The following is a 57,671-nucleotide window of genomic DNA, read 5'->3' as shown; positions in this document are numbered from 1 at the left end:
CTCCGTAGGCACGGCGATGGCGGGCAGTCCGGCCAGATTGGCCAGTACTGTATACACATCGGCCAGGTAGTTGGCGACCGGATCGTCGAGCTGCTCGCCGACGTGCCAGGGCAGGTGCGGCGAGACCGGCATCAGGATAAAGTCGTGCGCCGCCAGGATGCCCCGCAGCTGCTCCTGGATCACCCGCCGCACCCGCTGCGCCTTGCCGTAGAAGGCATCGTAGTAGCCACTGCTGAGCACGAAAGTCCCCAGCAGGATCCGGCGTTGCACCTCGGTCCCGAACCCTTCCGAGCGGCTCATACGGTAGGTTTCTTCCAGCGTATCCGCCTCCGGACTACGGTAGCCGTAGCGCATCCCGTCGAAGCGGCTCAGGTTAGAGCTGGCCTCGGCCGTCGTGAGCACGTAGTAAGTAGGTACGACGTAGTCGAAGTAATCAAAGGTCACCGCGTGGGTCGTGTGCCCCTGCTCCCGGAGTGCCTGAAGTGCCCCGGCCGTAGCCACACGGATGGCGGGATCTAGCGCGTCACTCTCCAGCAGGTCGGCGAAGTAGGCGATCCGCTTCGGTCCCTCGCTGCTAGCCTGACTATAGAGCGGGATCGGCTTGTTGGGGGCGGTGGCGTCGAAGTTGTCCGCTCCGGCGATGAGCTCCAGGCCGAGGGCGATATCGGCGGGGTCACGGGCCAGCAGGCCGATCTGATCGAAGCTGCTGCCGTAGGCGATCAGGCCGTGGCGACTGATGCGCCCGTAGGTGGGCTTGAAACCGTACACGCCGCAGAAGGAGGCCGGCTGCCGCACCGAGCCACCCGTGCTGGAGCCGACGGCCAGCAGACAGGTACCGGCCTGCACGGAAACGGCCGCTCCCCCACTGCTCCCCCCGGGTACCCGGGCCGGATCGGCGGCATTGCGCGTAGGGCCGTAGTGACTGTTCTCATTGCCGCTGCCCATGGCGAACTCGTCGCAATTCGTGCGGCCGATCACGATGGCATCCTCGTCGAGCAGCCGCTGGAGGGCCGTAGCGGTGTAGGGCGAGACGAAGTGTTCCAGCATCGCCGAGCCCGCACTCACGCCGTGACCCGCATAGCAGATGACGTCCTTAATGCTGATCACCACCCCGGCCAGTTTGCCCAGCTTCGCACCTGCGCTGCGCCGCCCGTCTTGTTCTTTGGCCTGATCCAGTGCCTCGTCGGCGAATACCTCCACGTAGATATTGAGGTAGCGCTGGTCGCCGATGCTGGCCAGGTACCGCTCGACGATCTGTACGGTAGTAGTATCTCCGGCGGTGAGGGCAGCCTGCGTAGCGGCAATGGAGGAGTACGGCATGGGACGCAAGGTACTGTAGTACTGTAGTTCGGTAGTTCTATGGTTCTGTATTGGGTGACTACAGCACTACAAGACTACAGAACTACCCCACTAACCCCCGTCGCCACCAGATCCACTGCATGCCCGCCCGGAGGACCATGAAGAACAGCAGGCTGCCCCACAGGCCCCAGTTGCCGTAGTGCTGCCCCAGCAGGTAGTAGCTCAGCAGGTAGCCGGCGAAGGCGTAGAGCATGGTCTGCCGCATGGCGCGCGCCGCGGTCAGGCCCACGAAGATGCCGTCGAAGAGGTAGCAGGGCGTGGCCAGCAGGCAGAAGAGGACGAGCACCGGCAGGTAGTGCAGTGCAACGGCCAGGGTATCGGCCGCGCTCCCCTCGGGGGCGAATAGGGCCAGGAGGTAGCGGTCGCCGATCCAGTAGACCAGCGCGTACACTACGGCCAGACCCATGCCCCAGGCAAAGAGCAGGCGAATTACCCGCTGGAGTTGATCCCGCTTGCCGGCGCCTGCGTACTTGCCCACCAGGCTCTCGGCGGCAAAGGCGAAGCCATCTACGCCGTAGCTAAGCCAGTTGACGAGCTGCAGGAGGATCACGTTGGCCGCTACGGTGGACGTGCCTACGTCCAGGGCATTGGCGCGGTTGTAGAAGAAGGCGAAGCTCAGTGTAAGGCAGACCGTGCGGATGAAGATGTCGCGGTTGATGCGGAAAAAGGCCAGCAGGCTCACTGCCGTGTCTGCTTCCTGTCCCCGCAGGACCGACTGTACGCTGCGCCAGGACAGCGGCCATTGCGCGCTGCGGTAGCGGCCGTAGACCAGCAGGCTTAGTCCCAGCAGCAGACCCAGGTACTGGGCGGCCACCGTGCCCCAGGCCACCCCGGCGATGCCCCAGCCGAGGTAGGCCACCAGGTAATAGCTCAGGACCAGGTTGGCGGCGTTGACGACCAGGGTGAGTAGTAGGGGCCAGACCGCGTTCTGCCGCCCGAAGAACCAGCCCAGCAGCACCATCTGCAGCAGCGCGGCCGGTGCGGCGAGGATGCGGATGAAGAAGTAGTCCTCCACCAGGGCGAGCTGGTCGGTGCGGATGTTGAGCAGCCACTCGGTGAAGCGTACCAGGGGGGTCTGCAGCAGGACCAGCACCAGGCCGATCGCCAGAGCCAGCAGGGCACCGCGCAGGAGGGTCTGTACCTGTCCCTGGCCGTCCTGTCGCCCGAAGGCCTGGGCGGTGAGGCCGGTCGTACCCATACGCAGGAAGCCGAAGTTCCAGTACACGAAGTTGAAGGCCATGCTGCCCAGACCGACGGCGGCGATGTGGGTACCGCCCAGTCCGCCCATCAGCGCCGTATCGAAGCTGGAGATCAGCGGCACGGAGACGTTGCTCAGAATATTGGGCAGGGCCAGGCGGAGGATTTCCCTATTGGGGTGAGACACGCCGCAAGATCGCTCCCACCACCCACTTTAGCACAACCTTAAGCAACCGGACCTTTCCCAGCCGCGTCTTATCCCCGAACTTGCCGGTCAAATCCCTGCTGCCATGAAACCCACTACCCTACTCCTTCTTTTGCTGAGCTGCGCGATCTTTTGGAGTGGCTGCGGCGAAGACGACGAGGATGGTCCCACGGCGACCATCGAGCTCAACTACGACGGACCCAACTTCACCGCCCCCCAGCTCCCCCCCGGTACGAATGTATTCGCGGCTTACTTCCCGCCCGCCCAGACCGAGCCCTTCCGCGGCCGCACGCTGGAGCGGGTCCGCTTCTACCTTACCCGTATCCCCCAGGCGACCAGCATCGTCGTATACGGGGAGGGGCCCGATGACCGCACCCCCGGGGCCGAGCTGTACCGCCGCGACATCACCGGCCGCGTCACCACCACCGAGTGGAACGAAGACCGCCTGCTGCCCGGAATAGAGATCACCGGCGACGGACTCTGGCTAGCCGTAGAGGTCACCCTGGCCCAGGGCGAGCCCCAGAGCGTCGGCTGCGACGCGGGTCGTACCTACAGTCCCAATGGCGATCGCCTACTGCTGTCTACCAATCCGGACTGGACCAGCTTCGGCACCATCAACCCCGGTGAGACCGTCAACTGGAACATCCGCGGCGTCATCGGTGGAACGCCCTAGCCTTATACTTCCTCGGAGCCGGGCACGGCAAACTTGCGGCCGGTCAGTCCGTCCGTAAAGGCCCGCTTGGTGGTGGCATCGATGCGGAGCTGATCGTTCAGGAAGTCGGCCAGAAACTCACCGATCTTGACCGACTCGGTCAGGAAACCATCGTGGCCGTAATCGCTGTGCATCACTTCGAGCCGGCTGTTCGGGATGTAGCGGCTCAGGATGCCCTGCTCCTCGATCGGGAACAGCAGGTCGGTGTCGATACTGATGACCAGTGTGGGGGCCGTCACTGCACTCAGTGCACGGGCTACGCCCCCGCGTCCGCGCCCTACGTTGTGGGTATCCATGCCGCGGGAGAGGCCGTAGTAGCAGACCGGATCGAAGCGTTTCCACAGCTTATATCCCTGGTAGCGCTGATAGCTACTGGCCCGGAAGTCGTCGTAGGTGGCGTCGTCCGGCTCAGACTGCGTACCCGCATACGTACGGTAGTGCCGGTAACTGAGGATGGCAATAGCACGAGCTGCTTCCAAGCCGGCCTTGCCCGCATCCGGCGCATCGGTGCCGAGGGTGGGGTCGGCGCGCAGGGCCATGCGCTGACTTTCATTGAAGGCCACGCCCCAGGGGGAGTGGCGGGCGTTGGTGGCCAGTACGCAGAGTAGGTCGAAGCGTTCGGGCTCGGCGCAGGCCCACTCCAGGCTGTGCTGTCCGCCCATACTCCCACCCATCAGCAGTCGGATGCCGCGCACCCCCAGGTGGTCGGCGACCAGGGAAAAGAAGCGGGCATTGTCCTTGGTGGTGATGAGGGGGAAGTCGAGCCCGTAGGTCCGGCCGGTCTCTGGATTGTGGCTCAGCGGACTCGTACTGCCGTAGCTACTGCCCAGCATATTCACGCACACGATGAAGAAGCGGCCGGGATCGATGGTGCAGCCCGGCCCCACCAGTCCCGGCCACCAGTCCTGGCAGTCGCTGTTGGCGGTGAGGGCGTGGCAGATCCAGATCACGTTGTCGCGCGCGGCATTGAGCCGACCGTAGGTGTGGTAGGCGGCGGTGAGGCGGGGTAGCGTGGTACCGGATTCCAGTCGGAAGGGCCGGTCGATGTAGAGGTAGTTGGTCAAGGGGTTGCGGCGGCACGCTGGCCGTTGAGGAGGGCGGCGATCAGGTTGATCTGGCCCAGGTGGTATACGTCGTGTAGCACGCCCCCTTCCAGGAGCTGTACGTTGGTGTAGGGGTGGTCGGGGTGGAGCTTATCGTGCAGCTTAGTCGTGTCGAAGGCGGCCAGCCCCTCCTGCAGCAGCTGCTTGGTTTCGGCGAACTCCCTGAGAAAATCGACTTTGGTCCTTCCGGTAGCGTCGGGCCAGTCCTGCGGACTGTTCAGCTCGATCCGCTCGCGGGGTAGCTTGTGCAGTCGCCGGATCAGGTCGTGCCGCCAGGCCAGCATATGACCCAGGAGCTGGGTGATGCTGCGGTGGCCGACCCGCGCGTGCAGGTCGGCCTCGGGGATCGCAGCCAGACTTTCTTCCACGCCGGTCCCGTACCAGGGCCTGTCGCCGTGGAGGGTGTCGTAGAGCGTGCGGAAGTAGTCGGTGGAGGGGATGTCCATCGTTTCTACGCAGCTACCGGCTCGCCCACCAGGGCCAGGGCCTGCTCGAGGTCGGCCTTGATGTCGTCGATGTGTTCCAGACCGACGCTCACGCGCAGGGCGTTGGGCTCTACGCCGGCGGCCCGCTGCTCGTGCTCGTTGAGCTGCTGGTGGGTGGTGGCGGCGGGCTGGATGATGAGCGTCTTGGCGTCGCCTACGTTGGCCAGGTGACTGATGAGCTTGAGGCTGTCGACGACCCTGGTGGCCGCTTCCTTACCGCCGCGTACGTTGAAGTTGAGCACCGCGCCGAAAGCGCCCTTGCGCAGGTACTTCTTGGCGTTGGCGTGGCCGGGGTGGTCCTCCAGTCCGGCGTAGCTCACGCTCTCCACCTTGTCGTGCTGGTCGAGCCACTTGGCCAGGGCCAGGGCGTTTTCGCAGTGACGGTCTACGCGCAGACTCAGCGTCTCCAGGCCGATCATGAACATCCAGGCATTGAAGGGGCTGGCGGCGGGGCCGAAGTCCCGCAGTCCCTCCACCCGCGCGCGGATCGCGAAGGCGATGTTGCCGAAGGGGCCGTCCTTACCGAATACGTCATTGAACACCATGCCGTGGTAGCCCGGACTGGGATCGGTAAACTGCGGGTACTTGCCGTTGCCGAAGTCGAAGGTGCCCGAGTCGACGATCACGCCGCCGATGCTGGTGCCGTGTCCGCCGATCCACTTCGTGGCCGACTCGACGACGATGTGCGCGCCGTGCTCGATGGGCCGGCAGAGGTAGCCGCCGGTGCCGAAGGTGTTGTCGACCACCAGGGGCAGGTCGTACTCACTGCAGATGGCGCTCAGGCCCTCGAAGTCGGCCACCAGGAAGCTCGGGTTGGGCAGTGTCTCGGTGTAGATGGCCTTGGTCTTCTCGTCGATCAGCTTGGCGAAATCGGCCGGGTCGGTACTCTCCGCAAAGCGCACCTCGATGCCGATGCGCTTAAAGGCGACCTTGAACTGGTTGTAGGTACCCCCGTAGAGGTAGGGGCTGCTGACGATATTATCACCGGCCGAGGCCAGGTTGTTGATGGCCAGGAACTGCGCGCTCTGTCCCGATGCGGTAGCTACGGCGGCGGCACCTCCCTCCAGGGCGGCGATGCGCTTTTCGAAGGCGTCCGTCGTGGGGTTCATGATGCGGGTATAGATATTCCCGAACTCCTGCAGGCCGAACAGCTTGGCGCCGTGCTCGCTGTCCTTGAAGGTGAAGCTGGTGGTCTGGTAGAGCGGCAGGGCGCGGCTGCGGCTTACCTCATCGACCTCCTGGCCGGCGTGTAATTGAAGTGTTTCGAAGTGCATAGTAGTATGTTGAATAAATGAAGATGAGATCGTGAGTAGTCGGCGGACTGCCCGCTAGGACGTGGGCGGGGCCGCAGGTGCGAAGGTTAGCTGGGCAAACGTCGCTCGTAATTCCAGGAAGAGATGGTGCGTGATGGACCGGCTAGCCTGCCAGTTGACGAAGGCCGCCCGCAGTCCGCGACGGCCAAACAGCGTGGTGGGGGTGAGGAAGTAGCGACCGTTGTTATTGAGCAATTGGGCGAAGCGATCGATCGTAGCCGGATCGTCCTTTCCACTCAGGGTGAAGGCCACTACGTTCAGGCGCACGGGGGCCAGCAGCTCGAACTCCTCGCTGGCGACAATCTTTTCCGCCAGCCCGAAGGCGGAGTCGACGCAGCGCTTGACGATATCGCGGTAGCCTGGTTTACCGTAGGCTCGGATGGTGAACCACACGGGCAGGGCGCGTAGTCGCCGGCTGTTTTCCGGGCCCAGGTTGAGGTAGTTGAAGTGGCCATGGGGACCGTCGAGGTAGGGAGCGTTGCCATTTTTAAATGCTTCGACCTGTAGCTTTTCGTGTTCCTTTTTGACGAACCAGGTGCCGCTATCGTAGGGCACGTTGAGCCACTTATGGTTGTCTACCGTGATGCTGTCGGCCTGGGTCCAGCCCTCCAGCAAATCCCTCCGCACCGGCGGCCCCGCCAAATTCGCAAACCCTCCGAAGGCCCCATCGATGTGGAGCCAGAACGGGTGCCGGTCGCGGAGCCGGAGAATGGCCTGGAAGTCGTCGAAGTCGGCCGTATTGACCGTACCGGCGCTGGCCACGACGATGAAGGGCCGGTCACCCAGCGAGGCGGCTTGTTTGGCCAGATCGCCTACGTCCATGGCCTCCCGCCCGGGCAGAGTAGCGACCTCGACGATACTGGCCCGGCCCATACCGAGCATCGCTAGCGCCTTGACCGCCGAGGAGTGCGGAGTGGCGGTGAGGACGGGGATACGCTGCGACATTCCGTCGCGCGCCACATCGATACCCAGGCGGCGGCCGGCCCACTGCCGGGCTACGCCCAGACAGGTGAAGTTAGACACCGTAGCTCCCGTGACGAAGCCCCCGTTGAAGCTGCGATCGAGCCCCAGTAGATCTTGCAGCAAGTGGATGGTCTTGTGTTCGATGCGTGCGGAGGCATCTCCGAACCAGCGGAGCCCCTGGGGATTTTGGTCGTATACGGAGGCTAGCCAGTCTCCCACCAGGGCGGCCGGCGTGACTCCGCCGGTCACATACCCCAGGTAGCGGGGGGTGGTGGACCCACAGATATAGTCATCGTAGCGGCGGATGAAGTGACGTAGCGTCTTGAGTGCGCCCTGTCCCTCCCCGAAATCGGTGTCGAAGGCCAGCTGCGTGCCACGGCCGATCAGGTTACCCGGGTACTGGTAGGCGGGTAGCACTTCTGCGTGCGGCTTGATGGTGCCGATGCGTCGATTGGGAGCAGTATCCAGAAAGTGGACGGACTCATCCAGGGCGGCTGCCAGGAGCGTGGCGAGGTCGGCGCGGTCAGCAAAGAGGGGGGAGGCCGGAGGGGCCGGGGAAGAGGGCATGGCGGTACATTTTATATGCTCCCCACGGCGAAATGCCAGCGGGGACAGGAATTGGCACCTTTTCCTCCGAGCCATCGGAGGAGTGGTTGCCAGGGATTCACAGAGCCTAGTCTCTCCACCCTTCGGTATAAAATCTTCCCCGCTCGCTTGCGGGGGATTGGGCGGCAAATATAGGGCAGCGGGCGGGGATGTGCAAGGGGGCTGTGCGGGCGAGTGCGAAGCTTGAGCAGCGGGGCGCCGCGAACCCGAGAAGAGGCCGCCGCCCACAACGGCTCGCACCTTGCAGGTGCGGTGTGGGCGGGTTACGAAAATCATCGTACGCCAGACCAGCAGGGGGCCGCGGCTGGAAGGCACGAGGCGGGGGGGAAATGAACGCCGCCCGCAACGGTTCGCACCTTCCAGGTGCGGTGTGGGCGGGTCACGAAGATTGATCATATGCCAGACCAGTAATGGACCGCGGCTGGAAGCCTCGAACCGGAGGGGAAATGAACGCCGCCCTCAACGGTTCGCATCTTCCAGGTGCGGTGTGGGCGGGTTACGAAGATTGATCATATGCTAGACTAGTAGTGGACCGCGGCTGGAAGCCACGAGCCGGGGGGGAAATGAACGCCGCCCGCAACGGTTCGCACCCTCCAGGTGCGGTGTGGGCGGGTTACGAAGATTGATCATATGCCAGACCAGTAATGGACCGCGGCTGGAAGCCACGAACCGGGGGCTGTGCTTGCAATATTTAAGCGACATAATCTCCACCTTGCCTATCTCATACTACTTTACGGGTTTTAATAAGCAACCTAAACCCATGAAAGAAGGCTACGGCAAACTCCCCCACCGTCCCTTTCGGCATATACCCATGCATATCGTATACCGGCTGAAGGGTAGTCTGCCCCAGTCAGTGATCGATCAATTGCGGTCGCAACAAACTGAGCTACGCCTTCAGTACGCACCCACCGTTCAGGGTCGGGCTTTAGCAGCGGAGGCATTCGAGGAAAAGTTGGACAGTGCCCTCCACGCTCGATCCAACGGACCCTATCACCTCGCCGATCCGTCAATAGCTAAGCTTATCCTGAATTCCTGGACTTTCATCGCAGAGCAGTTGGGTGTATTGGTTTATACGGTGTGCGTGATGAGCAATCATGTTCACGTGGTAGCCCGCAGTGCATCGGGCCTGGATATAGATGCTGGACTTGTTATGGGTAAGCACAAATCATTTACTGCCTCTTCGGCGAATAAAATATTAGGCCGTGTCGGTAAGAGCTTTTGGGAGGTGAGCTACTTCGACCGCGATATTCGGGAGGGCACCTTTGATACGGTGATGTGGTACGTGCTCAATAACCCAGTGACTTGTGGACTCGTAACTCATTGGGAGGAGTGGCCCTATACGTACCTCCATCCGGATTACGCCGATCTCTACCGCAGATCCAATCATCCTTAAATGATGGAACATAGTCTCCGCTCACAAACATAAGAGAGGTATATCACAGCCCCGGCAGAGATGCCGGGAACCACCACCGGTTCGTGGCTTCCAGCCGCGGCACATCACACAGGCAGCACAGCCCCGGCAGGGATGCCGGGAACCACCACCGGTTCGTGGCTTCCAGCCGCGGCAACATCACACAGGCAGAACAGCCCCGGCAGGGATGCCGGGAACCACTAGGCATATACTACGGAGACCCTCTACTACCTTTAGTACTTCGTAACCCCAGTCCAAATGCGTCGTCTCACCTACTGCCTACTCCTCATTACCCTTTGCACCGGCGTGCGCGCCCAGATGCTGTTTACGCACGAACGGCAACTGCCGGGGGCGGAACAGCTAGTGGTGCAGGATGACCTATACCCCTTCTACCACGGTGTAGCCTCGGGCGATCCCCTGGAAGACCGGGTGATCATCTGGACGCGCATCACCCCCGACAGCCTGAACGGCGCCGCCGTGACGGTAGACTGGATCGTAGCCACAGACCCCAAACTCACTACCGTGGTAGGTCAAGGCACCCTCACCACCGACGCCAGCCGCGACTATACCGTGAAGGTGGACGTCACCGGCCTGCAGGGGGGCACGACCTATTATTACGGCTTTACCGCTCTGGAGCGCAACTCCCTCACCGGCCGTACCAAGACCACCCCCGGGGGCACCACCGAGCACCTGCGCTTCGGGGTGGTGAGCTGCTCCAATTTTCAATCGGGTTACTTCAATGCCTACGGCCGGCTGGCGGAGCGCAACGACCTGGATGCTGTAGTGCACCTGGGCGACTACATCTACGAGTATGCCAATTTTGCCGTTGGGGTGGGAAACCCGGCGGTGTGGGACGATCGGGTCATGGAACCGGCGGGAGAGGTCATCGACCTGTTCGACTACCGGGCACGCTTCAGTACCTACCACCTGGATATGGACCTCATGGCCCTGCACCAGCAACACCCCATGATCGCGGTGTGGGACGACCACGAGTTTGCCAATAACAGCTACACCGGCGGCGCCACCAACCACCAGGAAGGCGAAGGCCCCTGGGAAGACCGCAAGGCCGCCTCCAAACAGGCCTACTTCGAGTGGATGCCGATCCGGGACACCCCGCAGGAGACCGTGTACCGGAGCCTGTCGTACGGTACCCTGGCCGATCTGATCATGCTCGACACGCGCATCGTAGGCCGCGACGAACAGGCACCCCTGACCAGCGATCCGGACCTCTACTCCCCCGACCGCACCATGCTGGGGACCACCCAAAAGGCCTGGTTCAAGGACCGGCTATCCGCCTCGACCGCCAAGTGGAAGCTGATCGGCAACCAAGTCATCTTTTCGGAATTCAATATCGGCTGGGCGGGTGCGCTGATCGGGGAATCCTTCGAGCGGGCCGAAAGCACCTTCCTGGATATCTGGGACGGCTACCCCCGTGAGCGGACCGAGCTCATCGATTTCATCAAAGCCGAAGAGATAGGCAACGTAGTAATCCTGACCGGCGACTTTCACACCAGTATGGCCTACGAGGTCACGGATGCGCCGGTAGCGCTGAGCTTTCGGGAGGAGGACGATCTGGGTACGGTACCGATCTACGCCCCCACCCCCTACGACCCAGCCACCGGAGCGGGGGCGGTAGCCGTGGAGTTCGTCTCGCCCAGTATCGCGTCGGCCAACTTCGATGAGACCACCTCGCTGCCCATCGCCCTGGCGCTGCAGGGACAGCTCAATACCCCGATCCGCCCACGGGCCGACCTGAACCTCGGCAACCCCAACCCCCACATGAAGTACGTAGACCTCACCAGCCACGGCTACTACATCCTCGATGTACTGGAAGACCGGGTGCAGGCCGACTACTTCTACACCCCGGTGCTGGAGCGCAGCCTGTCGGAAACCTTCGGACAGGGACTGAGCAGTCCGGCCGGTGGCCACCACCTGACCATACAGGCCGCACCCGCCAGCGGCAAGACCGTCCAGGACGCGCCGGCGCCGGCCGATCCGCCGGGCCTGATCAGCGCCGTATCGGCACCCAGCGACCTTACGGTGCTCGCGCTGTCCCCTAATCCGACGGCCGGTCGGCTCAATCTGCAGTATGCCGTGAAGCAGGCCGGGGAGGTGCGCATCAGCGTGATCGACGCCGGCGGACGGGAGGTGCAGGAGCTACAGCGGGGGCGGCAGCCGGTAGGATTGTACAGCCTGCGGGCCGACCTGCGGGAGCTGGCGGCAGGGGCCTACCTACTGCGGGTAAGCTCTATCGGAGGAGTGACCGTGCAGCAATTTATCAAGCGGTAAAGGGGGAAGGGGCCGAACAAGCAGCCGAAAAGTAGTAGCTTCGTCACGCTTTAATTCGGTCAACGTCTTTTGAAGCGCGGGCTTCACTCCATTTTCTGCTTCCCCGCGGCCATCTTGATCGCTTGTTCTCGAAGACATACTCTGCTTCCACCACAAGTCAATCTTACTGCATTTATGGTTTCAACTATACTCATGGCCGTACCCGTACTGGGTATCGTAGCCCTCATCTTTATGGCCATCAAGTCCGCCGGCGTCTCCCGGCAGGACCCCGGCAACGAGCTCATGCAGCGCATCGGTAAGAACATCGCCGACGGCGCCATGGCCTTCCTCAAGGCCGAGTACCGGGTACTGGCCATCTTCGTAGTCGTCGTAGCGGCCATCCTGGCCTTCACCGCCGACTCCGTCACCTCGAGCTGGATGATCGCCGTAGCCTTCATCCTCGGCGCGATCTGCTCGGCCCTGGCCGGCTTCATCGGCATGAACGTAGCCACCAAGGCCAACATCCGCACCACCCAGGCCGCCCGCGAAAGCCTCGGCAAGGCCCTCGGCGTAGCCTTCGACGGCGGTGCCGTCATGGGACTCGGCGTGGTCGGTCTCGGACTGCTAGGCCTGGGCTCACTCTTCTTCATCTTCGAGGGACAGTTCGTACCAGCCGGTATGGACCTGGCCGACGGCAGCCTAGCCTCCCAGGAAGCGATCCTGCGGGTCATCACCGTGATCACCGGCTTCAGCTTCGGTGCTTCGTCCATCGCCCTGTTCGCCCGCGTGGGTGGGGGTATCTACACCAAGGCTGCCGACGTAGGCGCCGACCTGGTAGGTAAGGTAGAAGCCGGCATTCCGGAAGACCACCCGCTGAACCCCGCCACCATCGCCGACAACGTTGGTGATAACGTAGGCGACGTAGCCGGTATGGGCGCTGACCTGTTCGAGTCGTACGTCGGCTCCATCATCGGTACCATGGTCATCGGCGCGGCTTACATGACCAATCAGGCCTTCTACACCACCGAGCTGGACGGACTCAACGCCGTACTCCTCCCCCTGGTCGTAGCCGGTATCGGTATCGTAGCATCCATCATCGGCACCTTCTTCGTGCGGGTCAAGGATGGCGGCGATCCGCAAAAGGCTCTCAACCTGGGTGAACTCATTGCCGCGGCCATCATGCTCGTCGGCACCTTCTTCGCCGTCACCGCCCTGATGCCCGCCGAGTGGACCAGCATCAACAGCAACGGCGAGACCCTGGTGTACACCAGCTACGGCATCTTCTACGCCATCCTGCTCGGCCTCGTGGCCGGTCTGGCCATCGGCTACATCACCGAGTTCTACACGGGTACGGGCACCAAGCCGGTGCAGGGCATCGTGGACCAGTCCATGACGGGCGCGGCCACTAATATCATCGCCGGTCTGGCGGTAGGTATGCGCTCTACGGCCTACCCCATTCTCGTGCTGGCTACGGCCATCATCGGCTCCTACTACTTCGCCGGACTCTACGGCATCGGTATCGCCGCCGTGGGTATGCTCGCCAATACGGGCATCCAGTTGGCGGTCGACGCCTACGGCCCCATCTCCGACAACGCCGGTGGTATCGCCGAAATGGCCGGTCTGCCCAAGGAAGTGCGCGAACGCACCGATAAGCTCGACGCCGTCGGCAACACCACCGCCGCCATCGGTAAGGGGTTTGCGATCGGCTCGGCTGCCCTGACCGCCCTGGTGCTCTTCGCCGCCTTCATGCAGACGGCCGGTATTACCGCCATCAACGTCGCCGACCCCTACGTTACCGCCGGACTCTTCCTCGGTGCCATGCTCCCCTTCCTGTTCAGTGCCTTCTCGATGGAGGCCGTAGGTAAGGCCGCCAACGACATGATCCAGGAGGTACGCCGCCAGTTCAACGAGATTCCCGAGCTCAAGGCCGCCCTGGAGGTGATGAAGCGGTCCGGACACGACGAGAGCAAGTACTCGGCCGCCGACCTGGCCACCTACCGCGCCGCCGACGGCAAGGCCGACTACGAAAAGTGCGTCGAGATCTCCACCAAGGCCTCCATCCGCGAGATGGTGATGCCGGGCCTGATCGCCGTGGTCACCCCCGTCATCGTAGGCTTCGCCGGCGGTGCTGAGATGCTTGGTGGCTTGCTAGCCGGTGTAACTTCCGCGGGCGTCATGATGGCCATCTTCCAGTCCAACGCCGGTGGCGCCTGGGACAATGCCAAGAAGATGTTCGAGGAGGGAGCTTCCGTACAGGGCGTGATCTTCCACAAGGGCAGTGAGCCGCACAAGGCCGCCGTCGTCGGTGATACTGTAGGCGATCCCTTCAAGGATACCTCCGGACCATCCCTGAATATCCTGCTCAAGCTGATGGCCGTTGTGGCCCTGGTGATCGCACCCCTGCTGCGCGAGGTGCTGTAGTCTGCAGCGCATTCACCGGTCTTGCTAGCCCCCACTGACCTAAGCGCGGTGGGGGCTAGTTTATATAACTAGGTCGGCTACGGCAAAGTCACCCGGGTGAAGACTGGCAAAGGTGTCTCCGGTGCGGAAGGTCTCTTTTGTCCCGTACTGCCCCTCCGCCGTAGGACCGGTGTAGCGCTCAATCTTCTCGGCGTAAACGTTCACGATCCAGTATTCCTCGATTTCGGCTACCGCGTAGGTAGCCAGTTTGATGGTCCGATCGCGTTGCAGCGTGGAGTCGGCTACTTCTACTACCAGCAGTAGATCGGCGGGATAGGGATGGTGATCGTAATCTTCCAGCGGCCCCTTCGCCAGGTATATGTCTGGCTCGGGCTCTGAGTCATTAGCTAAGGTGATGGGATTCTGAATTCCGATAGTATAATCCTGAGCTGGAAATCGTCCAAAAAGCAGGCGAGAAATCTTATTGACGACTTTGCCGTGTTGAACACCAATCGGGGATATAGAGACTAATTTTCCAAAAAGCAACTCCACCTTATCGTTTTTCGTGAAAATACCGGCTTCGATGGCCGCGTGGTACCGGTCCAGTGACCAGTGGAAGTGAGACTTCTCCGAGACCTCCTGAACCGTTGAGCGACTCATGGCTTCCGATTTTTGGAAAGGATAACGCATGCTCCCAAGATATAGGTTTCCCTATTCTATTACCTTCACCCCCATGCCCACCTTCCCCAAACTAGGTATCCTCGGCGGCGGCCAGCTCGGTAAGATGCTCTGTCAGGCCGCCACGCCCTGGCACCTGCCCACTTACGTCCTCGACAGCTCCGAGCAGTTTCCCGCCGCCCCCTACGCTACCGTATTCCAGACGGGCAGCTTCCGCGACTACGGCGACGTGATGGCCTTCGGCCGTGGCCTGGACGTGCTCACCATCGAGATCGAGCACATCGACACCCGGGCCCTGCACGAGCTGGAGCAGTCGGGCGTACGGGTCTACCCCCAGCCCCACATCATCGACCTCATCAAGGACAAGGGACTGCAGAAGCAGTTCTACGCCGATCATGGCATCGCTACTACGGACTTCCAGCTGTTCGACAGCAAGCAGGACGTCATCAGTGCGGTGAACGCAGGTGCGGTGACCATTCCGTTCGTACAGAAGTCCCGCACGGGGGGCTACGACGGACAGGGCGTCAGCGTGATCCGCTACCGGGAGGAAGTGGAAAACAAGCTACTGGACGGTGCCTGTATCGTGGAGCCCCTGGCCGATATCGACAAGGAGCTGGCCGTGATCGTAGCCCGCTCCGCCACCGGCGAGGTGAAGGTGTACAACACGGTAGAAATGGAATTCCACCCCACCGCCAACCTGGTGGAGTTTCTGGTCTGCCCCGCCGCCCTGGACGGAGACACCGACGGCCGCGCCACGAAGCTGGCCGTCGAGGTGGTGCAGCAACTGGAGATCGTAGGACTGCTCGCCGTAGAACTGTTCCTCACCACAGACGGTGAGATGCTGGTCAACGAGGTGGCCCCCCGTCCGCACAACAGCGGGCACCACACCATCGAAGCCTGCGTGACCAGTCAGTACGAGCAGCACCTGCGGGCCATTCTGGGGCTTCCCCTGGGCGATCCATCGCTCCTGCGCCCCGCCGCCATGGTGAACTTACTGGGTGCGGAAGGCAGTCACGGCCCTACCCGCTACGACGGCCTGGAGGACATCCTGGCGATCCCCGAGGTACACCCCCACCTGTACGGGAAGTCGGAGACGCGTCCGTTCCGCAAGATGGGTCACGTGACCGCCCTGGGGGATACGGTAAAGATCGCGCGGGAACGGGCGGCGCGGGCGCGGGATGCGCTGCGGGTGATCGCGGAGGAATAGTACCTTGGGTGGCTCAAACTACCCAATACCCATGGCCTCCAAAATGCAAATCGCCGAGCTGTCCTTCGTACCGGCGGGGAGTCCGGATAGCCAGCCGGTAGCGGTACTGGAAGCCCCCGGGAAGATTGTACTGCGGTACGCCAAGATCCCGCAACCCGGTCCTGACGAGATCCGTATCAAGATCCACTACGTGGGCATCTGCGGGTCGGACGTAGAGACCTACCGCGGACTGCGCAAACCGGAGTTCATGACCCTGCCCGCCCGGCTGGGCCACGAAGTGTCGGGCGTGATCGATGCGGTAGGCCGTAGCGTGCACACCCTGAAGCGGGGGATGAAGGTGTCCTGCCGCTACGTGTGGGGGGCCTTTGCAGAGTACATCGTGTGCCGGCCCTTCAACGTGAAAGTGGTACCGGACGATTTTCCGGACGAGGAGATCAGTTCGCTCGAAGTGCTGCCGGGCATCCTGCACGCTGCCGAACTGGCGCGGATCGGTCCCAACACCCGCGTGCTGATCACCGGACAGGGGGTGAGTGGACTGGTGATGACGCAGGTGATCGCGCTGTACAGTCCCAGGGAGCTGGTGGTGACCGATCTGCACGACAAAAACCTGCAGTTGGCGGAGCGGTACGGGGCTACGGCGACCTACCGCATCCCCACCGAGCACACGCCGACCATGGACGTCGTGGGGACGGATCATCCGGACGGCTTCGACGTGGTGATCCCGTGTCTGCTGGAGGGCGACGGTATGGTGGACGCGCTGGACGCCTGTGCCTTCGGGGGGCGGATCGTGATGTACGGTTGCATCGGCACCTGTACGGCGCACTTCGACTTCTTCAAGATGCACAAGAAGCGGGTGGACATCTACTCGACGGAGCCCAAGTCGGACATCGCCATGCGGCGCTTCTGGCAGGAGGGGCTGCAACTGGTGCAGGACGGCCTGGTGAATACGGTCGATATGGTCACCCACCGCTTCCCCCTGGCGCGGGTGGCCGAGGCCTTCCACCTGCGCGACGACAAGGCGGCGGCCGGGGCCATCCACATCCTGATCGACTGCCGCCGGAGCGACGCTGCGGACTAGCCCGTACCTTTCCCCCATGGAAACCACCGAACTGCTCAAGCGGGTGCGCCGCATCGAGATCAAGACCAAGGGACTGAGCCGGCAGATCTTCTCCGGCGAGTACCATTCGGCCTTCAAGGGTCGGGGCATGTCCTTCTCCGAGGTGCGCAGCTACCAGTACGGCGATGACGTGCGCAACATCGACTGGAACGTGACGGCCCGCTCCGGCGAGCCCTACGTCAAGGTCTTCGAGGAGGAGCGCGAACTGACCGTGATGCTGCTAGTGGACATCTCGAAGTCGAGCTACTTCGGTACCGTGAAGCAGCCCAAGAACGAGCTGATCACCGAGATCTGCGCGGTGCTGGCCTTCTCCGCCGCCCAGAACAACGATAAGGTTGGGCTGCTGCTGTTCAGCGACCGGGTGGAGAAGTTCCTGCCGCCGAAGAAAGGCCGTGGACACGTCCTGCGCATCATCCGCGAGCTGCTCGATACCCGGCCCGAGGGCGGGGGTACGGACATCGGTATGGCGCTGACCTACTTCACCAATATGGTCAAGAAGCGCAGCATCTGCTTCCTGCTGTCGGACTACCTGGCCACCGACTACGAGCGTCCGCTTCGCCTGGCCGCCCGCCGCCACGACCTAGTGGGCCTACACCTCTACGACCCCCGCGAGCGCGAACTGCCCGCCGTAGGCCTCCTGCGCGCCAAGGACGCCGAGACCGGCAAGACGCAGTGGATCGACACCGACAGCGCCCGGGTGCGCGACCGCTACGCCGGTTGGTACAACGACACCATGGACTACTTCAACGCCGCCTTCCGCCAGAGCGGCGCGGATACCCTGAGCGTGGAGACGACGGAGGATTACGTGAAGGAGTTGCTGCGGTTTTTTAAGCGGCGGGGGTGAGGGGGGTTGGGGTACGGTAAATAGTGGATGTTTATTTGCCCGTAGCTTATCTTATGTGAAGTCGGCGGTTCAAAGTGGTCCACCTTAGCTGCGTATCTAAAGCGATTCTCTTGGTCGAATAAGTTTGATCCCTGATTAGTCCTCCTAATCTACGTTAGTAGCTTCTTGCTCCTGCTGCATGGTAGATTCTGCATCACTGGTTACCAAAGGTTTAGTGATAATATTCATGAGGGCAGTCGGAGCTATGAATGCGTTAGCGTCGTCTTCTAACATTTCTTTGATGAGTTGTAATCCGCCGTTAGCGTAGCTTTCTGTAGCAGTAGTAATTACCTTGATGACCTTACCAATCGATAGCTTGCCTTTTTCTAATTCGATGAAGTCAAAGTCAGATTTGACAAAAGAGGCCATAAACATGTAATCTTGTAGATCAGTGAAATCTTCGCGATCTAATCTGTTACTCTTACGTCCCCATAGGTGAATCGGGTAACTAAAGTCTACTTTTTCTTCATCTTCACCGATTGGCTCAAACTCATCTTTATAAAGACCAAGAAAGAAAGCATACATGTAAAGTTCGTAGTTATTAGAGAAGTGCTTACCTAGACTAGCTTTTCTGTCGCCCTCCGCACCGAACTTCTGTGATAGACTATCGAACAGTTCTTTGTGTCTAATTGAGTACTTGGGCTTTTTGTTAGCCCACTCGTTCTTAAGATCGTTACTATTCTTCATATTTCTTCGATCAGTGTGTCGATGGTACGCAATTGCTGCGGGTCAAAAGGTCTTTTGAGCTGTAGTACGTAGGCTTTGTTGCGTTTGACGTTCGCAAAATCTGACTTAACCACCGATTTGCCATTCTCATCCTTCGTAAGGAAATTGTAGAATAGGACAATTCGCTGCTGATCAGACTCTGAGACAATGTTGAGAAACTCTTTAGTCTTGGGTTCACCAAAGGACGAAGTGGGTGCGTCGAAAATCATTGGGAAAGACTCTGACTTAGTGTCTTTCGCTAACATTGCAATTGCAAAGAGAATAGCCATGTGCATCGTTGTTTCTAATGACTGATTGGAACTAAAAGCTTCATCGTCCCCTGTTACCAACCTAATCTTGATTTTGGGATCTCCTCTAAACCAGGTCAAATCAAAGACAACTGTCCCTGTGAAGGAATCAACATTGATGCGTTGCAGGATTTCGTTAGTTTTTCGTTCCAGGTCCTCGACGAATTCCCGGTAGAGTCTCTCTTCAGTGGAAGTAAAAATCTCCTCCACATCGCGGAGTAGATTTTGGGCGTTAATGAGAAAATGATCAACGTTATCATTATCTAAGCGGTCTTTCTCTTTATGCCGTTCAGCTCTCTCACTTTTTAACTTGGCAATACTTTCCCCCAGTACTGAGATACGACTTTTGTCCGCATTGATATTGTTCGTCCACCTAGTGTACTGGCTCAGTACGGTGGTCAGTCGTTCGGCTCCAATTTGTGATCTGCCAACGATCTCATTTCTCTCCCCTTTCTCAAACTCAAGTCTCTCCTCCAATTTACTAATATCGGTTTTGCGTCCTTGGTTAAAATTGAACAGGGACTCTATGCTTTGCTTCACCTCGGCGAAGACGTTCCCTTGATCATTCTTGGTGTCGGTGAGTGTTATCAGCCGCCGCAGGTAGTTATCAGTAAAAAGTTTGTTTTTGTTAGCCTCCTCCCTAGTTCTCCTTATATCTTCCTCATACTCTTCTAACCGTTGGACCATAAACCTGAAAGCTTCTGAATCAGGCTCAACTATCCGGTTACACATTTTACAAAAGTGCTCATTGATCATCTCCTTTACGTACCGCACTGAAGGAACGTTGATTGGAAGCGGATTACGGTTTCCCTGTAGCGTAATCTTTTCGCGTTCCTGTTGCTTACCAACTTCTCGTTGGTGTGTCCGATCAGCTTCTCGCTTTTGCTGTTCAATTTCCTCAACCTTTTCCATGAACTTGACCTGGAAGGGCGCGAAATTGGCCAGGATCCACTTATCATCAAACAGATAGCTTGTATACTTCTCTTTGAGCTGTGAGCGCCTAGTAGTAAGTTTGGTTTCTACGTCTTCAATGCGCTTGTTGACGATCTCTAGCGCATCTGCGTTAGCAACGTATGCTTCAGCTTGAGCCTTATGTTCCTCCGTTTGTGTTAGATTATTCCGTAATGCATGCAGCTCTTCTTCCTTAGGATTAATCAGACTAGTAAGTAGCTCAATATCTGCCTTTGCTTTACTCAGTTTGAGTTCATTCTTCTTATTGGTACGGGATGCATCATCAACTGCTTTTTCCGCTTTCTTTTTTAGTAGCCTGCCAAGATCGGTGTACTTACGATAGTGTTTACCCTGACTAAAATTATCTATTAGTATAGTAAGTGCGTCAGTATTATTGAATATGTTGAGTGCCCCCTCCCCTTCAAACATTAGGTACTTTCGCAGATTAGGTGGGAACAGTTGATCTAATACAAGTTTCCCGTTGGCAGGGCTGCGCCCCTGAGCATGGGTTACTGTAGCGGTAAGATTAGTATCGCTCGCATTGATACTACCATCTTGGCCGCGCTGAACCGTAAAATACCGTTCGACTACCTTAGTCTCTTCGAACTGTGTCGCCTTGACTTTTACCCCTACTCTGATGGGATCCTCTGGTGCTGTTTCGTACAGCGCCTTTTTAGAGACCACACCCGAAAGCTGTGATGGTGGCAGATCGTTCAATAGAAAGGCAATGGCTTCGTAGAATTTAGTCTTACCATTACCGTTGTCTCCTAAGATCAGGTTGAGTCCAGATGCTAGGTTGACGGATTTTCTTCCGAAGTAGCACATGTAGTTTTCAATCGTAATTTCTTCTATTCGCATTACAGGTTAGTGTTGGCAGTCTGCAGGTAGTTAATCACTTTAGTTCTGATGATGTTATCACTATCGTCCTTATTCTCTTTCCCCTCCAAGATCATGGCAATCGTGCGGACGATGGGATGGTCAGAGGACAATCCATCCGATACCCTTTCTGGGAGTTCAGCGGAATCAATTTTGTACTTTTCTTGTAGTAAAGGATGTTGTAAGAACTCCTTAAAAATGTCATCTTTTCGCATTAAGGGATTGGGTCTATACTTAAGTTGTAGTATTCTAAAGTGGGTTGAAGAACTTTGAATGAATCGATCTGATTAACGGCAAGAGTAGAAAAGTTTCTTACTCGTTCTAGCTCGCTTCTTACTAGCGATCGTTCAATATTGCGGTTTTGCTCATCATTAGGTTGGGGAACAACGATCAAATCGTATATCTTAGCCATACTTTTATCTGGATGCTGTCGTAGGATTCTACCGCGTCGTTGAATGAACTGTCTAGGATTTCCAGTACTGGCACAGAAAATAGCTAGCTCCGCACGTGGTATATCAACTCCTTCATCAAGACACTTCATGGAACAAAGTACCTCAGTACGACCGTCTACAAATCGCTGTAGCACGGAGTCGCGATCTTTCGTTTGAGCTGTATACTGCTCGACGGTTATACTCTCATCCGTTTCGACTACTGCGCGAGTATAGCTGTCGATAAGTTGCTGCGATTCAGCACTTTCTATGTATTGATCAGACCGAGCGTAGTTGGGTTCCTGACCTTCGGGGACGTAGACGAGTGTAAAGCGAAGGTGTCCCCTTTGTGCGAACTCCTTTGCGAGAATCTGCGTGAATGCGCGTAACTTATCCGCTGCCTTATGAATAATTCGTTTGCGCTTCAGCAGCAGCATTTCCACATGCTTACCTGTTTGGTACTTACCCGTTTGACTATCAATGAACTTGGTGAGTTGACGAGACACAGAAACATACTCCTCCATCTCCTCGTCGGTCAACCTTACAATTACGGGATGATAGGTGTAAGAACATAGGATCTTGGGTTCCTCCCAGATAGCTTTAAACATAGAGTAGGAAAAGCAGTAGGGTGACCGGTCAGAGAAGAACGTCTCGATAGCCTCGTTACCAAGCATGTCGTATTTTCGATCAATAGTGGCCGACAAACCAATCCGGCGTTCGAATGGTAGTTTTTTAACTGCCCTTTTTACTTGTGGAGCCCCGACATTGTGTGCTTCATCAGCAATAATTATGATGTCGTCAGACAGTCCAGCGAGTTGCCTTTGAAATTTAGTATTTACGAACGAGGCATACGTAGCGACTATGATAAATGATGGATTACTCAATTGTGTCATGGCGCCGTAGAAGGCAACGGTGTCTGCCCATTTGCTACGGGAACTCACAGTGATTACCTGTTCAAAGTTGAATCCTTTACACTCTTTCGTCCACTGCTCGGCCAGCGCTATGGTTGGTACAAGAATAAGCGCGCGGTAGTACCCTTGTTCTCGGTATTCTTCCAGCAAGCAGTTCAGCGCAGTCAAGGTTTTACCAGTACCCGTTGCCATAGCAAAAATTCCTTGCCGGTTATTAGAAACCCAGGCCTGGTAAGCCTGGACTTGGTAGTCCCGCGGAGTTTCATAGGGGAATTTTGGCTCGCGCAAAATCTTTTCGATTAACTGATCAAGCTGTTGTTTCTTTTTCCTAATACGTCTAGCGGAAGCGGGTTTTATTTTACTAAACAGCGTCTTCTCGTCTTCCAGTAATTGCTCAATCGTTCTTCCTCCAAACTGCTCGATGATTACCTCTTGGATGTTACCGGGTTCTAGGTATTCCACTTGGTCAGTTTGCTGACGGGTAAAGAGCAGCTCAAAGTCTGTCTCGAACTCCTCGATTGCCTTTACCGATTGGCGGCCGTCAAACGATTTGTTGACGATCATTGACTCCTGATTTTCTACGAGTCCGGAATACGTAAAATTGCAGGAACCAGAGAATATAACTTTGTGCACTCCATCAAACACAAGTCCTGATTTGTGATGGGAGATTCCCCTACCGGACTTGGGGCGAATAACGACAAATTGAATACGATCTTTCGCGATCAACCAAGCAAGGCAGTTGAAAAAGTGGGTACCATAACTTCCGAGTGCTTCCCTGATTTGTGTAATGTTGTGTGTGCTGAACTCTAGCGAAGCTGATAAATTATTTTGCCCTTGAAGCAGAGCCTCCTTATCGCTCGTGGTATAGAAGTGGTTGGTAATCAATCGCATTCGTCCTCCGCCATAAAGGAACAGTGCGAAACCTTCAGACAATACTCGCAGAGAGCCGGAACTGAAGTAGCCTAGAAGCAGGTCAAATCGTTTAGCTACCGGTAGCACGTCCAGGAAAAAATCAATGGGCTCAAACCCTTCCTTGAAGGATTGGTATTTTCCGGACTCTGGATATGTGAGGTGAGTTAAGTTCAACTGAGATTCGATCTACTCTATACCTTCACGTAAGTCTAGGCTTACTAAGGTAGTAAAATTTGGAAAGCTAGGATTTATGGAGTACAATTTACCGAGACATTGTATGTGGTTTACATTTTGGCAACCTCTCTGCCAGTGCTACCGAAGATTCAAACTGTTTATGGCATTTCTACGTGCCATCATCATTTCGGGGGTAATCAACATAGCTAAACTAACTACTAAATGAAGCAGGCAGCACAACCCTCTCCCTCCGCTTCTTCAATTCGATCGAGAAGGTAAGGAGAATCGTTCGTTGCTTCTCGCTTCTTTTGCTTCTTAGCATAGTCCTCTTTAATCTGAATGATCCTCTGTGGAGAGATCAGTTCTGCTAGGGTCTCATTGTCCATCCAAGAGTACCCATCCCCTTCGTACTTCATAGCCTGTTGATATAATTCAGGATGCTGTTCATACAGCCAGACCCACTCGATTTTCTGCTGAAAAAAACAGAAGTAACAACCAGAACGACTACGAGCGTAGGTGCCAGATGCGTCCTCGGTAGTAAAATCTTTAGGAAGATAATAGGCAGGAACCCCTACCCCACTCTCCTTGAGCAAAGCGAAGATGTCATCACGGACCAAGTTCTCTTCGTTGTCCAAAAGAGGGAAATGATCTACCATACTCAGAGGGTAGTCAGTGAACTCTTTAATGAATCGAAATACTACATAGTTGAAGTCACGAACCCCTAGGTTTAGCAGTCGATCAAGTTTGTGATCTCGATCCAGTGTCATAGACACTGGCTCCTCCACGAGCTCTATTATTCTTTCTAGGCGATCCTCATCTACTACCTGCTGCCGGTAGAACTCGGAAATCACTTCAATGACTTCATTGCTCAGTATTTGCTTAGTGACATCCAAGCTCCAGATATTTCTTCGAAAGGGGAATATTGATTGGATGTTACTCTTAGTCGAGATGTAACCCTCTCGGTCCTCATCCCCCCGGATGCCTACGTAACTGATGACTGGATCATTGCCGATGTACCGTTCGAATGGTTCTAGCTTCAGTTTTTTCGTACACCATCGGGCACTGGAAGAAGGTAGAAACCCGCCATAAGTCTGGAGGAAGTGATCAAATGGATTGAGGTGACTGTCTCCGGAACCTTTCAGCTTGAGAACTGAGCAACCGAGGTAGCTTTCCAAATTCTTGATCAGTTGATAGGTTTCGTCTAGCTCCTTGCCGGTATCGCAGAAGTAGTATTCCAGGTCTAGGCCTGGGTAGAGATCGTTTAGATAAATTGCAAGTGCAGAACTATCCTTACCACCCGAGATACCAATAACGTGCCTCACTGTATCATTCATCTAAGAGATCATTTAAGAGTTCCGTAAGTACGGTGATTGAAACGGTCCTATCCTTCCCTAAAATATTTAGAACATCCTTTTTCTTTAACTTCAATTTCTTCTGCTTGACTTTACCGAGTTGAAGAACCTGCCGTTTGCGGGCCGAACCCACAGACTGGAGTTCAACTAGTATAAAGTCATGAGGGTTGGACTCACCGTCAACCTTTCGAGAGATGTCGACTACGTTGTCCATCTCCTGAAGCATGGATGCAAACGCTGCATACAGTTTTGATTCGTCCTTATCATTTATTCGATCTAAGGTTTTACCGACGAGACTCTGCGCGAGAGAGCTGAGATAGGGACCGTCTTCGAGGTCCGAAGTAAGGCGTTGGTGAAAAACAGTCTGCCGTTGTGAGAGAAGTGATGTCTGGAGGTCAGCAAATCTTGTAGGGAACTCCTCACGGGCATTCTCGTAGCCAGTACTATCTCTAATGTACAATTCAAAGCGGCGAAGCAACTCCTCGTAAGAAGTACGAATCTCGCGAATTACTGATTGCAGTTCCTCGATGTAAGTTCTTACTCGTTCATCATCTGCAGATAGTTCCTGCTTAGATGTACCTAAGGCAAGGGGAAGCTCTCGGAAGAAGAGTGCCTCGGGGTCTTTTGTCTTAGATATGGCATCCCGTACTGTGAGAGCTTTACCAGACAATCGCTGCGTCTTTTTAGAATAATTATTTAGACTTCGGTAGAAGCTTAGGAAGGGGCGGACTGTCTCGATGAAAGCATCGTTGGTGGGTGAACGTTCGCGTTGATCGAGAAACTTTCGGTACCGCTTGAACAGCTCTAGGTCGACACCTTCAACTTGAAAGGTCTTGATAAAATACTTGTGCGGGTGCCGTAGCACGAGCTCTAAGGTTTCATTGGAGATAGCGGGGATGTAAGCGTCGCCCTCATAGAGCGCATAGTCGTTCCTCCGGATGAATAGTACGAGGGGCACCCAAAACTGAAGGAATCCATATTTGAGTTTTAGGGGAGGTTGCATCAAATCATCGATCAACTCGCGGACACTACGTTTTCCGGAGCGGCTGGACTGGATAAAGTTCAAAGATTTGTTCCACAGGAATTCAAAACTGGGATCGGTGGGGTCCGTAAAGGTTAGACCGCCTTCATCAGTCTGCCTGATCATACCCTTTGCTTTGACTAAAGAAAGGAAGATCGTCTTTTCAGGTGGGAATAGGTGAGACTCAAAACCCCAATTGGGTTCGGCAGACTCATGAACAAGCTTGCGTAGGAAGTTCCGATGAGCTGACCGGATGGCACTAGTAGTCTTGGTTTTGTTAATCAGTTCGCTACTATACACAGGAGTTTGGGAGTAGACTGTATCGGCGAGTTGAGATAGTCGCTGGTTGAACTCCCTTTCATCTCTGATGACATGTTTGCCCTCAAAGTCGATCCAGTGTACGCTGCCCATATCGGAGGCGAGGTTGTCTAAGACGTAGTGATTCAGCAACCGCTTCTGGTGCTCTAAAATATTTTTGAGTTCACGAATGGCTACTCTATCACTCTGATTAGTTTCAATAACCTTCTCGATCTTCTTAATTTCGAAGATGAGCCGCTTTATCTCGGATGTGTTATGGTAGAGTCCATATAGAACTGGAGACTGCTGAATTTTTGCAAAATCTTGTACGTCGCTGATAGTTAGGGACTCGCTAAAGACCAGATTAATAATTCCGTCAATTTCACCGGTGATGTGATGGTTCCGTAGGTTGTCGGAAATTACATACTCAAAGAAGCGGGGCGTTCCTTTACGGTAGTAAATAGATTTAGCTAGAACAACTCTAAAGTCAAAGTACTCTTTAAGAGGTGTTGTCACATCGGCTATGCTCTCAATCAAGTTGCCCGCCTCGTCAATGGCTAATTCAATATCTAGGTCTGTTCCATCGAATAGGACATAGCGTCGGTTGAACTTAGTATAACGAATGAGGCGGTGAAGTACAAGTTTATTCAGAACTACTTGAGGATCCTTGATCTTGAGGGCTCGTTTACCGTAGTGTCCGAGAAACTTGTCATCCAGTACCATTGAGCCGGACCCGAAGGTGTTCAATAGGCCAATCGTCTTAATAAGCGCCTCAGCGTCTAGTAAATCTTCGTCACAAATCCCCTCCACCCGCTCTAAACTAGCGGCCATCGAAGCCCACTGTACGTAATGCGGGTTGTTTTTGGTGGTGATAACACCGAAAGAGTGCAGTAAGTAGTCGTAGACATCGGCAATGCTGAAGTAATCGCTACGTCTTTCCTTTTGAAGACCCATATGATCGGCACTTTCTAGGAAAGAGAACAGCGATCGATCATTCTGTCCGTAGCGTTGTAGGGCAAGGGTTAAAATAGCAGCGGATAGGATGTCTAAGGGGTAAAGTTTTTGAGCAATGTCCTCACTTAGGTAGTCCCTGAGGGGAAAGCTTCGAGACTCTTTAATTGCCTTAAAGAGTTTGCGAAACGCATAGGGGCGACTACGCTCCTGATCATCTAGACGTTCGGATGCAAGAAATAGAAGTTGCTCAACCGGTTCGTTAAAAGTAATTTCTTTGAAGCGGCCCTGCACTTTGCTCCATTCATTCTGCTGTTGCTTAGTCAGGTCATAGCCGTAGGCGCTGAAGTTCTGGTGTAGCGTAGCGATTAGGAGTAAATCTGCATTCTCATCATTAGCGTACTCTGCTAGTTCCTGTAGGAAGTAAGTTTCTTCCTCTGGATCATGCTTAGCAGCGTACTCCAAAAACTTCCCAAATTCATCAATAACGATGAGGAGTCGTTTGTATCTACCTGCCTGCCGATTGTACTCTTCTCCTATAGCGGCGAGAACATCATCGGTAGAGTATTCATCTTTCGTAACGCCGAACTCCTCGGCAAATGTCTCAATGATGGATCGGTATTCTCCTACAATATTGATGACGTGGAAAGGACGAAAGTCTGCCTCTGGAGTGGGGAAATAAGACTTGCTACCAGCTAATGTTTTGGCAAAAGCCCACAGAAACATCGATTTTCCTGAACCGTAAGCGCCAACAATCACATAGGATCGTACTGCTGTTGAAAGTCCTGTCAGCACGCTACCCGCTACTTCCTTACTGTTCGGCGTAGGGATGTAAGGCAGTGCCTTACGACGATCACGTTTGATATTAACCGAAGGGGAAAAATTCTTATTGTGGGTAATAGGCATCTAGAACCGAAAATTTGTTAATTAGAGACGTTGAAATCTGGAGAACACGGTTACCGGCGGTTTCGGAGTAGGAACACGCGGGGTCGAACTCAATTATCTGCTGAATCTTGCGATAAAGACCTTCCTGCGAAAGGGCAAAAACGCTACCTGGAGAATCTGGTGCATTGTACAAGTCCTGAAAAGTGATAGAATTAGAGAAACTATCATTGTCCAGAATTGAGTACAAGACGATTTGCCAGGGAAGGGTATCCCGATAATCCGGTGAAATAACGTGATAGTCAACTATTGTATCACGGATGATATCAGCTTTACTCTTCTTTTCTAGGATTCGAAGTTCGTAGAGTAGCCCACTGAAATCATCCTCTAGGTCTGATTTCTTCTTAAGACTAGGAGCAACGTAGTTATTGATTAAGACCGTGATATCGCGCTTAATCGTATTTGAACTGTAAGTAGTTCCTTGTTCCTCACAAGTACGTTCAACGTAAGCCTGCAACTGCTCAAATTGAAACTCAGGCCGCAGTCGTCTGAAGTCATTAAAAACAAGACCATAAAGGGAAGCTCGCTTAGTTTTCACTAAAAGATAGTGAAGTAACCAAACCGAGCCAATGGATTCCAAGTATGGGTCTTTACCCTTTTCTGAAAAAAGGTAGCGACCCATGCGCGTTAGTTGGTCATTATCCTCGATGATATCGAATGCCTTAAGCCAAAAGCGAATGGACCTAACCATGTTCTTTCCGACTCCTAGTTCTACAACAGCGTCGTCAGCAGCAAAACTCATCTGCGGATTGCTGACAAAATCAGCTCCTTTTTTAAGCCAGAATTGCTTGCAGATAAAAGATTCGTGTCCTGAGAAAGATAGTTTACCCATGGGTGTCAAGTTGAGGTAGATCCAAAATCATCTGGCTCCAGCAAGTAGACAAATGTATGAAACGTTTTGTGGGAAATAGATAGTTACACCCAAAGTGAGAGGTAGGCATTGGTTATATTTCTTGTGTCAGCCAATATAGCGCCGCGTCACACTGACATCCCAGTGTCCAAAAACGTGCTACAGTCAGATCAGCGTGTGTTCGCTCCAACCATTATTCTTATTAGATGTGCCGCCCGAAAGTCTTCACTATAGTGCGTGAGCTGGTGTTTTGCCATAAGCAGCCCGACAGAAATCAAAAAGTAAGCACCCCGAGAGCGGACTGAACCTCCCCACCGCACCAGCGACCCCGCCCCACCAACTTAGTTTGCAAACTAAACTAAGACAACGTATCTTTGCAACACCCTACCTTCCGCCCCATGAATATCGCCCTAGCCCAGATCAACGTACACGTCGGCAACTTCGACGCCAACCTGCAGAAGATGCTCGACTACACCCGTAGGGCGAAGGAGCAGGGGGCGGACATTGTGGTCTTCCCCGAGCTGGCTACCGTGGGCTACCCGCCGCGCGATTTTCTGGAGTTCGATGACTTTATCGAGCGGGCCGATCAGGTCGTGCAGCAACTGGCGAAGGCCGCCGATGGCATCGCGATCATCGTGGGCTCCCCCACCAGGAATCCGGTCGTGGAGGGCAAGGATCTGTACAATAGTGCCTACTTCCTAGCCAACGGACGCGTGCAGCAGGTGCAGCACAAGACGCTGCTGCCTACCTACGACATCTTCGATGAGTACCGCTACTTCGAGCCCGCCTCGGAGTGGAAGGTGGTGCGCTACCAGGATAAGACCATCGCCCTGCTCGTCTGCGAAGACAGCTGGAATGTCGGTAACGAGAACCCTCTCTATAAGATCAACCCCACGGACCGAATGCTGGAGCAGCAGCCCGACCTGATCATTAATGTCTCGGCCTCCCCCTTCGCCTACGACCACGCCGCCGAGCGGGTGCGCGTGCTGCAGGCGAACGTGGAGCGGTACAATATCCCCCTGTACTACGTCAATCACGTGGGAGCCCAGACGGAGGTGCTCTTCGACGGCGGCTCGCTGGTGCTCAATGCGCACGGACAGGTAGTCGACGAGATGCCCTACTTCGAGGAGTCCCTGCGCATCTACAATACCGAGGAGGTACAGGAAGACAGCGACGGCGGCGGCGAACGCGAGCGCGACAAGATGACCTTGATCCACGACGCGCTGGTCATAGGCATCCGGCAGTACTTCGGTAAGCTGGGCTTCAAGCGGGCCATCCTGGGACTAAGTGGCGGCATCGACTCGGCCCTGGTCGCCGTACTCGCCGCCCGTGCCCTGGGTGCTGATAATCTACGCTGCGTGCTCATGCCCAGTCAGCACAGCTCCGACCACAGCGTCAACGATGCCCGCCAGCTGGCGCAGAACCTGGGCTGCCAGTACGATATCGTGCCCATCGAGTCCGTCTACCACAGCTATACCGACCTGCTGCAGCCCCACTTTTTCGGCCAGCAGGAGGGCCTGACGGAGGAGAACCTCCAGGCCCGCATCCGCGGCATGATCCTGATGGCGTTCAGCAACAAGTTCGGCAATATCGTGCTCAACACCAGCAATAAGAGCGAGATGGCCGTCGGCTACGGCACCCTCTACGGCGACATGTGCGGCGGACTCAGCGTGATCGGCGACGTCTACAAAACGGAGTGCTTCGAGCTCGCCCGCTTCATCAACCGCGACGGTGAGCTGATCCCCGATAACATCATCACCAAGCCCCCCAGCGCCGAGCTCAAGCCCGACCAGCTCGACAGCGACAGTCTGCCCCCCTACCCCGAGCTCGACGCCGTGCTCTACCAGTACATCGAGCTCCACAAATCGCCCCAGGACATCATCGAGGCCGGCGCCGATCCCGCACTGGTCAAAAAGGCCCTGCGGCTGGTCAACATCAACGAGTTCAAGCGGCACCAGACGGCCCCCGTACTGCGGGTGAGCAAGAAGGCCTTCGGCATGGGCCGGCGCTTTCCTATTGTGGCTAAGTATCTGAGTTAGCCTCGGCCGCCGAGCGTTGCGTAAGCTTCGTTCGTCGGCCGAGCGAGGGGAGCTCAATTCCGTCGGCGGACGAGCCAAACTGCGTATGCCTCGGCCGACGACTATCTTGGCACCGATGCAACCCCTAATCACCAACGACGCTGTAGTCTTCGGACTCCTCCTCACCATCCTCGCCCTGGTCTTCACTACGGCCAGTAGCGAGCGCCCGTTCTGGAAGACCTTCTACACCTACGTGCCGGCCCTGCTGCTGTGCTACTTCCTGCCGGCGCTGCTCAATTGGCCGCTGGGCATCATCGCCTACGACTGGTACGAGTACGGCGTGATCGATGCGCTGGCCGCGCAGGGGGCGGTGCTGCCGGAGGGACTGTCGTTCGGGGAGATCAACCGCTTCATCGAAGCCCAGGGGCTGGAGCTGAGTGATTTTAGCGCCTATACGGGCCACAGTCAGCTGTACTTTGTGGCCAGCCGCTACCTGCTGCCGGCCAGTCTCATTCTGCTGTGCCTCAACATCGATATTCCCGGCATCATCAACCTGGGCTACCGGGCCATCGTGATGTTTCTGGCGGCCACCTTCGGCATCGTGCTGGGCGGACCGATCGCGCTACTGCTCATCAGTAATTTCTTTCCTGGTCTGATCGACATCGACCCCGATCTCCTCTGGCGGGGCCTCAGCACCATTGCCGGTAGCTGGATCGGCGGCGGGGCCAACCAGGCGGCCATGCAGATCATCAACGAGGTACCGCCCGGCATCTTCGGACAGATGATCGTAGTAGACGTGCTGGTCGCCAATATCTGGCTGGCCTTCCTACTCTTCGGAGCCGGCCGGGCGGCGCGGATCGACCGCTTCATCGGCGCCGACAGCAGTGCCATCGATAGCCTGGTCAAGAAGATGGAGGATTATGCGGAGCAGGTCCGCCGCATCCCCACCAGCACGGACCTCTACAAGCTCCTCGGCGTAGCCTTCGGCGGCGTGGCCCTGGCCCATCTCGGGGCCGATCTCATTGCCCCCTTCTTCGGTCAGTTCGAGGCCGCCCTCGAGGCCCTGCGCCTCAACACCCTCACCAGCGGCTTCTTCTGGATGGTCGTACTGGCCACCACCTTCGGTTTCCTGTTCAGCTTCACCCCCGCCCGCAAGCTCGAGGGCGTCGGGGCCAGCAAGTGGGGCGGCGTATTCATCTACATCCTCGTCGCCACCATCGGCATGCAGATGAACATCGGCGACGTGCTCGACAGTCTCGGTCTGTTCGCGATCGGCCTGATCTGGATGCTGGTGCACATCACCGTTCTGCTGGTCACCGCTTACCTCATCAAGGCCCCCTTCTTCTTCGTCGCGGTAGGCAGTCAGGCCAACGTGGGCGGGGCCGCCAGTGCGCCGGTGGTGGCCAGTGCGTTCAATCCCGTCCTAGCCCCGGTAGGAGCCATCATGGCGGTGATCGGCTACGCGCTGGGTACCTACGGGGCGCTGCTGTGCTCTTATCTGATGGAGCTGGCTGTTCGTTGAGGGGGGGTTAAACACGGATTACGCAGATTTAGGGCACGGATTTAGCACAGATTTGTAGATGCGTTACACCTGAAATCTGTGACGTAATCTGTGCATCAATCCGCGTAATCTGTGTTTAACCCCATATGCAACAAGCTATTCTACTCACCGGTATCTCCTCCGGCATCGGTCTCACTACCGCCCATTACCTGCTTCAGCGCGGGCTGACCGTGTACGGCAGCCTCCGAAGCGGAGACGCTGAGGCCGGCCTGACCGACCATCCAGCCTTTACCGCCCTTCAGTTCGACGTGACCGACCGGGCCGCTATCCGGGCCGCGGTGCAGCGTATCGTCGCGGACGGTAAGCAGCTGGTAGGCGTGGTCAATAATGCGGGCATCGCCATCAGCGGTCCGGTAGAGACGCTCTCGGAAGCGCAGTACCGCAAGCAGTTCGACGTCAATGTCTTCGGGCTCATTGCGGTGTCGCAGGAGACCCTGCCCCAGCTACATGCCGCCAGAGCGGCCGGCCTGAGCCCCCGGATCGTCAATATCGGTAGCGTATCGGGCTACCTCACGTCGCCCTTCACTACGCTGTACTCGGCGTCTAAATTCGCGGTGGAGGCCCTTACCGACGGGATGCGCCGCGAGCTCAGTCCCTTCGGTATCGATGTGATCAGTGTGGCGCCGGGACCAGTCAAGACGCCCATCTGGGCCAAGGGCCGCGAGCAGACCGAAGCCTACCAGGGCACCCGCTACGAGGGCGTGCTGGAAAAGCTCGGCCCCTACACCAAAGCGGCGGAGGCAGATGGCGTGGAGCCCGAGCTGGTCGCCGCGGCGATCTATAGGGCGCTCACCGATCCCTCCCCGAAGCCGAACGTGCTGGTGATGAAAAAGAGCTGGCTGGTCAAGCTGCTCCGCCTGACCCCCAAGCGCTTTCAGGACAAGTTCTTTCTTAAGCGACTGGCGGAGAACCGGCGGTATTAGTACACTCCGCGCTGCCGGAGGCAGCTTCGAACTTCGCGGTCGGAGACCGCTTTATACCGCACACTATGCACCTCACCTACGACCAGCTCGCCACCCGCGACCGCGCCTACCGCCGCAACTTCTTCAATACCCTGCCCGGTCCCCGCGGCGTACACCTGATCGGTACGAAGGGCCACCGCGGCACGGAGAACCTCGGTGTATTCAGCTCGGTCGTGCACCTGGGGGCTAGTCCGGGACTGCTGGGCTTTCACCTGCGGCCACTCACCGTTCCCCGCCACACCTATCACCACCTCAAGGCGCAGGGCTGGTTCACCCTCAATACCCTCCACCCCACCATCCTGGAGCAGGCGCATCAGACCAGCGCGAACTACAGCCTGGAAGTATCTGAATTCGCTGCCGTAGGGCTCACCCCCGAGTACAGCGCGCAGTGCAAGGCTCCTTATGTCAAAGAGAGCAGCGTCCGCATCGGCCTGACCTTCGAGGAGGAGCACCACATTCGGGCCAACGATACCTACTTCATCGTGGGTCGCATCCAGGAGGTGTTCGTGCCGGACGGGGCGGTGGACGAGCGCGGACACATCGATCACGCCACGCTAGATACGCTGGCCGTAGCCGGACTCGATACCTACTACCGCCCCGGAGACGCTACGGTGCTGCCCTATGCCCGGCCCTAGCGTGCCCGGCATTGCACCTGCGCGCGCGCCCACCCGTGTACGTGTGGTGGGGTCGTAATCTTGTCCGTGCCTGCCGCGTTACCTTAGGGTATCCCAAAGCGCGTAACATGAGTATAGGTAAAAAATTAGCGGGCGGGTCCGCCGGTGCACTTATTGTACTGGGCCTGATGGCCGCGACGCTGGCTCCGGTCAACGATAAGTTCTTCGAGATCATGAAGGCCATCGAGGTGTACACCAATGTGTACAAGGAGGTGAATACCTACTACGTCGACGAGATCGAGCCCAACAAGCTGATGCGCACCGGCATCGAGGCCATGGTCGAGAGCCTGGACCCCTACACCAACTACATCAGCGAGACCGACGTAGAGACCGCCCGGCTGCGGCAGAGCGGTCAGTACCAGGGCATCGGGGCGGAGATCGAGTACATCGACAGCCTACCCACCATCCTGACCCTGTACCGTGACCAGCCCGCCGACGCCGCCGGCCTGAAGACGGGCGACCGCCTGCTGCAGGTCGACGGCCGCCAGACCGCACAGTACAACCGCGAGCAACTGGAGGAGATCATGCGCGGCTTCCCCGGCACGGTGATGGAGCTGACCGTGGACCGGCCCGGCGAGGGCGTCAAGCAACTGGAGCTGATCCGCGGCGACGTGGACATTCCCAACGTACCCTACTACGGCATGCTGGAGCGGAACGTGGGCTACGTAGCGCTGACCACCTTCACCCAGCAGGCGGGCAAGAACGTGCGGGACGCGGTCGCCGATCTACGCGCCCAGAATCCCGGTATGACCGGCGTAGTACTCGACCTGCGCGGCAACGGCGGTGGCCTGCTCAACGAGGCGGTAGACATCGTCAATATCTTCGTACCCAAGGGCGAAACCATCGTGACCACCCGGGGCAAGGTGCGCGACTGGAACCGCAGCTACGAGACCAAGGGCAATCCCCTCGACACCGAACTACCCGTAGCCGTACTGATCAACGGCCGCTCGGCCTCGGCCTCCGAGATCGTCTCGGGAGCCCTGCAGGACCTCGACCGCGGCGTACTGATCGGTCAGCGCAGCTACGGCAAGGGATTGGTGCAGAACATCATGGAAACCGGCTACGGCAGCCGCGTGAAGATCACTACGGCTAAGTACTATATCCCCAGTCAGCGCTGTATCCAGGCCATCGAGTACCGCGACGGGAAGCCCTACGACATCCCCAATGCGCAGCGCGCCGAGTTCAGGACCCGCGCCGGCCGTACCGTACTGGACGGCGGTGGCGTGGCCCCCGACATCGAGGTGGACGTACTGGGCAAGAACAACGTAGCTCAGGGCCTGCTGGAGGACTACATCGTATTTGATTTTGTCAACGACTGGGTGCGCGATCACCCGACCATCGATTCGGTGGCTGACTTCCGCTTCACCGACTGGGACCGTTTCGAGACCTTCCTCAACCGGGCCGACTTCAACTTCACCTCCCAGGCCGAAGAGCTGCTGGAGCAGGCCGCCGATCGTGCCGTAGCGGAGGGCTATGACATCAGCGCGGAGCTGGCCTCCATCCAGGAGAAGCTGGACCGCGAGCAGGCCACGGCCATCGCGGGACTGAGGGACGAGATCATCCGCATCATCGAAAAAGAGATCGCCGGGCGCTACTACTACCAGCGTGGGCAGGTACAGATGGGACTGCGTAACGACCAGGAGGTGCAGGAGGCCATCGCGGTGCTAAATGACGGGGCGCGGTACGCGGAACTACTGAGCAGGTAAACCAATAGCCTACGCTTCGTCAATCCCATCACCCACCACGGGCGGGGCGTTCTGCTGTACTTCGGACTGCTGCTCGAGGTTGCCTTCGGCCAGCCGCGCGCTGAGCCAGGTACGGGCCTGCTCGAATGTGGTGAAGTTGTGCTCTTCCGGTACCAGTCCGGGTACGAGATTGATGCGTTCCATCATGGACCGGATCTGCTCGTTCATACCGGTGAAGATGACGGCAATGCCCCGGCGCTGCATATCCAGGATAGCATCCTCCATAGCGTAGAGCCCCGACTGGTCGATGTAGGGGACCCGTGCCATACGGATGACCACGACCTCCACGGTGGGCAGTTGCCGCATCATGGCCTGGAAGGTGGATACGAAGCCGAAGAATAGCGGACCCTCCAGGTGCTTGATGAATACCCGATCGCCGAGTCGTTCGACCAGGTCGCTATCGTCCGCCCAGGGCTTTTCCCGGCTGAACTCTTCCAGCGAACTGCTGCTGGCTCCCTCCTCCACCGTATCGGCGGTCTTTTTCATGAACAGCAGCGCGGCCAGTACCATGCCGAAGGCGACGGCCTCGAGCAGCCCTACAAATACGGTCAGCAGTAGCACCAGGACCATCACCGCTGCATCACCGAGTGGTATACTCCGTAGGTGTCGGAAGCCCTTATAATCGATGATACCGATACCTACCGTGATCAGGATACCCGCCAGCACGCCGTTAGGAATGTAGGATACGATACCGCTCAGGCCCAGCAGCACCAGCAACAGGAACACACCCGCGATGATGCCGGAGATCTTGGTCTTGCCGCCCGACTGTACGTTGATCACCGTGCGCATCGTGGCACCGGCACCGGGTAGTCCGCCAATGAAAGCGGCCGCCATATTGCCCAGTCCCTGACCGATCAATTCCTGGTTGGGGTCGTGCTTGGTCTTCGTGATGTTGTCGGCCACTACGGAGGTGAGCAGGGAGTCGATCGCTCCCAGTGCCGCCAGCGTGAAGGCGAATTGCAGGATGCGCAGCAGGTAGCTCGTATTGGCAAACTGGCCGAAGAAGTCGAAATAGATGGGCGGTAAACCCTGCTGTACCTGTCCGATCACCGGCACTTCCCCCTGCATAAAGAAGAAGGCCACCAGCGTCATGATCACCAGCGCCGCCAGACTGGACGGGATGATCGACGTGATCCGCTTGAAGCCGTAGATGATCAGGATGGTGCCTACGGCGAGCAGTAGGTTGAGGTAGTTGATGCCACCCGGTACCGTAAAGGGCCGGTAGATATTGGCGATGGTCCCCTTGGTACCGCGCACCTTGCGCGTTGCCAGGCGGATCGCCTCGGTACGGATCTCCTCCGGGGTCACATCCGCAAACCGCCGGTCCGTCTCCGCGATCACCGATGCATCCATCACGCCCTTCAACGTGCTGCTTTCCTCTTCCCGGATGATCTTTTCCAGAATTTGCTCCTCCGCATGGGGCATTCTGCCGGCCACCAGTTCCGTATCGTTGGCCGCCGAGTAGCCCAGTGCGGGAAACAGCTGCGTAACGATGATGATCACCCCGATCCCGCTCATGAAGCCCGACACCACGGGATAGGGGATATACTTGATGTAGCGCCCCAGCTTAATGATTCCGAAGATCATCTCGATCAGACCGGCCAGAAAGAAGGTCGCCAGGATCAGCGGCAGGGCTTCGGCTACCGTATCGGCTCCCGACTCTACCAGCGAGTTGGCGATGACGGCCGAGCTCACTACCGTCATCGGTGCCGTAGGGCCACTTACTTGTGTAGCCGTACCACCAAAGAGTGCAGCCACGATAGCAATGGCGATGGCTCCGTACAGGCCGGCCATCGGCCCCAGGGCCGTCTGCGCACCAAAGGCCAGGGCCAGGGGCAGGGCTACGATACCGGCGGTCAGTCCGCCAAAGAAGTCACCCCGTAGGTTAGAAAGGTCGAAGGTAAAGGGGTTAGTCATGCGGAGTACTTGAAGCGCGACCCGGTCGGTCGTTCCGGTAATTTACGGCTTTACCAGCCTCCTTGTTCGATGCCTCCGCCTAGCGCGCTCCGGTCACCGACCGCATGTCGAATACCTCGAAGTAATCCTGCGGGTTGCTTACTCGCTCGTTCTCCATGATCACTACCACCTCTACGTTGCGGTCCTTGAAGGAGGTGACGAAATCATTGAGTACCTCCACCACATCATAGTCCAGGAAGCGGGTCTGGCGTACGTCCAGGAACAAACTAGAGCCCTCGGCGATCTCATCGAGTTGCTTCCGGATGGCCGCTTTATTGAAGAAGGTCACTTCCTCAGCGAGGGTGATCTTGACTTTAGGCCGCTCCCCGTCCATGTCCTCCTTGTGCAGGAAGTGAGAGTTCTGGTAGCTGGTGTACAGGATGACGAGGATACCCACGCCCAAGCCCAGACTAATGCCGATGAGCAGGTCAGTAAGTACGATCGCTACAACTGTAACGATGTAGGGTACGAACTGTCGCCAGCCCACCTTGTACATTCCGGCAAAAGTGGCCGGCTTGGCTAGTTTGTAGCCCACCAGCAGCAGTACCGCAGCGAGTACGGAAAGGGGGATACGGTTCAGAACGGTAGGGATCATGATGACACTCACCAACAGCAGGATGCCGTGCACGATGGCCGACAGCTTCGTGCGCCCGCCCGACTGAATATTGGCCGAACTGCGCACGATAACCTGCGTCACTGGCAGGCCCCCGATCAGTCCCGATACGACGTTACCGGCTCCCTGAGCGATCAGTTCCCGGTTGGTCGGGGTTACCCGCCGGTAGGGGTCGAGCTTATCGGTCGCCTCTACACACAGCAGGGTTTCCAGACTGGCTACGAGCGCGATGGTAAAGGCGGTCACCCACACCGCTCCGTTGGTCACGGCGCTGAAGTCGGGAAAGCTGAATTGTCCCAGGAACGAGTCGAAGTTCTCCGGTACGGGTAGCGGCACTAAGTGTTCGGGACGGATGCCCCACTCGGTACCCTGCATGGTGATCTGCCAGACGATGCCCGCTGCTACGGCAACGACCGGCCCCGGAACAATGGTAAATACCTTACTCTTCTTGGAGAGTACCGCCTCCCAGAGGATCAGTATGGCCAGGGCGATAAACGCGATGATCGTCGGACCGATCGCGATATAATCTATCATGTTGAAAATCTCGGAAAAGGTATTCTGCCCATCGTTCTGAATGAAGGCATCATTCCCTTCGGGTACTTTGTCATAGCCGAAAAAGTGGGGGATCTGCTTCAGAATAATGATGAGCCCGATGCCCGTCAGCATTCCCTTGATCACCGCCGAGGGAAAGAAGTACCCGATCACACCGGCGCGCAGTACACCCAGCACGATCTGAATAACTCCGCCCAGCACGACACAGGTCAGGAAGAGCTCGAAGCTGCCCAAATCGGTCAGTGCGGAGAGGACAATGGCCGTCAGCCCCGCCGCCGGTCCACTCACCCCTACGTTGGAGCCACTGATGGCGCCCACTACGATGCCTCCTACGATACCGGCGATCAGGCCAGAAAAGAGGGGCGCACCACTTGCTAAGGCGATGCCCAAACACAGCGGCAGGGCCACGAAGAATACTACGATACTAGCTGGTAGATCGCCCTTCAGGTTGGTAAAAATGCCGTCGTGGGCGGTAGTATGGCTTTTCAAGAGAAGGAAGGTGTGGGGTGCTGAAATATGTCTTACTGGAAACCACGAAGTTAGGTTACCCGCGGTTATCTACTCGGCTGCTTCGAGAAACTGCATTTCGTACAGTTCCCGGTACCGTCCATCCTCGACCTGCAGCAGTTCGTCATGGGGGCCTAACTCCTTGATCTCGCCCTTTTCCAGCACCATGATGTTGTCTGCATTACGGATCGTACTGAGTCGGTGGGCGATCACGATACTGGTGCGCCGGTCGATCAGTTTCTCGATGGCATACTGGATGATACCCTCCGTTTCCGGGTCCACGCTACTCGTCGCCTCATCCAGGATCAGAATGTCCGGATCGAAGACCAGCGCCCGCACGAAGGAGATCAGCTGCCGCTGCCCCATACTCAGGGTAGCGCCGCGCTCCATCACGTCGTAGTCGTAGCCTCCCGGCAGCCGGTCGATGAACTCGTGTGCGCCGATGAGCTTGGCGGCCTCGATGACCCGTTCGCGGCTGATGTCCGGATCGCGCAGGGTGATGTTCTCTAGTACCGAGCCGGTGAAGAGGAAGACATCCTGCAGCACCATGGCCATATTGCTGCGCAGCGCATTGAGTTCGTACTGCCGCAAATCCTCCCCGTCCACCAGGATCTCGCCCCGCTGGTACTCGTAGAAGCGGTTGATCACGTTGGTGATGGTCGTCTTACCGGAGCCGGTACTGCCCACGATAGCCAGGGTTTCTCCACTCTTCAGCTTGAAGCTCAGGTCCTTCAGGATCCAGTCGATGCCCGTGTAGGCAAACCAGACGTTGCGAAACTCCACCTCTCCCCGCAGGCGCTCCGGCTGTAGGGAGCCCGTATTCTCGATCTGGTCATCGCGGTCGATCACCTTGAAGACCCGCTCGGAGGCTACTAGTCCCATTTGCAGGGTATTGAACTTGTCGGCCAGCACCCGGATCGGGCGAAACAGCATATTGATGTAGATCGGAAAGGCCACCAGTGCACCCAGCGTCACCCCGCCGGCCCGGGCTACGTCCTGCGCGCCCCACCAGACCATCAGCGCCAGACTGGCCGCCGCGATGATGTCCACGGTAGGAAAGAAGATGGCGTAGTACAGGATCGCATCGATATTGGCCTTGCGGTATTCCTTATTGATCTCGGCGAACTTGCGCGCCTCACCCCGCTCGGCGTTGAAGATCTGCACGATGCGCATGCCCGTGATCCGCTCCTGCAGAAAGGCGTTCATGCGCTGGATCTCGGTACGCACCCGCTGGTACGACTTCTTCACCGCTTCCTTGAATACGTAACTAGCCAGCATCAGGAAGGGCATGGTCGTGAGGCAGATCAGCGTCAGCCGCCAGCTCGTCGTGAGCATGATGGCCAGTACGGCTATGATCGACATCAGGTCGGCCAGGATGGTGATCACCCCCTCGGCGAAGATGCTGTTGATGCTCTGGATATCGCTGATCGTACGCGTCGTCGACGTACCGATCGGTGTCTTATCGAAGTAGCTGAGCCGCAGACTGTTGATGTGGCTAAACACCTTGACCCGCAGGTCGCGGATCACCGATTGCCCCAGCCAGTTGGAGCTGTACACGAAGGAATAACGACACAGCGCCTCCAGCACGAGTAGGCCGGCGATCACGAGGGCCCAGAAGGTGAGTCCGCTGGTGTCACCGACGAAAATATAGTCGTCCACCATCTTCTGGATCAGCCGCGGACGGGCGATCGACAGGGGGGCCAGCAGCACGGCCAGCGTGACGGCCAGGATGGCTACTTTCTTGTAGGGTTTGGCCAGCGCCAGTACCCGCCAGAGGAGGTACAGGTCGAATTTTTGCTTCTCTTCCTTCGTGGCCATGAAGTGGTGTAACACCCCGCACCTGCTTTGGGTCACCCGCAGCCAGAAGTTTTTACGGCTAGGCCGTCTGCTCCATTTCCCGCAGCGCCTCTAAGCTTACATACTTCAGGGCCGACTCGTGCGTAGCCTCCAGTCTGACGGGCGGGGCCATCCCCGCCTCATAAGCTTCCTTCCACCGCAGTGCGCACAGGCACCAGCCGTCACCGGGCTTCAGGCCGGGAAAGGCGTAGGCGGGAACGGGGGTGCTCAGGTCATTGCCGCGCGACTTTGTGAAGGTGAGAAACTCCTCGGTCATCACGGCGCACACCACGTGCCGTCCCGTATCCTGGGGACCGGTCCGGCATACGCCGTCGCGGTAGAAGCCGGTCATCGGATCGGTGCAGCAGCCCTGCAGGGCGGTACCTAATACATTCTTCATTGGGTCGTCTGCTAGTTATCTTATGATCTGTCCCGTCACCCGTAATAGCTCCGTTTCTGTCTGCTTCAGGTTCAGCAGGGCGTTCAGGAGCTGGAATTCGGCGTTGGCGTAGTTGAGCTGGATCTGCCGGTAGTCGAAGCTGTTGATCGTGCCACCCCGGAAGCGCTCGGCGGCGATCTCGATGTTGCGCTCGGCGTTGTCGATTAACTGCTGGGTAATACCGATGATGCGCGTTTGGTTGTCGTACAGCGCCAGGGTGTTGTACAGGGCGGTGCGTAGTTGTTGTTGCGCGGACTGGTAGTCTAGCTGGGCGGTCATCTCTTGCAGGCGGGAGGACTGGATACGCACCCGGCGGTTGCCCCCGTCGAAGAGGAGGTAGCTGGCCGTGAAGCCGATGTTTCCCGCCAGCGTACGCGCGGCTACCCCCGGCAGTTCCTGCTCCCGTCCCGGCTGGTCGCCGCCGAATTCGAAAGTCTGGGTGCCGGTCTGCACGGCGATGTCGTAGTTCACCCCCGCCCCGATGCCGATGGTCGGCAGCCGCTCCGTTTCGATCAGGCGAGTCTGCAGGGCGGCCAGGTCGCGGTTGATGAGCAGGTTCTGCAGATTGCGGTTGGCCGCCAGCAGCTGGGCCTCGAGGGCGGCGGGGTCGTAGTCGGTTTCTTCGTAGGTTAGTGCGGTGGTCAGGGCTACGGGCTGGTTGAGCACGGTTTCGCCCATCAGTTGCAGCAGGTTGCGGACTGCGTTGGCGTAGTTCACGCGCTGTACGACCAGGTTGGTGGAGTCCGAGAGGTAGGCGTCGCGCGCCTGCAACTCATCAAAGGTGCCCCCCTGCCCGAATTCCCGCCTTACTTGCTGGTAATCGATGCGGTCGCGGCTCAGGCCCAGCACGCGCTGGCGTACGCGGATCTGTTCCTCCTGCACGACGGCCGTATAGTAGGCGTCGATGATATCCTGTACGCTGTTTTCGATCTGTAGCTGTAGTTGGCCGGCACTCAGCTCGGCCAGGGTTCCCAGCCGCTCCTTATTGATCGCGATGCGCCCTCCGTTGAACAGCACCCAGTTGAGCTGGGCCGTGGGGGCCACGCTGTAGCTGGTCGTCGTGCTCTGCACTACGATACTGGCCGGGTTGCTCTGGTTGCGGTAGCCTACGCCGGGGCTCAGACCCAGACTGATCGTCGGGTACTTCTGCGTCAGAGCGTAGTCGTCGTTGTTGCGGGCCACCTCCAGTTCGTTGGTGGCAATGCGGATCTGGTAGTTATTTTCCAGTCCCCGCTGGATCGCATCGCTCAGACTCAGCCGCAGACTATCCTGGGCGCGCACGCCGGTGCAGAGTAAAATACCGAGGAGCGGTAGGAGTCGGATCATGCCGGAACGAGCTTGTGGGTACACGGAGAGCCTATGCAACGCCTTAGTACGGGTTTGGATTTATGACCTAGCCAATCCGTAGTCCGTTCGCTACCCTGCGCTCGGGCTGCAGTAGGGTCACCGCCTTGTCCGTACCCAGACTACCCAGCACCAGGCACTCGCTCATCATCGTAGCGATCTGCTTGGGTGGGAAGTTGACCACGGCCACGACCTGTCGCCCGATCAGGTCCGCCGGCGCGTAAAGATCCGTGAGCTGGGCGGAGGATTTACGCTCCCCCAGCTCCCCGAAGTCGATGCGCAATTTATAGCTCGGATTGCGCGCCTCCGCAAAGGGCTCGGCCGCTACGATGGTACCGATGCGCATGTCTACTTTGGTAAACTCTGCCCAGCTGAGGGGGTCGGGTGCTGCTTCCATGCTGCTATGTTACGGTATGGGGGGCGGAGATGTGTAGCGTTTGCCAAGCCCCGGCAGGGATGCCGGGAACCGGTTACCTTGCGGGTATGCCGCCGCAGACCCGACCGCAAATTCCCTGGGCCGTTGCTCCACTGCTGGGCCCGGTGGGGGCACTGGCGGGTGGTATGCTGCTGGCGCATACCCTGGACTATGCGTATGCTACCTACTTCGGGGCAGTAGCGGCAGGACTTCTCCTTTTGGCCATAGCACTGCACCGGCGGCCGCGCCCGGCGACTGGCGTACTGCTGCTGGCGACCCTGTGTTTCGGGGGCTGGTATGCGGGGGTGCGGCATCCGCTGAATGACCCGGCGCACTTCAGTAGCGCATACCGGGCGGGGGATCAGTTACTGGTGGATGTAGAACGGGTACGGCAGGGCGAGCGGCGGCAGAACACGGAGGTGGACGTGGTGCAGCTCGTGCGGGATAGCCTCACGCTGGACGTGCATGGCAAGCTGGTAGCCTACATAGCGGGTGATCCGCTGCGGACCGGCGAACGTCTGCTATTGGCCAGCGACGTGGATACGGTGCCCGGCCCGCTGAATCCCGAGGCCTTCGACTACGCGGGCTACCTGGCGGATAAAAATATCTTTCGGCGCAGTTTCGTCGACTCGAGTGAGTGGTTGCGGGTGGGTAGCGCGACGGGCTTTTCGCTGCGGGCCTACGGGGAGCGGGCGCGGGACGCCTGGTTCGCCAGTCTACAGCCCTACCTGGCGGGCGACGAACTGGCCGTAGCCGCCGCCCTGATCATGGGTAAGAAGGACTTGCTGGGTACGGAAGTGAAGTCGGCCTACGCCGATACGGGGGCCATCCACGTGCTGGCGGTATCGGGACTGCACGTAGGTATTCTGGCCCTGATCGTGATGCAACTGCTGCGCCTGCTGGTGCCGCCGCGCCCGCTGTGGCTGGCCGTGCGGACGGGGCTTACGATCGTGCTGGTGTGGTATTTCGCGCTCATTACCGGGCTGAGTCCGTCGGTACAGCGGGCGGCCATGATGGTGAGCGTCGTACTGCTGGGTAAGCAGCTCAACCGCAGCAACAGCGTGTTCAACCTGCTGGCCATTGCCGCGCTGGTCATGCTCATAGCGGAGCCGAAGCAGGTGCTACAAGTAGGCTTCCAGCTATCGTTTGCGGCCGTAGCGGGTATCGCACTTTTCGCCCGGCGGCTCGAGCGGATGGTGTACCTACCGGGCAAGCTGCAGCTGATCTGGAGTGCCATTGCGGTATCTACAGCCGCGCAGCTGGGTACGCTGCCGCTCTCGCTGTACTATTTCGGGCAGTTTCCGGTCTACTTCATGCTGAGCGGGACGCTGGTCATCGTCTTTGCTTACCTGGTGCTGGGTCTGGGTCTACTCCACGGCTTCCTGGCCCTGCTAGGCGTGAGCGGGGGCGGACTGTGGCTCACGGGTACCGTACTGGATGCAGTGGTGAGCCTGCAGAACACCTTCATCTTCTATTGCCGCAAGCTGCCGGGGGCTACCCTGCAGCTGACGGACTTCTCTTGGCTGTCGGTCGTGGGGCTCTACGCGCTGATCGGCTGCCTGGCGTACCTGGCTTTCCGACCGAGTCACCGGGGGCGGTGGGCGGTTATGGGCCTGACCGCGGCACTGAGCGGCTACTGGCTGCTCGGACCCCTGCTTTCCCCTCCCCCACCGCAGTTCACGGTGTATCATTTAAATCGGGCCAGTCTGATCGATGTATACGACGGACAGCGGGGCATAGCCATTGGGGACAGCCTGGAGGAAGACGATCTGGCCTTCAACGTACTGCCGGGCCGGCGGGCACTGGGGATCGACGTTGACGATGTAATGGCGTTCGACCGGGATACTACGCTGCCGGCAGTCACCGTGCGCACACCGCTACTGCGGCTGCTCGACCAGCGCGTGCTGGTACTGGATGGGCGGGAATCATGGACTCCCCCAGCGCAGTGGCCGGACGTACAACTGATACTGGTACGCAACGGACTACGGCCAGACCGTGTAACGGAGCTGCCGGAGGGCATACCTATAGTCGTAGACGGATCGAACGCTCCCTACGTCGGCGAGCTGTGGCGGGAGCGGTACCCGGGGGTACACCTCACCGCGGTAGCGGGAGCCTATACATGGGTACTCAGGTAGCGGGTGCTCGCTACAGGGTCATGACTTCCCGCTCCTTGTTCTCTACGATGGTTTCTACCTTCTTGCTGAGGGTATCGGTCCATTCCTGTACGCGGTCTTCCATGCGCTTACCGGCGTCTTCGGGGTAGCCGTTCTTGACTTCCTTCTTGATGCTCTCCATGGCGTCGCGGCGGGCGTTGCGGATCGAGATCTTGGCCTCTTCGCCTTCGGCCTTAACGACCTTGGCGAGCTGGGCGCGGCGCTCGGTGGTCAGCGGGGGAACGTTGATGCGGATGAGTTGCCCGTCGTTCTGGGGGGTCACGCCGAGGTTGGCCTCGAAGATGGCCTTCTCGATGGCCGGCAGGTTAGACTTGTCGAAGGGCTGGATGGTGATGGTGCGGCTGTCGGCCGTGCCGAGACTGGAGGTCTGGGCCAGGGGGGTCGGCACGCCGTAGTAGTTGACCATGATACCGTGCAGCATGGCGGGGCTGGCCTTGCCGGTGCGCACTTTGACCAGTTCGCGTTCGAGGTGCTCGATGGCCTCTTCCATGAGCATTTTGTTTTCTTCCAGCTGGTCACTGAGGAGGTCTTCCATTTCGATCTAGGATTTACGGTATATGATGTACGAAGAGTAGGACGTGGGCGGTCCGCCATCCCACACGGGAGCGGGCCAAAAGTAGGCAATTAGCGGCGGCTACCCATATACCGCAGGATGAGCCAAAAAAGAATGGTCAGGGCCGACAGCGCCGCCACCACGTAGGTCATAGCCGCCCACCAGAGGGCATCCTTGGCTCCGTCGTGCAGGGGGCCGGTAGCCGTACCGCTCTGCTCCAGCCAGGCCAGGGCGCGGCGGCTGGCGTCGAACTCCACCGGCAGCGTAGCTACGCTGAATAGGGTGGTGATGGCAAAGGCTGCAATGGTAATGAGCAGCATCGTCTGTCCGAAAAATCCGCCGGCGATACCCCCTACGGTAAGCATCAGCAGGATGCTCTGGAAGCGGGAAGCGACCTGCACCACCGGCACCATCTTGCTGCGAAACTGCAGCCAGGCGTAGCCCTCGGCGTGCTGCACGGCGTGGCCGCATTCATGACTGGCTACGGCGGCGGCCGATACGTTGCGGCCCTCGAAGACGGCCGGACTGAGGCTAACGGTGCGGGTAGCGGGGTTGTAGTGATCGGTCAGCGTACCCTGTCCGGCTACGATCTTGACGTCCCGGATGTTGTAGTGGGTGAGCATGCGCTGGGCGACCTCCGCGCCGCTCATCCCACTGGTCATGGGTACGCGGCTGTACTTCTCGAAGGTGCCCTTGAGCTTGTTGCTCGCCAGCCAGCCTACGCCGGCGAAGACCAGGGTGATGATGATGTAGATACCGTATCCGCCGCTGAGCATACTGAATGGGTTTACGGCTGCCTAGGCCACGGGCGTCAATCGCTCCTTGCCCAGGTAGCCATGTAGGACTTCCGGTAGTAAAATACCGTCCGGCTGCTGGTTGTTCTCTAGCAGGGCGGCGATGATGCGCGGCAGGGCCAGCGCGCTGCCGTTGAGGGTATGCAGCAGTTCGTTGCCCCGCTCGCCACGGTAGCGCAGCTTGAGGCGGTTGCTCTGGAAGGTCTCGAAGTTGGATACGCTACTGACCTCGAGCCAGCGCTGCTGGGCGGCACTCCAGACCTCGAAGTCGTAGGTCAGCGCGGAGGTGAAACCCATATCGCCGCCGCACAGCCGCAGGATCCGGTACGGAAGCTGTAGCTCGTCGAGCAGGCTGCCGACGTGGGCGACCATCTCGTCCAGCTTCGTGTAGCTCTCCTCGGGCAAGGTGAGTTGTACGATCTCCACCTTGTCGAACTGGTGTACGCGGTTGAGTCCGCGCACGTGGGCGCCGTAGCTACCCGCCTCCCGCCGGAAGCAGGGGGTATAGCCGGTGAGCTGTACGGGCAGCTGCCCGGCGTCGAGCAGCTCGCCGCGGTACAGGTTGGTTAGTGGTACCTCGGCGGTGGGGATCAGGTAGAGGTCGTCTTCCGGTATGTAGTACATCTGTCCCTCCTTATCGGGCAGCTGACCGGTAGCGCGGGCGGTGTCTTCATTGACCAGCAGCGGGGGGGCGTACTCGGTGTAGCCGGCGGCGGTGTTGCGGTCCAGGAAGTAGTTAACTAGGGCGCGCTGCAGGCGGGCCCCCTGTCCGGTGAAGACCGGAAAGCCGCTGCCGGTGGTGCGCACCCCCAGTTCGAGGCTGAAGATGCCGTAGGTCTCGGCGAGCTCCCAGTGGGGCTGGGCACCATCCACCAGTGTGGGCAGCTCGCCGGGGTAGGCTTTGAATACCTCATTGTCTTCGGCACTGCTGCCTGTGGGTACCAGTTCGTGGGGTACGTTGGGCAGTTGTAGTAGTGCGTCTTCCAGCTCCTGCAGTACGCCCTTCAGGGTTTCCTCCGCACCGGCGACCGCGCCCTTGATCTCGTTGACGCGCTCGCGCAGGGCGTTGGCTTCGTCCTTGCGGCCGGACTTGAAGAGGGTACCGATCTCGCTGGACAGGGTGTTGCGCTCGGCCAGGAGGGTATCGTTGCTGGTCTGGAGCTCCTTACGCTGATCGTCCAGGGCCACGATGCGATCTACCGCGGCGGCGGCGTCGAGGTGGCGCTTCTGAAGTCCTGCGAGTACCCGTTCGCGCTCCTCGCGCAGGGTGTGTACCAATAGCATATACTGTGACGTTTAGGGGCGGCAAAGGTAAGTGAAAGGGCAGGTCCGCCGGGGCGTATCCGCGGCGTAGCTAAACCTTTAGGTGGGCTGGTCTGTATTTAGTTGCAAGTTTGCATCCCGGTGCACCGCTAATTACGGACAATAGGTTGTAGCTTTGCGAGGTAAGCGACTCCGCGTGCAGGCTCTGAGCCGGCATATCTGCCCCGCACTCCGGTCCGCCGTTACCATTCTCCGCCCTCTCAGGTCCACTTCATGCTTCCGTTCGGGAGGCCGGCCTGCTTTCCCGGGCTCCCACTCCCATCCTTTTTCTCCTTTACGATCTCCACTCTAGATGTTTAGCATAGCGCAATTACAGAGCATGCTGGTCCCCGAACTACGGGACTACGCAGAAACCCTCGGCCTTAAATCCTACAAGAAGCTCAATAAGCAGGACCTCATCCTGGCCCTGCTCGAGCAGCAGGCCGTAAAGGGCACCGAAACCGTCAGCGAGCCGCCCGCCGCCTCCGACACCGACCGCGTACCTAACCGCCGCGCCGAAGCCGCCGCCTCCGCCGCCCGCCGGGGAGAGACTACCGAGGATAGCGCCGAAAAAGACGAAAAACCCAGCCGTGGCCGGGGTCGTCGCAGCAGCCGCAACAACGACAGCAGCGACGAAGAGACCAAACGCCCCGCACGGGGCCGCGGCCGCCGCAACAGCAGCAAGGACGATGAGTCGACCGACGACAAAGCAGACCAGCAGTCCAACGATAAATCAGGCGATAAGTCGAGCGAAGACGAACGCAGCAACAGCCGCGGACGCGGTCGTGGCCGTCGCAGTGTGCGCGAAGAGCGTAGCAGCGACTCCGACGACACCTCCGGCAACCGCAGCAACGGTCGGGGTCGCAACGAAAAGTCCGAAAAGTCCGACGACACGGAAGACGACCAGCAGAAGTCCCGCGGACGGGGCCGCGGTCGCAACAGCAACAATAATTCCGACGACAACGGCAGTAGCGACGAGGACGACAACAACTCTCGCAACGAGCGCTACGGCAACCGTGGCCGCACCGAGGAGCGGGACGACAGCGGCAACAATAATCGCCGCGGCGAGCGGGGCGGCAATAACCGCAACAGCGACCGTGGCAACAACAACGAGCGCGGTAATAACAACGAGCGCGGCGGCAACAACCGCAACGACAACCGCCGCAGCCAGCAGCCCGAGTACAAGCTCGACGGCCTGGTCAACGTCACTGGTATCCTGGAGATGATGCCCGATGGCTACGGCTTCCTGCGCTCGCCCGACTACAACTATACGACCAGCCCGGACGACGTCTACGTCAGCCAGCAGCAGGTCAAGTCCTTCGGTCTGCGCACCGGCGATACCGTGCGCGGCCCCGTCAAGCCCCCCAAGGAGGGCGAGAAGTACTTCGCGCTGCTCGACGTCGAGAAGATCAACGGCTTCGACCCCAAGGACATCCGTGACCGGGTGCCCTTCGATTACCTCACCGCCCAGTTCCCGACCGAGAAGTTCACGCTATCGGGCTCGGCTACCGGCCGCGACTACGGTATGCGCCTGTTCGACCTGTTCGCTCCCCTGGGTAAGGGACAGCGGGGCCTGATCGTCTCCCAGCCTAAGTCGGGTAAGACCTTCCTGCTCAAGGATGTGGCCAACGCCATTGCCAAGAACCACCCCGAGACCTACCTCATCGTGCTGCTCGTAGACGAGCGCCCCGAGGAAGTCACCGACATGAAGCGCAGCGTGAAGGCCGAGGTCATCAGCTCCACCTTCGACGAGCCGGCCGAGAACCACGTCCGCGTGGCCAACGTCGTGCTCGAAAAGAGCAAGCGCCTGGTCGAATCCGGCCACGACGTCTGTATCCTGCTCGACTCGATCACCCGCCTGGCCCGCGCCTACAACACCGTGCAGCCCAGCTCCGGCAAGGTGCTCTCCGGTGGTGTCGAGGCCAACGCCCTGCAGAAGCCCAAGAAGTTCTTCGGTGCGGCGCGCAACATCGACGGCGGCGGCTCGCTGACCATCCTCGCTACCGCCCTCATCGATACCGGCTCCCGCATGGACGAGGTCATCTTCGAGGAATTCAAGGGTACCGGCAACATGGAGCTTCAGCTGGACCGCCAGCTGGCCAACAAGCGCATGTACCCCAGCATCGACTTCACCCGCTCCAGTACGCGGCGCGACGACCTGCTCCTGGACCGGGAAACCCTCCAGCGCATGTTCATCCTCCGCAACCACCTGGCCGACATGAAGCCCGAAGAAGCCTTCCTGTTCCTCATGCGCCACATGAAGAATACCACCGGCAACGAGGAGTTCCTCGCCACCATGAATAGCTAGGGCGCGCGCGCAGGTGCCATGGCTACTACCGTTACGTTTCTGACCCAGAATGCCGTCCAGGAGAATACCTACCTGGTCTACGACGACGATACCCGTGAGGCGATCGTGTTCGATCCCGGCTGCCATACTCCCGCCGAAGAGCGGGAGTTGGTAGCCACCATCGAGCGGCTGCAGCTGAAGCCCGTACAGCTGATCAATACCCACTGTCACTTTGACCACGTGTTCGGCAACGCCTTCGTGGTTGACAAGTACGAGCTCCAGCTCGGCATTCACCCCCTGGAGCAACAAGTTCTGGAGGCCGCACCCATGTTCGTGCAGGCCTACGGGATGCCCCCGATGGTGCCCTCTCCGGCCCCGGACTACTTCATCAATGAAGGAGATACGGTGCGCCTGGGCGAGGCTAGCTTTCAGGTGCTGTTCTGTCCGGGTCACTCCCCGGGCAGCATCTGCTTCTACAATGCGGCGGAGGGCTACGTGATCGCCGGGGACGTACTGTTCCGGCGGTCCATCGGGCGCACCGACCTCCCCATGGGAGATCACGATGCACTCATCGGCTCTATCCTAACTAAGCTTATGCCGCTACCGGATAGCGTGATGGTATATCCGGGACACGGACCCAGTACTACGATCGGGGAAGAGCGGCGGGAGAACCCGTTTCTTTAGTTAAACACGGATTACACAGATTCAGGGCACGGATTTTTCACGGATTAATCGGTGAAGCCATCTGTGCTTTAATCCGTGTACTCTGTGTTTAACCCTATGCACTATCATCCAGATCGTACACCGCCTCGGTGCGCTCCAGCGGCACCTCATCGGTCAGGTCCTGTACGAAGCGGCACCAAGCGCAGTCGGGTTTGCCGCAGCCGTCGAACTGTTGCTCCTGGATGGCCTCCCAGGTTTCTGCTAGGATCTTGCGTAGCGCAGTGGTATCCTGCTGGTTGAGCTCCAGGTGTTCCTCGGGTTGCTCTCCGTCAGGATTGGTAAGTAGGTAGCTAATGCGGCCCTCGCGCACGCGGCGGAGGGTGCCGGGCCGGTTGTCGAACAGTAGCTTATAGAACGTGAGCTGACGCCAGTAGTCGCCGCCGTGGGGAGCCTTGGCGGTGGGCCGGCGCAGCTTATTGGAGCTGCTGGTGCTGGTCTTGTAGTCCACCACGCGGACGTAGGCATCGCTGATCACGTCGACGCGGTCGATGATGCCGGTGAGGGGGATGCCGTCTACCTCGGCGTTGCGGATCAGGTATTCGATCTCTACATCGTGCACCCAGCTGCTGTGGTAGCGGTCGTAGTAGGTAGCGAGTTCGCGGCGGCCGCGCTCCAGTCGGTTGTGGTAGCCCTGGGTAGTGAGCTGGCCCCGCCGCTGGCCGAGTGCGATCTCGAAATTGTAGATGAGCTCTTCCTTGCTGGGAAAGATCTGTGCCGGGTCCCGCTTCATGCGCAGGAAGTAGTTCTGCAGGGCCTCGTGCAGGGCCGAGCCGTACAGCGTGCGCTCCCGTTCCCGATCGGGTACGCGGAGTAGCTTTTCGTAGTAGAAGCGCAGCGGACAGTCGAGGTAGGCATAAAGCGCGCTCACGCTCATGCGGAAGTCTTCCAGTAGGGCAGCGATCGCGGAGCGCTCCAGTACGGGGAAGCGGGCCTTGTCCTTGGGCTGTAACTGGAGGTGGGCAAGCTCCGTCAGCGTATCCGCATCGAGGCTGGCTTCCCGTACCGCTACCCCACCCGCTTCGATGAGTTCATCCACAAAGGCTACCTGCTGCTGCATCTTATCACGCACACTGAGCTCGGCGCAGGAGAGAATAACCTCCGAGCGGGCACGCGTGAGGGCAACGAAGAAGAGCCGCCGCCGGGCCTCCTCCTCATCTTCGGTAGTCGCGTAAGTGAGCGTATCCGGGAGCTTGAAGCGGTTACTGGCGCGGCTACCACCCGTTCCCCAGGCCTTTTCGCTACAGTCGAGCATCCACACCTTTTCGAATTCTAATCCCTTTGCGCTGTGTGCCGTGACCAGCAGGACTGCATCCGCCTGATCGAGGTGGGACCGCAGGGGCAGGGCGATCCGGTTGCCGTCCATCTGTACCAGGGTGTCCAGCAGATCGGTCAGCGTGATGCGGGGGCGGCGGGCGATCTCGCGCAGCACGAAGTCGGTGAAGGTGGCCACGTGCTGTAGCAGCTCGGCCCGATTGGGGTCACGCAGCACGGAGGCTAGTAGCCCGGAGCCGTTGAGTACCCACTCGATGTACTCGGGCAGGGGCAGGCTGCCGATGAGTCCGATGGCTTCCTCCAGCCAGTCGGCTACGCGGCGCAGGTCCTGCGGGGCATCCAGACCGACTGGATAAAGGGCATCGGCCCGCAGGTATTCCCGCCAGCTCGGTAGCCGGCCGTCGCGGCCCAGGGTGTCGAGCCGGCCCAAGTTAAGCAGCGAGAGATCGTGGGGCGATAGCCCGAAACAGCGAAAGTGCAGGATGCGGAACAGCAGATACTCTCCGGTGCCCGGTCGTTCCTGCTCGGCCTGTAGGTAGCGGAGGAGTTCGCGGAGTTGGCGCACGGGCCGGCCGTCCAGTACGTTCGGCCGCCGCTTACTGCGGTAGGGAATGCCGGCGCGTTCCAGTAGGTGGCGGAGGAGCTCGGCCTGACTATGCTTAGCGTAGATGACGGCCAGCTCGGACCAGGGGATACCGGCATCGTGCCACCGCTTGAGCTGGCCTACGAGGTAGCCGGTCTCCTGCCGGTGGTCGGTGAAGGAGAGGTAGGTGACCTCCCCCCCCGCCTTTATTGGAGTAAGAGCCGACCCGCTATGATTACTAACCAATCGCTTATCGATGCGGTGCTCGGGAAGGCGGTCACCAATGCGAAGGATATTGCGGTTAATGAGGGCATCCGCACCGTCGAGGATGGGCTGGGTGCTGCGGTAGTTTTCGTTGAGGGTGACGATGGTCAGGTCCTTGGCGTAGCGCCGTTGGAAGTCGATCATGGCATTGAGCCGCGCCCCCTGAAACTCGTAAATAGCCTGGTCGTCGTCGCCTACGATGAATACATTGGGGGAGTCCCAGTAATCAGTGAGGTGGCGGATGATGCGGTCCTGGCTGCCGTTGGTATCCTGAAATTCGTCGATGAGCAGGTAGCGGAACCGCTCCTGGTAGCTCAGCAGCAGACCGGGATGATCGTGGAAGGCGCGCAGTACCCAGCCGATCATGTCGCCGTAGTCGTAGCGACGCTGTTCCTTGAGCGCCTCCTGGTAGTGGGGGAACAGCGCCACGGCGGAAGACAGCTTGGCCATCCGTAGGCGCTCCTCGGCCACCTGCCCCTCCTTGGGGTCACCGGCTTGCTTGTTCTTGTACTTACGCTTGTAGGTGAAATCGGGGTGGGACTCCAGTCCGTCGACGTAGGTCTTAATGCGTTGCTGCAGCTCGTCTTCGGTCCAGTTCTCGGCCTTCATCTGGGCAAACAGGTCCTGCAGGTGATCCTCGTAGTGATAGGTCTCGTGGTAACCGAGGCGCAGGGGATCGGTCTGCGGAAGCCGGTCCATCAGGCTGCGGATGATACGGATACGCTCCAGTTCCGCAAGGGGCTCCAGCCCGGGCCGGCCGAAGTAGTGCAGGTTGTTCTGAATGAGGTTGCTGCAGAAGCTGTGGAAGGTGTAAATGCTCACGCGGTGCGCCTCGGGACCGATGAAGCTGAGCAGGCGCTGACGCATGGCCTTTACCCCAGCGTCGGTGAAGGTGAGGCAGAGGATGTTGTGGGCACCGGCATCGGTCTGCAGCAGGATGTTGCCGATGCGGGCGGCCAGCAGGTGAGTCTTGCCGGTGCCGGGGCCGGCCAGGACCATGACGGGGCCCTCTACGGTGTCTACCGCCCGCCGCTGCTGCACGTTGAGGCGCGCTAGCTCGTCTTTAAAGCTAGCGTTGTAATCGTACAGTTTACGGCTGGGCATAGAAGGAATAAACCGGTCGGACCGTAGGCTAGTTGACGAATAGGGCCGAGATACTGGCGTTGTCGTGGGTGTTGCGGATGGCGGTGGCGAACAGGTCGGCGGAGCCGAGCACCTTGATCTTGGGAGACTCCTGCTTCAGGGGGATGGTATCCGAGACGATGAGCTCGTGGAGCTGACTGTTCTCGATGTTCTCGTAGGCGTTGCCGCTGAGCATGGGGTGAGTGGCGATGGCGCGCACGCTGCGGGCACCACGCTCCATGATGAGATCAGCAGCACGGCAGAGGGTACCTGCGGTATCGACCAGGTCGTCAACCAGGATGACGTCGCTACCGGCGACGTCGCCGATGAGGGTCATGCCCGCAATCTCGTTGGCGCGCTTGCGGTACTTGTCACAGATGACCATATCGCGCTCGAAGTACTTGGCGTAGGCCCGGGCCCGCTTCACCCCGCCCATATCGGGACTGGCGAAGATGACGTTGCTCATATCCTGCTCCCGGAAGTAGGGGATGAAGATGGCCTGACTCTGCAGGTGATCCACGGGAATATCGAAGAAGCCCTGGATCTGGTCAGCGTGGAAGTCCAGCGTCATGATACGGTCCACACCGGCGGCCTCCAACAGGTTAGCGATGAGTTTGGCACTGATGGGCACGCGGGGGCGGTCCTTACGGTCTTGCCGGGCGTAGCCGAAGTAGGGGATCACCGCGCAGACATAGCCGGCCGAGGCGCGCCGGGCCGCGTCGATGGTCAGCAGCAGCTCCATCAGGTTATCACTGGGCTGGAAGGTGCTGCCGATGATGAAGACGTACTCACCGCGCACGCTCTCCTCGATGATGGGTTGCATCTCCCCGTCGCTGAAGCGGGCGATACGGAATGCACCGAGCGAATGGCCGTAAGCGGCGGAAATCTGCTCGGACAGATACATGCTCTTGGTCATGGACAGGAGCGTTACCCGATCACTCATGGGGGTCAGGCGGGGCGTATGGGACATAGAAGGTTATTTCAGCCGCTCGATGAGGCGGCCGGCTACACGGAGAAAATCCATTTCGGTGATGATACCCACCAGTTCGTTGTCTTTGACTACCGGGAGGCAGCCCAGCTTGCAGCCGCGCATGATCTGCATGGCTTCCTTGATGGTCGTCTGGGGGCTGACGGTTTCGGGTACGGTGATCATGAGGTCACCGACCGTCTTGTAGTCGTTCATCTCGTTGTTGATGCGGCCGCGCTGGATGTAGTAGCGCAGCAGCTTGCGGGTGGTGATGAGACCGCAGAGGTGACCGTTCTCGTCCTCGACCGGGACGTAGCGGAGCTTGCGCCAGTCCATCAGGTCACCCACCAGCTCCAGGAGATCGGTCTCCCGCACGGTGAACAGGTCGGTCTCCATAAACTCCTCCACACGCAGCCCCACGGGGCGGTACTGCTTCAGGTCGTCTACGGTGGGTAGGGGCCACTGGTGCACGGGTACGTCCTCCATCTGGCGCTTGACCATCTGGGAGGTGAGTATAGTGACGGCCTCGTCCCGATTGACCCGCTCGGTCAGCTGAGTGAACGACTTGAGGAGCCAGCGGGCACCGTTCTGGTGCACCTCGGCCCGCCCCTGGATCACGCTCAGGTAGCGCTCGATATCGGCCTGGTCGATACCCTGCAACTTGAGTCCGCTGTAGGCCAGGGGGATCAGCTCCTGCAGGATCAGGTCGCGGCAGGTGATCTTACGGTTGCCGAACCAGGTGAACTGACTATCGATACCGAATTTAGCGGCCTTGGAGAAGTTATCCTTCACGTCGGCGAAGCTCAGGTGCTCGCGGATGTCCTTGAACTCGTGGGCCATGCCGATCACCACACCCAGCCAGAAGGCAGCGTTGGCGGTCTGATCGAGTACCGTAGGTCCGGAGGGCAGCACCCGGTTTTCGATGCGCAGGTGCGGCATGCCGTTGTCGCTGATGCCGTAGCAGGGGCGGTTCCAGCGGTAGACCGTACCGTTGTGTACCTGCAGGGCACGCAGGTTAGGCACCTTGCGCTGACCGATCATCTCCAGGCTATCCTGGTCGATTTCGGAGCCCAGCAGGACGCGGAAGCGGGCAATGTCTTCCTTATAGATCTCCATGATGGACTTATCGAGCCACTGGGTGCCGAAGCTTACGCGGGGCTCGCTGGTGCGCATGTGCTCCTTGCTGGTGCGCACGTCGAGCGATTGCTGGAACAGCGCGATCCGCGATTCGTGCCACAGGCGCTTGCCGAACACCAGGGGGCTGTTGGCTGCGATGGCAAGGATCGGGGCTGCAATGGCCTGCGCGATGTTATACATCGGGACGAAGGTCTGCGGCGTGACCTGCAGGTGCACCTGGTAGCTGGTATTACAGGCTTCCAGGAGCGGGGAGTCGTGATTGACGTGGAGCTCGTCGATACCCTGCAGGTTGAGTTCGAAGCCGCGCTCGTTCTTCTGCTGGGCCTTGATGGCCTCGATCAGGGCCAGGTAGCGGGCCTTGGGGGTCAGGTTCTCCAGGGCCAGGTCGAACTTGCGCAGCGTGGGCAGGATACCCGTAAGTACGATGTGGGCGTTGTTGGCCTTGGCGGCTTCCTTCACGATACCCAGCTGGTACATGTTTTCCTGCTCCATCTTGCGCAGGGCGTCACCGGTGAAGACCTGGGGGGTGAAGTTGGTTTCCAGATTGAAACGCGCGATCTCCGTAGTGGCCCAGGGGTACTGCTGGAGCCGCTTGAGCACGTTCATATTTTTGGGGGTCGGCTTGAGCGTCTTTTTATCGACCAGGCACATCTCTTGCTCGGCGCCGATGCGGATGGTATCCGTCTCGAACCACTCGTGTTTGAGCATATACTCCAGCGCCTGCACATCCTGCAGCAAGTGGCGTGTAAAATTGGCACGGCTGTCCTGCGTGGGCACGTTAACTCTTTCCTCTCCCATGGTAGTCTAGTGTCCGCGTAAGGTACGATTCCCCCCGCACCTGCGGCCCCGCACCTATCTTCGCCCGCTAAATTGTACAACCTATGGCTACCGCTCCCGACTTCAAGGCCCTGACCGCCCACGCCAAAGAGAACGGCTTCATCTACCAGAGCTCGGAGATCTACGACGGCCTGGCCGCCGCCTACGACTACGGCCCCAACGGCGTGCTGCTCAAGAACAACCTCAAGGAATACTGGTGGAAGTCGATGGTACAGCTCCACGACAACATCGTAGGCATCGACGCCAGCATCTTCATGCACCCCAAGACCTGGAAGGCCTCCGGGCACGTGGACGCCTTCAACGATCCGTTGGTCGACAACAAAGACAGCCAGAAACGCTACCGCGCCGACGTACTGGTCGAAGACCACATCGATAAGATCGAGGGCAAGCTGAATAAGGAACTAACGAAGGCGCGCAAGCGCTTCGGCGAAGCCTTCGACGAGGCCGAG

General features: G+C 58.5%; 41 protein-coding genes and 1 riboswitch (2 of these 42 only partly in view). Of the genes, 16 read left to right on the top strand and 25 right to left on the bottom strand.

The window, feature by feature from the left end:
• Positions 1–1,320: the 5' portion of an Asp-tRNA(Asn)/Glu-tRNA(Gln) amidotransferase subunit GatA gene (gene gatA, locus MJQ68_RS10790; protein WP_238751118.1), read on the bottom strand. It extends 99 nt beyond the left edge of the window; only the first 1,320 of its 1,419 coding nucleotides appear in the window; its start codon is at positions 1,318–1,320; its stop codon lies beyond the left edge, outside the window.
• Between the two features lie 82 nt (positions 1,321–1,402).
• On the bottom strand, positions 1,403–2,743 hold the full coding sequence (locus MJQ68_RS10785; protein ID WP_238751117.1) for an MATE family efflux transporter: 1,341 nt from the start codon (positions 2,741–2,743) through the stop codon (positions 1,403–1,405).
• 103 nt (positions 2,744–2,846) lie between these two features.
• Between MJQ68_RS10785 and MJQ68_RS10780 the strand changes: the two genes are divergently transcribed.
• Entirely contained in the window at positions 2,847–3,434 is a 588-nt protein-coding gene (locus MJQ68_RS10780) for a hypothetical protein (protein WP_238751116.1), read from the top strand.
• Between the two features lie 2 nt (positions 3,435–3,436).
• Here the strand turns inward: MJQ68_RS10780 and MJQ68_RS10775 are convergent, their stop codons facing one another.
• The 4 genes from MJQ68_RS10775 to MJQ68_RS10760 are packed head-to-tail and all read right to left on the bottom strand — an operon-like array spanning position 3,437 to position 7,904.
• On the bottom strand, positions 3,437–4,537 hold the full coding sequence (locus MJQ68_RS10775; protein ID WP_238751115.1) for a homoserine O-acetyltransferase family protein: 1,101 nt from the start codon (positions 4,535–4,537) through the stop codon (positions 3,437–3,439).
• A complete protein-coding gene (locus tag MJQ68_RS10770) occupies positions 4,534–5,022 on the bottom strand; it encodes a DinB family protein (protein WP_238751114.1) in 489 nt (162 codons plus the stop codon). The genes MJQ68_RS10775 and MJQ68_RS10770 overlap by 4 nt, the downstream gene beginning before the upstream one ends.
• A 5-nt stretch (positions 5,023–5,027) precedes the next feature.
• Positions 5,028–6,335 (bottom strand): O-acetylhomoserine aminocarboxypropyltransferase/cysteine synthase family protein, encoded by a 1,308-nt coding sequence (locus MJQ68_RS10765; protein ID WP_238751113.1) that lies wholly within the window; start codon positions 6,333–6,335, stop codon positions 5,028–5,030.
• Positions 6,336–6,389: 54 nt separating this feature from the next.
• Positions 6,390–7,904, bottom strand: a complete 1,515-nt coding sequence (locus tag MJQ68_RS10760; RefSeq protein WP_238751112.1) for a pyridoxal phosphate-dependent decarboxylase family protein — start codon at positions 7,902–7,904, stop codon at positions 6,390–6,392.
• Positions 7,905–7,912: 8 nt separating this feature from the next.
• A riboswitch (SAM riboswitch) is annotated at positions 7,913–8,038 on the bottom strand.
• Between the two features lie 665 nt (positions 8,039–8,703).
• Between MJQ68_RS10760 and MJQ68_RS10755 the strand changes: the two genes are divergently transcribed.
• From MJQ68_RS10755 to MJQ68_RS10745, 3 genes are all read left to right on the top strand, one after another.
• Positions 8,704–9,336, top strand: coding sequence for a transposase (locus tag MJQ68_RS10755; protein ID WP_238751111.1), 633 nt, complete (start codon positions 8,704–8,706; stop codon positions 9,334–9,336).
• Positions 9,337–9,612: 276 nt separating this feature from the next.
• On the top strand, positions 9,613–11,643 hold the full coding sequence (locus tag MJQ68_RS10750) for an alkaline phosphatase D family protein (protein WP_238751110.1): 2,031 nt from the start codon (positions 9,613–9,615) through the stop codon (positions 11,641–11,643).
• A gap of 174 nt (positions 11,644–11,817) precedes the next feature.
• On the top strand, positions 11,818–14,043 hold the full coding sequence (locus tag MJQ68_RS10745; RefSeq protein WP_238751109.1) for a sodium-translocating pyrophosphatase: 2,226 nt from the start codon (positions 11,818–11,820) through the stop codon (positions 14,041–14,043).
• Between the two features lie 60 nt (positions 14,044–14,103).
• Here the strand turns inward: MJQ68_RS10745 and MJQ68_RS10740 are convergent, their stop codons facing one another.
• Entirely contained in the window at positions 14,104–14,712 is a 609-nt protein-coding gene (locus MJQ68_RS10740; RefSeq protein ID WP_238751108.1) for a Uma2 family endonuclease, read from the bottom strand.
• 43 nt (positions 14,713–14,755) lie between these two features.
• Here MJQ68_RS10740 and MJQ68_RS10735 point away from each other — a divergent pair, with 43 nt between their 5' ends.
• Genes MJQ68_RS10735 through MJQ68_RS10725 form a run of 3 tightly spaced genes read left to right on the top strand, consistent with a single transcriptional unit; the run spans position 14,756 to position 17,868 of the window.
• Complete coding sequence (locus tag MJQ68_RS10735; RefSeq protein WP_238751107.1) at positions 14,756–15,907, top strand: 5-(carboxyamino)imidazole ribonucleotide synthase; 1,152 nt, start codon at positions 14,756–14,758, stop codon at positions 15,905–15,907.
• Between the two features lie 31 nt (positions 15,908–15,938).
• Positions 15,939–16,985, top strand: coding sequence for a zinc-dependent alcohol dehydrogenase (locus MJQ68_RS10730; RefSeq protein ID WP_238751106.1), 1,047 nt, complete (start codon positions 15,939–15,941; stop codon positions 16,983–16,985).
• A 16-nt stretch (positions 16,986–17,001) separates the two neighbouring features.
• Entirely contained in the window at positions 17,002–17,868 is an 867-nt protein-coding gene (locus MJQ68_RS10725) for a DUF58 domain-containing protein (RefSeq protein ID WP_238751105.1), read from the top strand.
• 144 nt (positions 17,869–18,012) lie between these two features.
• Here the strand turns inward: MJQ68_RS10725 and MJQ68_RS10720 are convergent, their stop codons facing one another.
• From MJQ68_RS10720 to MJQ68_RS10695, 6 genes are all read right to left on the bottom strand, one after another.
• A complete protein-coding gene (locus tag MJQ68_RS10720) occupies positions 18,013–18,432 on the bottom strand; it encodes a hypothetical protein (protein ID WP_238751104.1) in 420 nt (139 codons plus the stop codon).
• Between the two features lie 158 nt (positions 18,433–18,590).
• A complete protein-coding gene (locus MJQ68_RS10715; protein WP_238751103.1) occupies positions 18,591–20,729 on the bottom strand; it encodes an AAA family ATPase in 2,139 nt (712 codons plus the stop codon).
• Between the two features lie 232 nt (positions 20,730–20,961).
• Positions 20,962–23,172 carry a DEAD/DEAH box helicase family protein gene (locus tag MJQ68_RS10710; RefSeq protein WP_238751102.1) on the bottom strand — a complete coding sequence of 737 codons (2,211 nt, stop codon included), beginning with the start codon at positions 23,170–23,172 and terminating at the stop codon, positions 20,962–20,964.
• Positions 23,173–23,390: 218 nt separating this feature from the next.
• Positions 23,391–24,506, bottom strand: a complete 1,116-nt coding sequence (locus MJQ68_RS10705) for a phosphoadenosine phosphosulfate reductase domain-containing protein (RefSeq protein WP_238751101.1) — start codon at positions 24,504–24,506, stop codon at positions 23,391–23,393.
• Positions 24,499–27,699 (bottom strand): AAA family ATPase, encoded by a 3,201-nt coding sequence (locus MJQ68_RS10700; RefSeq protein WP_238751100.1) that lies wholly within the window; start codon positions 27,697–27,699, stop codon positions 24,499–24,501. The genes MJQ68_RS10705 and MJQ68_RS10700 overlap by 8 nt, the downstream gene beginning before the upstream one ends.
• Positions 27,680–28,567 (bottom strand): DUF4007 family protein, encoded by an 888-nt coding sequence (locus tag MJQ68_RS10695; RefSeq protein ID WP_238751099.1) that lies wholly within the window; start codon positions 28,565–28,567, stop codon positions 27,680–27,682. Before MJQ68_RS10695 ends, MJQ68_RS10700 begins: the two co-directional genes overlap by 20 nt.
• A 416-nt stretch (positions 28,568–28,983) precedes the next feature.
• On the opposite strand from MJQ68_RS10695, the gene MJQ68_RS10690 reads away from it, so the two are divergent.
• From MJQ68_RS10690 to MJQ68_RS10670, 5 genes are all read left to right on the top strand, one after another.
• The gene (locus tag MJQ68_RS10690; protein ID WP_238751098.1) at positions 28,984–30,624 is read left to right on the top strand and encodes an NAD+ synthase; all 1,641 of its coding nucleotides are present in this window, start codon (positions 28,984–28,986) and stop codon (positions 30,622–30,624) included.
• A gap of 115 nt (positions 30,625–30,739) precedes the next feature.
• Positions 30,740–32,125, top strand: coding sequence for a DUF819 family protein (locus MJQ68_RS10685; RefSeq protein ID WP_238751097.1), 1,386 nt, complete (start codon positions 30,740–30,742; stop codon positions 32,123–32,125).
• Between the two features lie 125 nt (positions 32,126–32,250).
• Positions 32,251–33,087, top strand: coding sequence for an SDR family oxidoreductase (locus MJQ68_RS10680; protein ID WP_238751096.1), 837 nt, complete (start codon positions 32,251–32,253; stop codon positions 33,085–33,087).
• A gap of 65 nt (positions 33,088–33,152) precedes the next feature.
• Positions 33,153–33,761, top strand: coding sequence for a flavin reductase family protein (locus MJQ68_RS10675; protein ID WP_238751095.1), 609 nt, complete (start codon positions 33,153–33,155; stop codon positions 33,759–33,761).
• A gap of 107 nt (positions 33,762–33,868) precedes the next feature.
• On the top strand, positions 33,869–35,506 hold the full coding sequence (locus MJQ68_RS10670; protein WP_238751094.1) for a S41 family peptidase: 1,638 nt from the start codon (positions 33,869–33,871) through the stop codon (positions 35,504–35,506).
• Between the two features lie 9 nt (positions 35,507–35,515).
• Here the strand turns inward: MJQ68_RS10670 and MJQ68_RS10665 are convergent, their stop codons facing one another.
• The 6 genes from MJQ68_RS10665 to MJQ68_RS10640 form a co-directional block, all read right to left on the bottom strand.
• Positions 35,516–37,462 (bottom strand): SulP family inorganic anion transporter, encoded by a 1,947-nt coding sequence (locus tag MJQ68_RS10665; protein ID WP_238751093.1) that lies wholly within the window; start codon positions 37,460–37,462, stop codon positions 35,516–35,518.
• Between the two features lie 79 nt (positions 37,463–37,541).
• Positions 37,542–39,125 (bottom strand): SulP family inorganic anion transporter, encoded by a 1,584-nt coding sequence (locus tag MJQ68_RS10660; protein WP_406612903.1) that lies wholly within the window; start codon positions 39,123–39,125, stop codon positions 37,542–37,544.
• A 99-nt stretch (positions 39,126–39,224) separates the two neighbouring features.
• The gene (locus tag MJQ68_RS10655; RefSeq protein ID WP_238751091.1) at positions 39,225–40,991 is read right to left on the bottom strand and encodes an ABC transporter ATP-binding protein; all 1,767 of its coding nucleotides are present in this window, start codon (positions 40,989–40,991) and stop codon (positions 39,225–39,227) included.
• A gap of 58 nt (positions 40,992–41,049) precedes the next feature.
• Positions 41,050–41,409 (bottom strand): DUF2237 family protein, encoded by a 360-nt coding sequence (locus MJQ68_RS10650; protein WP_238751090.1) that lies wholly within the window; start codon positions 41,407–41,409, stop codon positions 41,050–41,052.
• Between the two features lie 15 nt (positions 41,410–41,424).
• Complete coding sequence (locus MJQ68_RS10645; RefSeq protein ID WP_238751089.1) at positions 41,425–42,774, bottom strand: TolC family protein; 1,350 nt, start codon at positions 42,772–42,774, stop codon at positions 41,425–41,427.
• A gap of 67 nt (positions 42,775–42,841) precedes the next feature.
• Positions 42,842–43,189, bottom strand: coding sequence for a tRNA-binding protein (locus MJQ68_RS10640; protein ID WP_238751088.1), 348 nt, complete (start codon positions 43,187–43,189; stop codon positions 42,842–42,844).
• Between the two features lie 86 nt (positions 43,190–43,275).
• Here MJQ68_RS10640 and MJQ68_RS10635 point away from each other — a divergent pair, with 86 nt between their 5' ends.
• Positions 43,276–45,342 carry a ComEC/Rec2 family competence protein gene (locus MJQ68_RS10635; RefSeq protein ID WP_238751087.1) on the top strand — a complete coding sequence of 689 codons (2,067 nt, stop codon included), beginning with the start codon at positions 43,276–43,278 and terminating at the stop codon, positions 45,340–45,342.
• Between the two features lie 10 nt (positions 45,343–45,352).
• On the opposite strand, the gene frr is transcribed toward MJQ68_RS10635, so the two are convergent.
• The 3 genes from frr to serS form a co-directional block, all read right to left on the bottom strand.
• On the bottom strand, positions 45,353–45,916 hold the full coding sequence (gene frr, locus MJQ68_RS10630) for a ribosome recycling factor (RefSeq protein WP_238751086.1): 564 nt from the start codon (positions 45,914–45,916) through the stop codon (positions 45,353–45,355).
• 89 nt (positions 45,917–46,005) lie between these two features.
• Positions 46,006–46,710 (bottom strand): zinc metallopeptidase, encoded by a 705-nt coding sequence (locus MJQ68_RS10625; protein WP_238751085.1) that lies wholly within the window; start codon positions 46,708–46,710, stop codon positions 46,006–46,008.
• 21 nt (positions 46,711–46,731) lie between these two features.
• Entirely contained in the window at positions 46,732–48,012 is a 1,281-nt protein-coding gene (gene serS / locus MJQ68_RS10620; RefSeq protein WP_238751084.1) for a serine--tRNA ligase, read from the bottom strand.
• A gap of 331 nt (positions 48,013–48,343) precedes the next feature.
• On the opposite strand from serS, the gene rho reads away from it, so the two are divergent.
• Both rho and MJQ68_RS10610 read left to right on the top strand, forming a co-directional pair.
• Entirely contained in the window at positions 48,344–50,338 is a 1,995-nt protein-coding gene (gene rho / locus MJQ68_RS10615) for a transcription termination factor Rho (protein WP_264759002.1), read from the top strand.
• A gap of 18 nt (positions 50,339–50,356) precedes the next feature.
• A complete protein-coding gene (locus MJQ68_RS10610) occupies positions 50,357–51,001 on the top strand; it encodes an MBL fold metallo-hydrolase (protein ID WP_238751082.1) in 645 nt (214 codons plus the stop codon).
• A gap of 94 nt (positions 51,002–51,095) precedes the next feature.
• Here the strand turns inward: MJQ68_RS10610 and MJQ68_RS10605 are convergent, their stop codons facing one another.
• Genes MJQ68_RS10605 through MJQ68_RS10595 form a run of 3 tightly spaced genes read right to left on the bottom strand, consistent with a single transcriptional unit; the run spans position 51,096 to position 57,183 of the window.
• A complete protein-coding gene (locus MJQ68_RS10605) occupies positions 51,096–54,263 on the bottom strand; it encodes an ATP-dependent DNA helicase (protein ID WP_238751081.1) in 3,168 nt (1,055 codons plus the stop codon).
• A gap of 28 nt (positions 54,264–54,291) precedes the next feature.
• Entirely contained in the window at positions 54,292–55,251 is a 960-nt protein-coding gene (locus tag MJQ68_RS10600) for a ribose-phosphate pyrophosphokinase (protein WP_406612853.1), read from the bottom strand.
• A gap of 6 nt (positions 55,252–55,257) precedes the next feature.
• Positions 55,258–57,183, bottom strand: coding sequence for a CBS domain-containing protein (locus tag MJQ68_RS10595; RefSeq protein ID WP_238751080.1), 1,926 nt, complete (start codon positions 57,181–57,183; stop codon positions 55,258–55,260).
• An 83-nt stretch (positions 57,184–57,266) separates the two neighbouring features.
• Between MJQ68_RS10595 and MJQ68_RS10590 the strand changes: the two genes are divergently transcribed.
• Positions 57,267–57,671, top strand: the start of a protein-coding gene (locus tag MJQ68_RS10590; protein ID WP_238751079.1) for a glycine--tRNA ligase. It continues 1,149 nt past the right edge of the window; only the first 405 of its 1,554 coding nucleotides appear in the window; the start codon lies at positions 57,267–57,269; the stop codon falls past the right edge of the window.

Source organism: Neolewinella maritima (assembly GCF_923081025.1).
Taxonomy (GTDB): Bacteria; Bacteroidota; Bacteroidia; order Chitinophagales; family Saprospiraceae; genus Neolewinella; species Neolewinella maritima.
The sequence above is the reverse complement of the archived record's forward strand: the minus strand, read 5'-3'. Positions and strand labels throughout refer to the sequence as shown.

What these genes read in the sequence shown, in the direction of transcription:
- MJQ68_RS10780 (WP_238751116.1), top strand. Translation starts at nt 2,847, where the DNA reads ATGAAACCCACTACCCTACTCCTTCTTTTGCTGAGCTGCGCGATCTTT.
- MJQ68_RS10770 (WP_238751114.1), bottom strand. Translation starts at nt 5,022, where the DNA reads ATGGACATCCCCTCCACCGACTACTTCCGCACGCTCTACGACACCCTC.
- MJQ68_RS10765 (WP_238751113.1), bottom strand. Translation starts at nt 6,335, where the DNA reads ATGCACTTCGAAACACTTCAATTACACGCCGGCCAGGAGGTCGATGAG.
- MJQ68_RS10760 (WP_238751112.1), bottom strand. Translation starts at nt 7,904, where the DNA reads ATGCCCTCTTCCCCGGCCCCTCCGGCCTCCCCCCTCTTTGCTGACCGC.
- MJQ68_RS10755 (WP_238751111.1), top strand. Translation starts at nt 8,704, where the DNA reads ATGAAAGAAGGCTACGGCAAACTCCCCCACCGTCCCTTTCGGCATATA.
- MJQ68_RS10750 (WP_238751110.1), top strand. Translation starts at nt 9,613, where the DNA reads ATGCGTCGTCTCACCTACTGCCTACTCCTCATTACCCTTTGCACCGGC.
- MJQ68_RS10745 (WP_238751109.1), top strand. Translation starts at nt 11,818, where the DNA reads ATGGTTTCAACTATACTCATGGCCGTACCCGTACTGGGTATCGTAGCC.
- MJQ68_RS10740 (WP_238751108.1), bottom strand. Translation starts at nt 14,712, where the DNA reads ATGCGTTATCCTTTCCAAAAATCGGAAGCCATGAGTCGCTCAACGGTT.
- MJQ68_RS10735 (WP_238751107.1), top strand. Translation starts at nt 14,756, where the DNA reads ATGCCCACCTTCCCCAAACTAGGTATCCTCGGCGGCGGCCAGCTCGGT.
- MJQ68_RS10730 (WP_238751106.1), top strand. Translation starts at nt 15,939, where the DNA reads ATGGCCTCCAAAATGCAAATCGCCGAGCTGTCCTTCGTACCGGCGGGG.
- MJQ68_RS10725 (WP_238751105.1), top strand. Translation starts at nt 17,002, where the DNA reads ATGGAAACCACCGAACTGCTCAAGCGGGTGCGCCGCATCGAGATCAAG.
- MJQ68_RS10720 (WP_238751104.1), bottom strand. Translation starts at nt 18,432, where the DNA reads ATGTATGCTTTCTTTCTTGGTCTTTATAAAGATGAGTTTGAGCCAATC.
- MJQ68_RS10715 (WP_238751103.1), bottom strand. Translation starts at nt 20,729, where the DNA reads ATGCGAATAGAAGAAATTACGATTGAAAACTACATGTGCTACTTCGGA.
- MJQ68_RS10705 (WP_238751101.1), bottom strand. Translation starts at nt 24,506, where the DNA reads ATGAATGATACAGTGAGGCACGTTATTGGTATCTCGGGTGGTAAGGAT.
- MJQ68_RS10700 (WP_238751100.1), bottom strand. Translation starts at nt 27,699, where the DNA reads ATGCCTATTACCCACAATAAGAATTTTTCCCCTTCGGTTAATATCAAA.
- MJQ68_RS10695 (WP_238751099.1), bottom strand. Translation starts at nt 28,567, where the DNA reads ATGGGTAAACTATCTTTCTCAGGACACGAATCTTTTATCTGCAAGCAA.
- MJQ68_RS10690 (WP_238751098.1), top strand. Translation starts at nt 28,984, where the DNA reads ATGAATATCGCCCTAGCCCAGATCAACGTACACGTCGGCAACTTCGAC.
- MJQ68_RS10685 (WP_238751097.1), top strand. Translation starts at nt 30,740, where the DNA reads ATGCAACCCCTAATCACCAACGACGCTGTAGTCTTCGGACTCCTCCTC.
- MJQ68_RS10680 (WP_238751096.1), top strand. Translation starts at nt 32,251, where the DNA reads ATGCAACAAGCTATTCTACTCACCGGTATCTCCTCCGGCATCGGTCTC.
- MJQ68_RS10675 (WP_238751095.1), top strand. Translation starts at nt 33,153, where the DNA reads ATGCACCTCACCTACGACCAGCTCGCCACCCGCGACCGCGCCTACCGC.
- MJQ68_RS10670 (WP_238751094.1), top strand. Translation starts at nt 33,869, where the DNA reads ATGAGTATAGGTAAAAAATTAGCGGGCGGGTCCGCCGGTGCACTTATT.
- MJQ68_RS10665 (WP_238751093.1), bottom strand. Translation starts at nt 37,462, where the DNA reads ATGACTAACCCCTTTACCTTCGACCTTTCTAACCTACGGGGTGACTTC.
- MJQ68_RS10655 (WP_238751091.1), bottom strand. Translation starts at nt 40,991, where the DNA reads ATGGCCACGAAGGAAGAGAAGCAAAAATTCGACCTGTACCTCCTCTGG.
- MJQ68_RS10650 (WP_238751090.1), bottom strand. Translation starts at nt 41,409, where the DNA reads ATGAAGAATGTATTAGGTACCGCCCTGCAGGGCTGCTGCACCGATCCG.
- MJQ68_RS10645 (WP_238751089.1), bottom strand. Translation starts at nt 42,774, where the DNA reads ATGATCCGACTCCTACCGCTCCTCGGTATTTTACTCTGCACCGGCGTG.
- MJQ68_RS10640 (WP_238751088.1), bottom strand. Translation starts at nt 43,189, where the DNA reads ATGGAAGCAGCACCCGACCCCCTCAGCTGGGCAGAGTTTACCAAAGTA.
- MJQ68_RS10635 (WP_238751087.1), top strand. Translation starts at nt 43,276, where the DNA reads ATGCCGCCGCAGACCCGACCGCAAATTCCCTGGGCCGTTGCTCCACTG.
- frr (WP_238751086.1), bottom strand. Translation starts at nt 45,916, where the DNA reads ATGGAAGACCTCCTCAGTGACCAGCTGGAAGAAAACAAAATGCTCATG.
- MJQ68_RS10625 (WP_238751085.1), bottom strand. Translation starts at nt 46,710, where the DNA reads ATGCTCAGCGGCGGATACGGTATCTACATCATCATCACCCTGGTCTTC.
- serS (WP_238751084.1), bottom strand. Translation starts at nt 48,012, where the DNA reads ATGCTATTGGTACACACCCTGCGCGAGGAGCGCGAACGGGTACTCGCA.
- rho (WP_264759002.1), top strand. Translation starts at nt 48,344, where the DNA reads ATGTTTAGCATAGCGCAATTACAGAGCATGCTGGTCCCCGAACTACGG.
- MJQ68_RS10610 (WP_238751082.1), top strand. Translation starts at nt 50,357, where the DNA reads ATGGCTACTACCGTTACGTTTCTGACCCAGAATGCCGTCCAGGAGAAT.
- MJQ68_RS10605 (WP_238751081.1), bottom strand. Translation starts at nt 54,263, where the DNA reads ATGCCCAGCCGTAAACTGTACGATTACAACGCTAGCTTTAAAGACGAG.
- MJQ68_RS10600 (WP_406612853.1), bottom strand. Translation starts at nt 55,251, where the DNA reads ATGTCCCATACGCCCCGCCTGACCCCCATGAGTGATCGGGTAACGCTC.
- MJQ68_RS10595 (WP_238751080.1), bottom strand. Translation starts at nt 57,183, where the DNA reads ATGGGAGAGGAAAGAGTTAACGTGCCCACGCAGGACAGCCGTGCCAAT.